Origin of the sequence: Streptomyces sp. NPDC097595 (genome assembly GCF_044761525.1) — a bacterium.
Classification (GTDB): domain Bacteria; phylum Actinomycetota; class Actinomycetes; order Streptomycetales; family Streptomycetaceae; genus Streptomyces; species Streptomyces drozdowiczii_A.
On record NZ_JBIWCN010000023.1, the window covers coordinates 58,102 to 115,772 of the forward strand.

General features: G+C 71.3%; 47 protein-coding genes and 1 pseudogene. 15 read left to right on the forward strand and 33 right to left on the reverse strand.

Features of this window, described 5'->3' with window-relative positions; genetic code table 11:
• Position 1: 1 nt before the first annotated feature.
• Positions 2-1,627: a translation initiation factor 2 gene (locus ACIQZN_RS29575; RefSeq protein WP_404000209.1), complete on the forward strand. Its 1,626-nt coding sequence runs from the start codon at positions 2-4 to the stop codon at positions 1,625-1,627.
• Here ACIQZN_RS29575 and ACIQZN_RS29580 read toward each other — a convergent pair.
• Positions 1,615-3,708 carry an NB-ARC domain-containing protein gene (locus ACIQZN_RS29580; RefSeq protein WP_404000212.1) on the reverse strand — a complete coding sequence of 698 codons (2,094 nt, stop codon included), beginning with the start codon at positions 3,706-3,708 and terminating at the stop codon, positions 1,615-1,617. The genes ACIQZN_RS29575 and ACIQZN_RS29580 overlap by 13 nt on opposite strands.
• 160 nt (positions 3,709-3,868) lie before the next feature.
• Here ACIQZN_RS29580 and ACIQZN_RS29585 point away from each other — a divergent pair, with 160 nt between their 5' ends.
• Positions 3,869-4,291 carry a hypothetical protein gene (locus ACIQZN_RS29585; RefSeq protein ID WP_404000215.1) on the forward strand — a complete coding sequence of 141 codons (423 nt, stop codon included), beginning with the start codon at positions 3,869-3,871 and terminating at the stop codon, positions 4,289-4,291.
• A gap of 218 nt (positions 4,292-4,509) precedes the next feature.
• On the opposite strand, the gene ACIQZN_RS29590 is transcribed toward ACIQZN_RS29585, so the two are convergent.
• Positions 4,510-5,202: a hypothetical protein gene (locus ACIQZN_RS29590; protein WP_404000217.1), complete on the reverse strand. Its 693-nt coding sequence runs from the start codon at positions 5,200-5,202 to the stop codon at positions 4,510-4,512.
• A 414-nt stretch (positions 5,203-5,616) separates the two neighbouring features.
• Positions 5,617-6,867, reverse strand: a complete 1,251-nt coding sequence (locus tag ACIQZN_RS29595; protein ID WP_404000220.1) for a nitrous oxide reductase family maturation protein NosD — start codon at positions 6,865-6,867, stop codon at positions 5,617-5,619.
• A 131-nt stretch (positions 6,868-6,998) separates the two neighbouring features.
• On the opposite strand from ACIQZN_RS29595, the gene ACIQZN_RS29600 reads away from it, so the two are divergent.
• The 5 genes from ACIQZN_RS29600 to ACIQZN_RS29620 all read left to right on the forward strand — a co-directional run bounded on the left by ACIQZN_RS29600 (position 6,999) and on the right by ACIQZN_RS29620 (position 15,086).
• Positions 6,999-8,105 carry a Dyp-type peroxidase gene (locus ACIQZN_RS29600; protein WP_404000223.1) on the forward strand — a complete coding sequence of 369 codons (1,107 nt, stop codon included), beginning with the start codon at positions 6,999-7,001 and terminating at the stop codon, positions 8,103-8,105.
• A gap of 52 nt (positions 8,106-8,157) precedes the next feature.
• Positions 8,158-9,009 (forward strand): hypothetical protein, encoded by an 852-nt coding sequence (locus ACIQZN_RS29605; RefSeq protein WP_404000226.1) that lies wholly within the window; start codon positions 8,158-8,160, stop codon positions 9,007-9,009.
• 122 nt (positions 9,010-9,131) lie between these two features.
• A complete protein-coding gene (locus ACIQZN_RS29610; protein ID WP_404000229.1) occupies positions 9,132-9,881 on the forward strand; it encodes a L,D-transpeptidase family protein in 750 nt (249 codons plus the stop codon).
• Between the two features lie 168 nt (positions 9,882-10,049).
• A complete protein-coding gene (locus ACIQZN_RS29615; protein WP_404000231.1) occupies positions 10,050-13,736 on the forward strand; it encodes a SpaA isopeptide-forming pilin-related protein in 3,687 nt (1,228 codons plus the stop codon).
• 543 nt (positions 13,737-14,279) lie between these two features.
• Entirely contained in the window at positions 14,280-15,086 is an 807-nt protein-coding gene (locus ACIQZN_RS29620; RefSeq protein WP_404000234.1) for an SGNH/GDSL hydrolase family protein, read from the forward strand.
• Between the two features lie 44 nt (positions 15,087-15,130).
• On the opposite strand, the pseudogene ACIQZN_RS29625 reads toward ACIQZN_RS29620, so the two are convergent.
• A pseudogene (locus tag ACIQZN_RS29625) lies at positions 15,131-15,953 on the reverse strand (class I SAM-dependent methyltransferase).
• Positions 15,954-16,023: 70 nt separating this feature from the next.
• Between ACIQZN_RS29625 and ACIQZN_RS29630 the strand changes: the two are divergent.
• Together ACIQZN_RS29630 and ACIQZN_RS29635 are read left to right on the forward strand one after the other, a co-directional pair.
• Entirely contained in the window at positions 16,024-17,910 is a 1,887-nt protein-coding gene (locus tag ACIQZN_RS29630; RefSeq protein WP_404000236.1) for a prolyl oligopeptidase family serine peptidase, read from the forward strand.
• Positions 17,911-18,005: 95 nt separating this feature from the next.
• Positions 18,006-18,851, forward strand: coding sequence for an SURF1 family protein (locus ACIQZN_RS29635; protein WP_404000239.1), 846 nt, complete (start codon positions 18,006-18,008; stop codon positions 18,849-18,851).
• A gap of 46 nt (positions 18,852-18,897) precedes the next feature.
• Here ACIQZN_RS29635 and ACIQZN_RS29640 read toward each other — a convergent pair whose 3' ends face one another.
• The 7 genes from ACIQZN_RS29640 to ACIQZN_RS29670 all read right to left on the reverse strand — a co-directional run bounded on the left by ACIQZN_RS29640 (position 18,898) and on the right by ACIQZN_RS29670 (position 25,449).
• Positions 18,898-20,055: a hypothetical protein gene (locus ACIQZN_RS29640; protein ID WP_404000242.1), complete on the reverse strand. Its 1,158-nt coding sequence runs from the start codon at positions 20,053-20,055 to the stop codon at positions 18,898-18,900.
• 119 nt (positions 20,056-20,174) lie between these two features.
• Entirely contained in the window at positions 20,175-20,750 is a 576-nt protein-coding gene (locus ACIQZN_RS29645; RefSeq protein ID WP_018102121.1) for a SigE family RNA polymerase sigma factor, read from the reverse strand.
• Positions 20,751-21,133: 383 nt separating this feature from the next.
• The gene (locus ACIQZN_RS29650; protein WP_404000245.1) at positions 21,134-22,198 is read right to left on the reverse strand and encodes an aspartate-semialdehyde dehydrogenase; all 1,065 of its coding nucleotides are present in this window, start codon (positions 22,196-22,198) and stop codon (positions 21,134-21,136) included.
• The gene (locus ACIQZN_RS29655; RefSeq protein ID WP_018102119.1) at positions 22,195-23,466 is read right to left on the reverse strand and encodes an aspartate kinase; all 1,272 of its coding nucleotides are present in this window, start codon (positions 23,464-23,466) and stop codon (positions 22,195-22,197) included. Before ACIQZN_RS29655 ends, ACIQZN_RS29650 begins: the two co-directional genes overlap by 4 nt.
• 213 nt (positions 23,467-23,679) lie before the next feature.
• Positions 23,680-24,339 carry a DUF5063 domain-containing protein gene (locus ACIQZN_RS29660; RefSeq protein WP_404000249.1) on the reverse strand — a complete coding sequence of 220 codons (660 nt, stop codon included), beginning with the start codon at positions 24,337-24,339 and terminating at the stop codon, positions 23,680-23,682.
• A 92-nt stretch (positions 24,340-24,431) separates the two neighbouring features.
• Positions 24,432-25,031 (reverse strand): recombination mediator RecR, encoded by a 600-nt coding sequence (gene recR, locus ACIQZN_RS29665; protein WP_404000252.1) that lies wholly within the window; start codon positions 25,029-25,031, stop codon positions 24,432-24,434.
• A 79-nt stretch (positions 25,032-25,110) separates the two neighbouring features.
• Positions 25,111-25,449 carry a YbaB/EbfC family nucleoid-associated protein gene (locus tag ACIQZN_RS29670; protein WP_265547225.1) on the reverse strand — a complete coding sequence of 113 codons (339 nt, stop codon included), beginning with the start codon at positions 25,447-25,449 and terminating at the stop codon, positions 25,111-25,113.
• Positions 25,450-25,832: 383 nt separating this feature from the next.
• Here ACIQZN_RS29670 and ACIQZN_RS29675 point away from each other — a divergent pair, with 383 nt between their 5' ends.
• Positions 25,833-26,612, forward strand: a complete 780-nt coding sequence (locus tag ACIQZN_RS29675; RefSeq protein WP_404000381.1) for an SLATT domain-containing protein — start codon at positions 25,833-25,835, stop codon at positions 26,610-26,612.
• A 48-nt stretch (positions 26,613-26,660) separates the two neighbouring features.
• Here ACIQZN_RS29675 and ACIQZN_RS29680 read toward each other — a convergent pair whose 3' ends face one another.
• Both ACIQZN_RS29680 and ACIQZN_RS29685 read right to left on the reverse strand, forming a co-directional pair.
• Positions 26,661-27,311 carry a hypothetical protein gene (locus ACIQZN_RS29680; RefSeq protein ID WP_404000255.1) on the reverse strand — a complete coding sequence of 217 codons (651 nt, stop codon included), beginning with the start codon at positions 27,309-27,311 and terminating at the stop codon, positions 26,661-26,663.
• A 125-nt stretch (positions 27,312-27,436) separates the two neighbouring features.
• Positions 27,437-28,153: a GntR family transcriptional regulator gene (locus tag ACIQZN_RS29685; protein WP_404000258.1), complete on the reverse strand. Its 717-nt coding sequence runs from the start codon at positions 28,151-28,153 to the stop codon at positions 27,437-27,439.
• 142 nt (positions 28,154-28,295) lie between these two features.
• Here ACIQZN_RS29685 and ACIQZN_RS29690 point away from each other — a divergent pair, with 142 nt between their 5' ends.
• A complete protein-coding gene (locus tag ACIQZN_RS29690) occupies positions 28,296-30,524 on the forward strand; it encodes a protein kinase (protein WP_404000261.1) in 2,229 nt (742 codons plus the stop codon).
• Positions 30,525-30,592: 68 nt separating this feature from the next.
• Here ACIQZN_RS29690 and dnaN read toward each other — a convergent pair whose 3' ends face one another.
• The 4 genes from dnaN to ACIQZN_RS29710 form a co-directional block, all read right to left on the reverse strand.
• Positions 30,593-31,735 (reverse strand): DNA polymerase III subunit beta, encoded by a 1,143-nt coding sequence (dnaN, locus tag ACIQZN_RS29695; RefSeq protein WP_404000264.1) that lies wholly within the window; start codon positions 31,733-31,735, stop codon positions 30,593-30,595.
• A 149-nt stretch (positions 31,736-31,884) separates the two neighbouring features.
• A complete protein-coding gene (locus ACIQZN_RS29700; RefSeq protein WP_404000267.1) occupies positions 31,885-32,781 on the reverse strand; it encodes a glycoside hydrolase family 19 protein in 897 nt (298 codons plus the stop codon).
• Between the two features lie 188 nt (positions 32,782-32,969).
• Positions 32,970-33,860: a glycoside hydrolase family 19 protein gene (locus ACIQZN_RS29705; protein ID WP_404000384.1), complete on the reverse strand. Its 891-nt coding sequence runs from the start codon at positions 33,858-33,860 to the stop codon at positions 32,970-32,972.
• 193 nt (positions 33,861-34,053) lie between these two features.
• Positions 34,054-35,337 carry an adenylosuccinate synthase gene (locus ACIQZN_RS29710; RefSeq protein WP_404000269.1) on the reverse strand — a complete coding sequence of 428 codons (1,284 nt, stop codon included), beginning with the start codon at positions 35,335-35,337 and terminating at the stop codon, positions 34,054-34,056.
• A gap of 186 nt (positions 35,338-35,523) precedes the next feature.
• Here ACIQZN_RS29710 and ACIQZN_RS29715 point away from each other — a divergent pair, with 186 nt between their 5' ends.
• Positions 35,524-36,375 (forward strand): diacylglycerol kinase, encoded by an 852-nt coding sequence (locus tag ACIQZN_RS29715; protein ID WP_404000272.1) that lies wholly within the window; start codon positions 35,524-35,526, stop codon positions 36,373-36,375.
• 13 nt (positions 36,376-36,388) lie between these two features.
• Here ACIQZN_RS29715 and ACIQZN_RS29720 read toward each other — a convergent pair whose 3' ends face one another.
• Positions 36,389-36,943: a GbsR/MarR family transcriptional regulator gene (locus ACIQZN_RS29720; RefSeq protein ID WP_404000275.1), complete on the reverse strand. Its 555-nt coding sequence runs from the start codon at positions 36,941-36,943 to the stop codon at positions 36,389-36,391.
• Between the two features lie 99 nt (positions 36,944-37,042).
• Here ACIQZN_RS29720 and ACIQZN_RS29725 point away from each other — a divergent pair, with 99 nt between their 5' ends.
• Together ACIQZN_RS29725 and ACIQZN_RS29730 are read left to right on the forward strand one after the other, a co-directional pair.
• Positions 37,043-37,957, forward strand: coding sequence for an ATP-binding cassette domain-containing protein (locus ACIQZN_RS29725; RefSeq protein ID WP_404000278.1), 915 nt, complete (start codon positions 37,043-37,045; stop codon positions 37,955-37,957).
• On the forward strand, positions 37,954-39,579 hold the full coding sequence (locus ACIQZN_RS29730; RefSeq protein WP_404000281.1) for an ABC transporter permease: 1,626 nt from the start codon (positions 37,954-37,956) through the stop codon (positions 39,577-39,579). The genes ACIQZN_RS29725 and ACIQZN_RS29730 overlap by 4 nt, the downstream gene beginning before the upstream one ends.
• A gap of 35 nt (positions 39,580-39,614) precedes the next feature.
• Here the strand turns inward: ACIQZN_RS29730 and ACIQZN_RS29735 are convergent, their stop codons facing one another.
• From ACIQZN_RS29735 to ACIQZN_RS29805, 15 genes are all read right to left on the reverse strand, one after another.
• The gene (locus ACIQZN_RS29735; protein ID WP_404000284.1) at positions 39,615-40,838 is read right to left on the reverse strand and encodes a cytochrome P450; all 1,224 of its coding nucleotides are present in this window, start codon (positions 40,836-40,838) and stop codon (positions 39,615-39,617) included.
• 23 nt (positions 40,839-40,861) lie between these two features.
• Positions 40,862-41,542, reverse strand: coding sequence for a response regulator (locus ACIQZN_RS29740; protein ID WP_404000287.1), 681 nt, complete (start codon positions 41,540-41,542; stop codon positions 40,862-40,864).
• Positions 41,539-42,798 (reverse strand): sensor histidine kinase, encoded by a 1,260-nt coding sequence (locus ACIQZN_RS29745; protein ID WP_404000387.1) that lies wholly within the window; start codon positions 42,796-42,798, stop codon positions 41,539-41,541. The genes ACIQZN_RS29740 and ACIQZN_RS29745 overlap by 4 nt, the downstream gene beginning before the upstream one ends.
• Before the next feature lie 146 nt (positions 42,799-42,944).
• Complete coding sequence (locus tag ACIQZN_RS29750; RefSeq protein ID WP_404000289.1) at positions 42,945-43,820, reverse strand: alpha/beta hydrolase family protein; 876 nt, start codon at positions 43,818-43,820, stop codon at positions 42,945-42,947.
• 187 nt (positions 43,821-44,007) lie between these two features.
• Positions 44,008-45,204, reverse strand: a complete 1,197-nt coding sequence (gene kynU, locus ACIQZN_RS29755) for a kynureninase (protein ID WP_404000292.1) — start codon at positions 45,202-45,204, stop codon at positions 44,008-44,010.
• Positions 45,197-46,045 carry a tryptophan 2,3-dioxygenase family protein gene (locus tag ACIQZN_RS29760; protein WP_404000294.1) on the reverse strand — a complete coding sequence of 283 codons (849 nt, stop codon included), beginning with the start codon at positions 46,043-46,045 and terminating at the stop codon, positions 45,197-45,199. Before ACIQZN_RS29760 ends, kynU begins: the two co-directional genes overlap by 8 nt.
• 157 nt (positions 46,046-46,202) lie before the next feature.
• On the reverse strand, positions 46,203-46,616 hold the full coding sequence (locus ACIQZN_RS29765; RefSeq protein WP_404000297.1) for a DUF3151 domain-containing protein: 414 nt from the start codon (positions 46,614-46,616) through the stop codon (positions 46,203-46,205).
• A 91-nt stretch (positions 46,617-46,707) separates the two neighbouring features.
• Positions 46,708-48,228 (reverse strand): MFS transporter, encoded by a 1,521-nt coding sequence (locus ACIQZN_RS29770; protein WP_404000300.1) that lies wholly within the window; start codon positions 48,226-48,228, stop codon positions 46,708-46,710.
• A gap of 71 nt (positions 48,229-48,299) precedes the next feature.
• Entirely contained in the window at positions 48,300-49,466 is a 1,167-nt protein-coding gene (locus tag ACIQZN_RS29775; RefSeq protein ID WP_404000303.1) for a MalY/PatB family protein, read from the reverse strand.
• A gap of 93 nt (positions 49,467-49,559) precedes the next feature.
• A complete protein-coding gene (gene fbaA / locus ACIQZN_RS29780; protein WP_018102093.1) occupies positions 49,560-50,582 on the reverse strand; it encodes a class II fructose-bisphosphate aldolase in 1,023 nt (340 codons plus the stop codon).
• Positions 50,583-50,782: 200 nt separating this feature from the next.
• Positions 50,783-51,322, reverse strand: coding sequence for an orotate phosphoribosyltransferase (gene pyrE / locus ACIQZN_RS29785; protein WP_404000306.1), 540 nt, complete (start codon positions 51,320-51,322; stop codon positions 50,783-50,785).
• An 82-nt stretch (positions 51,323-51,404) separates the two neighbouring features.
• The gene (locus tag ACIQZN_RS29790; RefSeq protein ID WP_404000309.1) at positions 51,405-52,202 is read right to left on the reverse strand and encodes an aldose 1-epimerase; all 798 of its coding nucleotides are present in this window, start codon (positions 52,200-52,202) and stop codon (positions 51,405-51,407) included.
• A 21-nt stretch (positions 52,203-52,223) separates the two neighbouring features.
• On the reverse strand, positions 52,224-53,390 hold the full coding sequence (locus tag ACIQZN_RS29795) for an SRPBCC domain-containing protein (RefSeq protein WP_404000390.1): 1,167 nt from the start codon (positions 53,388-53,390) through the stop codon (positions 52,224-52,226).
• 109 nt (positions 53,391-53,499) lie between these two features.
• Positions 53,500-55,098, reverse strand: coding sequence for a polyamine aminopropyltransferase (locus ACIQZN_RS29800; protein WP_404000312.1), 1,599 nt, complete (start codon positions 55,096-55,098; stop codon positions 53,500-53,502).
• Between the two features lie 84 nt (positions 55,099-55,182).
• Complete coding sequence (locus tag ACIQZN_RS29805; RefSeq protein WP_404000315.1) at positions 55,183-55,704, reverse strand: DUF2617 family protein; 522 nt, start codon at positions 55,702-55,704, stop codon at positions 55,183-55,185.
• Positions 55,705-56,470: 766 nt separating this feature from the next.
• On the opposite strand from ACIQZN_RS29805, the gene ACIQZN_RS29810 reads away from it, so the two are divergent.
• A complete protein-coding gene (locus tag ACIQZN_RS29810) occupies positions 56,471-57,649 on the forward strand; it encodes a pyridoxal phosphate-dependent aminotransferase (RefSeq protein ID WP_404000318.1) in 1,179 nt (392 codons plus the stop codon).
• Positions 57,650-57,671: the final 22 nt, after the last annotated feature.

A 57,671-nucleotide genomic window follows, 5' to 3' on the forward strand; every position in this document is an offset into this window, starting at 1 on the left:
AGTGCTCGTCGCTGTACGTTCTGCGGGCGCATTGCATCGGCTCCTCGACGTGTTGCCCGTTTTCGATGGCGACACTCGCGTCACCATCCGGTTCACGCTGCTCCCCGGATCACACTTCGACGTTGATGCTCTCGTGGCTCTGGACGGCTCGGGTGCCCGCATATTGCCCTGGGACGAAGCTCGCCGCGTCAGTCACGACCTGGTCCTGACTTCGAGCCCGAAGGGTGAACTCCACGAACTGTCAGGGCCCCGGGCACTGCTTCCACACGGGGCCGGCTTCAACAAATCCATCAGCAACGACGGTTCGCCCGAAGTACCCTCCGGCCTGGACCCCCACTATCTATTGGTCGACGGCGAACCCTGGGCCGATCTCCATGCCTTGGCCCACGAAGAGCAAGTCGCTCGCCTGGCGCTTCACTGTCCGCCGGCTGCCGACAGGGCCGCCGTAGTGGGAGATCCCACCCTGGACCGTCTCCTCGCATCGGTCCCCCACCGTCAGGACTACCGCGCTGCGCTGGGAACGGGACCGCGACAGCTCATCGTCCTCACCTCCACGTGGGGACCGGACTCGCTCCTCGCCCGCCGACCAGACCTGCCCGCCGAACTCACCAGGATCCTGCCCCGCGATGCCTTTCAGGTCGCCCTGATCGTGCACCCCAACGAGTACAGCAAGACCGGACTCTTCGATCTTTCCCGCTGGCTCGCCCCTGCTCTCAAGGCGGGGCTGGTCCTCACCCACCCTTACGAGGAATGGGCGGCAGTCCTGGTGGCTTCCGATGCGGTCGTCTCCGACCACGGCTCCACGGCTCTCTACGCGGCGGCCCTCGGCCGCCCGATCATCAGCGCCTACGACGGCAGCCGCGAGCTGATCCCCGGCAGCCCGATGGCACGGTTGCTGGATTCCGCGCCCAGGCTGTCGGCAGCCTCCGGCCTGGCGGACGCTCTCCGGGAATCCCGAACCATGGACACCCGCGACCAGGCCGCCGTCGCCTTCGCCCGGCAGGGTCAGGCACTCCGACTACTGCGGCAGCAGCTCTACCAGATGCTCGGGCTGCAACCCCCGTCGAGCCCACTGGATGCACCAGCGTTCTCCCAGCCACTTACGACACCGCGTCAGCCTCGGGCCTTCGCGGTACAGGCCCATGTATCGGGTCACCGGATCGCTCTCGAACGCTTCCCCGCGCACACGCAGGAGGCCGTACACCACCTGGCCGCCGAATATCCCACGGCCGGACCACGCCAGGTTCAGAGTGCCGCCCTTCTCTGGCGCCGTGCCCGGGCCGTCGGCCCCACCGTGCAACACACGGCCTGGACCGCTGAGGGCTGGACGGCCCATGTCCTGGAGGAGGCGCCGGGCTGCAGAACAGCAGCCGCAATCCTGTCACCCCAGCGCTGCCTGCTCAGGAACCGTACGGCCGGTCTGCTCAGCCTCCGCGTAGAACCTCACCGTGACCGGGGCCATGTGTCTCATACCGATCCAACGGCCGTGGTGTCGGCGGTACACGCATGGCTCAGCGCCAACACGAACTGGTCACTTCCTGTACCGCTCCTGTGCGACACCGGGCCGATGACCGTGCGCGTGCACCTGAATCCTGCCGACGCGGACGACCTCGACTACGAGCTCTGACCGTCGGAGGGGATGCCTCCGGCCTGCAGCGTGACGTGCCTAGCAGCCCGGCGGTGCAGCTCGGCGGTGTCGGCGTCACCACGGTCTTCAGCCAGAGTCGCGAGTTCCTCCAGAACCCGTGCCTCGTCCGTAACCGAGCCCCGAGCGCGAGCGTCGACGAGAGCCGCGCGCACCAACACGTGCGCCTCTTGTTCCCTATCCACCAGCCTCAGTGCGCGGCCCAGTTCGAACCCAGCTCGAGCTGTCATGCGCTCCCGCTGCTGCTGCCGCGCCATCGCGTGGGCCACTTCCAGTAGCTTGACCGCCTCCCGGCACTCCCCCCGCCGCAAGGCGGTCTTGCCCAGCAGGTAGGTCTGGAGCAGCACGCCGTACGCGTTCCCTGCCTCCGCGTGGACCGCCTTCGCCGCTTCGAAATCTGCGGCTGCACCGGACCAGTCTCCGAGCTCGGACTTGAGTAGGCCCCGGAATTCCACTGTCGAGGCACTCAGCCTGCGTTCCAGGGGCGATGCCCCCAGCGCTTCCGAGCCGTTGAGCGCATGCACCAGTTGCTCCGCGGCTTCGTCATACAGCCCCTGCTCCCATAGCGGCCGGGCCAGCTGGCACCTCATCCGGACCATGGCCGGGAGGAACTCCGTCCGGTCTGCGGCAGCCACGCCCATGCGAAAAGTGTCCGTGATGTCGGCGTAGTGCGGGTGGTCGAGGAAGTGGGTCCACAACGGCTCGCAGAGCGCCCAGGCGTCCTCATAGAGCCCCGCCTCGAAGGCGAGCCTGACGCATCCGTACAGGGCGAGCCGGTGTGACTCCAGCCACCGCAGCGCTTCCGTCCTGCCCGGGAAATCGATATCGCGCGAGTCGGGACCCACTGGTTCGGGCAACCTCGCAAAGGTCATCCGCGGGCCGGCGGCCAGGAGATCCGCCCGAGCGGCTTGACGCCTGTACCAGGAACTCAGATCGCGGCGAGCTCGTACGCGATCCCGCCCGTCCGGGTCTTCCTGCTGCACACGGCGCTCAGCGTGGCCCCGCAGGAGGGAGTGCATACGCCAGTCGTCGGTCCTGCCGTCCAGTAGCCCCGCCGACTCGAGTTCCTCTAGGGCGTCTGCCGCCCGACATGGATCACAATGGAGGAGCACGGCAGCGGTCGACTCCTCGACCACGGGCCCCGGAAGTTGTGGGAGCAGCCGGTACAGTCGCGCGGCTTCAGGCCCCAGTCCTGAGTACGCGGCGTCCCACACGGCTTCGACCATGGGAATGCCCTTCGCGTGCAGTTCCGCCGTCAGCTCGGCGACGAGCCGGGGCAGGCTCCGCCTGCGGTACTTGCGTACCCACTGACCGGCCACCTGAAGCGCGGCCGGCAGGCCACCACACCCACTCGCCAACTCGACCAGTGCACCTGGCTCCGCCGACAGCCGTGGATCGTCCACGAGATGCCTGAGCAGCCGGACCGCGTCCTCCACCGCCAGCGGACCCACAGGAACTTCGGCCACAGCAGTGCCGTCGAGGTCGTACAGGGCACCCTGGCTGGTGATGATCGTCAGACTGTGGTCCGACGCAGGGAGAAGCGGTGTCACCTCACTTCCGAACCGCGCATTGTCGATCACTACGATCAGCCGCTTGCCCCGGGTCCTGGTCCAGAGCTGCTTCGTACGGCCGGCGAGAGACCTCTCCAGCAACTCCGGCTGTACGCCCAAGCCGGTCAGGAGCTCCCCGACGGCGTCCGTGATCTCCACAGCACCGTCCCGGCGCAGGTCGTCCAGGTCGAGGTAGAGGACCCCGTCGGGGTATCGATCGGTGGAACGGCGGGCCACATGAAAGCCCAGGGCGGTCTTACCGATCCCGCCCATCCCCGTCAGCGCGATGACGAGCGGCCCTGCATGGGCCGCGTGCGTCTCGACCGCATGAGTGATGCGCTCCTGCTCGACACGCCGGTTCTCAAACCGCACGCGTGCCGGTGGGAGTTGGAACGGAACCGGCGGCGTCGAAGCACCCATGCCGTGCAGATGCTGATGCAACTCTCCGATGCGTCCGGCCTGAACGACGACCTCCGCACGGCCGTCCAGGCTGTTGCACGTCTCGTCGGCCATGCCTCAACAGTATTGCCTCATCCATGAGATGAGGGTGTGATGTCTCAACCAGGAGCGCTGGAGGTGGACCGCAAGGGCCTTGGATGCACAGCAAATTCTGCGCCACTCCGCGCCACCGACCTAGGGTGTGACGATCGGACACCGACCGAGGGAGGCTGGCATGGACCCGATCACCGCAGCAGCACTGACGGCACTGGCCGGAAACGTCGGCGGGGAAGCCGGCCGCCAGGCGTGGCAAGGCCTCACCGCATTGGTGAGGCGCCCCTTCCAGCGCGGCGCAGCACGGGACGTTGAGCCGGACGGATCATCTGGGGTCAGCTCGGGCGAACTGGAGATCGCGGACCTGGAGAACAACCCTGCAGACCCGCTGCGCGCCCAGGCACTGGCGACGGCACTGGGCGTACGGGCCGCTCTGGACGGGGAGTTCCGTGCTCTACTCGAAGAGTGGTGGCGGCATGCCCAGACCAGCTCGGGCAGTGAGGTACACAACACCATCAGCGGAGGAACTCAAAACGGCCCTGTACTCCAGGGAGGAGAATTCTCCAGCCTCACCTTCAACATGACTCGGGACAACAACCGCTGACGACGCGGTAAAAGGCCATCGCCGTACCTGAGCCATCCCGCCTCTTGGCAAGCCTTGCCCGAGGCCGCCACCGGCCGCGGCCTCGGGCTCACGCGCCGATTCCGGCAGCTGAGTGGGCGCCGTTCGTCGGCGAATGGTTCCGCGACCCCGGCAGTTGGCAGACATATACACGCTTGTGGGGCACCGATTTCTCCCGAAGCCATCATGGCCGCTCTCTTCTAGGGCCGACGCGGGCGCCGACTCGCGTCCCCCCTGGGTGCCTCCCGGCCGAAAAGCCACAGAAACGCATAGAGGGGCGCGAACGCCAGGGCAAGGATGACCCCGCCTACTGCGATTTCCACACGCTGCGACCGTTCTCCGGGCATTCTCTCCCGGCCGACCACCCAGATCCCAAATGCAACAATTGGTGCGATGGCCAGCAAACCCTGCCACATTGATCCGCACTGCATCAGCAGCGCAAGCCCCAGCACGGTGGACGACGGCCCGCGCCACTCCAGCGTTTCGCCCAAGTCACCACCGAGATGGTGCGCTTTCGGCACGGTCAGGAGTCCGACCAGGACCAACAAGGTGGCCATGCCCCCCACGAGGCCGGACCGTTCAGCGATCCAGCTCGCGGCGGGCGCCATCCAGTCCGAAGGTATGTCGAGGGCGTTGCATGCAGCAATAGCTCCCCGGAGCGGTGTGTCACCACGGCTGGTTCCATACACAGTCGAACACCCGGCAAGGGATGCCAGAACCCGATACAGCATCGGAACGAATCGCATCGTCCTTACTTCCCGGATCACTGTATTCGCCGTTTCGTACACAGGCGCCGACACCGACACGTCGCCACGCACGGTTCCCGCCTGAATCACGGGCCCAGTGAAGTGGCCACCGCTCACCTCATTGCCAGAACCTCGCTGCTCCCCCATGCCCCGAAGGTACGTGACGGCTTCCGCCAGTCGCACAACAATCCACTGGCGAGATCCGCGAAATGCACGACAGCCTCCACTATCTGCTGGACCAGCTCCCTCCTGGGGCCACCGCCTGTGCCGTCACACCCTTCACGGCACAGGCCGAAACCATGCGCAGGCGGCTGCGCCCGTACGACGAGGACGTGCTGCTCAAGCGGACGCCGTGGTGCGTGTCATCGACGGAGCCGCCCTGCCGCTGGTGGGTGGGCCCGTCAGCGCGGTGCGGGACGCAGGTCTTGCCCCCTGCCATGGCAGCGCTCGGGGTGGCGGTCCATGAGGAGGCGACGCTTGACCTGTTGGTAGACGAGAAGTACCTGGCCCCTGAGTGGTTTCCGGGGTCGGCTTTCGGTGAGCCTGCCGAAGGCCGCGCGTTTACGGCAGTCCGATAGCGGCCCTGGGCCGGTCCGCGGCGCGGCCGGGGCGCTGGGGCTGGGGCTGCGGGGGCGGTACGGAGCGGAAGGACATGCCCGGGGGCGGGGTCACCGGGGTCCCCTGGCCCTGGGTGACGGGTGCGTCCTGGTCTTCCTTGCCGCAGGTGGGCGGCCAGGTCCGGGGGCTTGTCGCGGGCTTGCCGTTGTCGGTGAAGCAGTTGCCTCGGAGGGCGGCGACCGCCAGCACCAGGTCGGTTCCGTTCGTGTGGACGCGATTGCCGCGTACCGCGTTGTCGCGGGCCGGGTACCCCTGTTCGTCGCGGAGCAGGAGCCCGGTGGAACGGTTCCCGGTGATGGTGTTGTCCTCGATCCGGTTGCCGACGCCGCCACCGATCCCGATGCCGAGGCCGAAGCCGCCGTCCGCCTGGGCCGGCGAGGAGGGCTCGTTGTTGTCGGCGATGACGTTCCGGCGGATCAGCGCATGGCGTTGCGGGCCCAGCGCTTCGAGGTCGTTGGAGTTGAGGGTGAGGCCCACGCGGTTCCGGCGCACCTCGTTGTCCTCGACCGTCAGCTTCTCCGAGGCGTTGGTCAGCTCGATGCCCACCGCGTTGTGAGCCACGGTGTTGCGGCGCACCGTCGTATTGCAGGGGCGGCACTGGCCGACATAGATCCCGGAGTCGGCCTGCCCGGAGGCGTAGGAGTGCTCGATGACGCCGTCGCGGGCGTCGAAGGCGTAGATGCCGTACAGGGCGTTGTTGTACGCGGTGATGTACGAGCCCCGGAATCCCTTCAGCGGCGGGAACTTCGCCGTGTCCAGGGGGTCGTAGAGTTCGCCGCCCGCCCCGCTGCCCTGGAGGGCCGCGTCGGTCACTCCGGTGAACAGCACGCCGTTGGCCAGATGGTTCCGTACGGTCAGGTTCTCCACGACCGAGCCCGCGCCGGTGACGGTGACGCCATTGCTCCGCTTGAACTCCCCGTCGATCACGACCTTGTTGCGGTCGGCTCCGCGCAGAACCACGTCCCGAGTCCGTACGGACACGTCCTCCTTGTAGACACCCGGCGCGACGAGCACCAGGTCTCCCGGCTCGGCGGCGTCCACGGCTCGCTGGATGGTCGGGGCATCGGAAGGCACCCGGATCACCGCGGGCCGGTCGCGCGGACCCGGCCGGTCGTCGCTCTCTTCGGCGCCGCAGCCGGCCGCCGCCACCGAGACGGCCAGCAGGGCGAGAACAACTCGGGCCGTCCGGCTCACACGTGAAGGCAAGGGCATGGCATCAGGTGTACCGTCCACTGCACTGCCCCGGCGACAAAACGCCGCATCTTGCAATTACTAAGCAAATAAGACATCCAGGGATGGGGATGCGCACATTCAGCCGACGCCGGATGATCGCCACCACCGCCTCCGCCGCCTTGTCCGTGAGCGCCTGCTCCGGCGACGTACGTTCCGACAACGAGGGGCGGCCGCGCTCCTCCTTCTACGGGGTCAGACAAGCCGGGGTCACCTCGCCGGCGCAGTCGTGCGTCCTGCTGCTGTCGTACGACGTCGCCCCCGGAACCACGCGATCCGCCGCCCGGCAGGCTGTGCGCGAGGTGTTCGCCCGGTGGACCCGCCTGTTGGACGGCAAGGAATCGGAACACGCCGCGCCCGGCGTCGGATTGGCGACCGCCGGCGCCTCACACCTGACCGCCACCGTCGCCGTCGGGCCTCGGCTCCCCGACCGTCTCGGCCTTCGGCCTCCGAGTCTCCTGCGACCTCTGCCCGCCTTCGCCGGTGAGCAGTTGCGTCCCGGCATCTCCGACGGCGATGTGCTCGTCCAACTGTGCGCGAACGACCAGTGGACGTGCGTCGGGGCCGCCTCCGCCCTGGACCGTGCCGCCGCTTCCGCCCTGACACCACGCTGGCGACAGCATGGATTCCTGCCGCCGACTTCCCCGGGCGAGGTGCCGCGAAACCTGTTCGGCTTTCTCGACGGCACTGGCAACCCCGTGGGTGACGAGGCGAATCAGCAGGTGTACGTCTCCAAAGGCGCTGATGCCCACGGTAGTTATCTCATTTATCGCCGGATCCGCATGGATGTGGATGCTTTCGGGAAGCTGACAGCCGCGCAACAGGACCGGGCCATCGGCCGGCGACGCCTCGACGGGGTGCCGCTCGGCGGGGCCCGGGCGAGCGACGCCATCAATCTGTTCGCCAAGACGCCGGACGGGCAGTACGTCGTCCCGGCCGACGCGCACGTGCGACTGGCCCACCCGCGTCTGGACGGCGGGGCGCAGATGCTGCGCCGCGGCTACAGCTACGCCGAGGACGCCGACGACCAGGGGCTGCTCTTCCTGGCCTTCATGAAGGACCCCGGCCTCTTCGTACGGGTGCAGGAACGTCTGGCCACGGCCGACGCCCTCTCCCGGTTCACACTCCACACGGCCTCCGCCGTGGCGTTCGTCCTGCCCGGGGCGCGTCCCGGGCTGCCCCTGGGCGCTTCGCTCTGGTGACCGGCGTTCCCCGTTCCGCTCCCTCCGAACCCCACGACCGACGAGGTGCTCCATGCGTTCCCTGATGCGCCGGATCCCGGCGGTGCCGGTGGTGCTGACCGCAGCCGGCTCGCTCCTCGCGGTGGCGGCCGTCACCACGGTGGTCCACCTGACCGACGACGCCTCGACACCGCCCCACCGCGTGACCACCGCCGAGGCGCAACGGTTCGCCCTCGCCCGGCTGAGCCGCTTCGAGGCCAGTCCGGCCGGCATCGAGATCACCGTGCCGCTGCGCGACCGCACCATCGGCGTCGAGGGAGTCATCGACTACCGCAGCCACCACGCCGTGGGCCGCTTCGACGGGGCCGGCGGCGGGCTGCTGGCATGGGACGGCTCCGGGGTCGGCGTGGCCCTCGACCAGCCGTCGGGGCAGCCGGGCCCGCAGAGGGAAGCGTCCCGTCCGGCACGGCTCGACCTGTCCGACGCCGCGCACATGCGCACATCCGACTGGGTCCCGCGCCGGTACACCTCCGACCCGCTCGACTCCATGCTCAAGCTGTCGATGCTCCTCGGCCGGGACCGTCCGGAGAACGCGCAGCTCCTCGCCCAGTCCGGAGCCCGCTGGACGGGGACGGCCGAGATCGACGGACGCGCGTACGACGTCTTCGCCGCCCCTCGTCCGACAGCGCACAGCGGCGACGGTCAACCGTCCGCCGCACCGCGCCGCACCGGCGATTCACCGCTCCGGTTCTTCGTCTCGGCCGACGGCGAACTGCGCCGGGTCACCACACAGCTGCCGGGGCAGGCGCGCCCGGGCGTGATCGACTTCACCGCTTCCAGGCTCCGGCACGCGGTTCCGTCCGCGCCGTGGAGCCAGGTGCCCGGCGTCCCGGCGCCCTCCAGCCGTAAGATGTCCGGGAACTGACTGCCCCTCGGCGGTCGCGCTGTTGCGCCACCTGGACCAGCCGCACATGCCGACGCTCTCTTCACGCGCCTGAATGACACCAGACGTTCGCTCCGGAACGTTCACCCCGAAGGGAATGTGGCATGCGTGTGCTCCGCCTCGGCTCGGCCGCTCTCGTCGCCCTCGGCCTCCTCACCACCAACGTCTCCGTGGCAGAGGGCGCGGGCGGGGCCCGGGAAGCGGAGTGCATCCCTCAGACAGGCGCCTATCAGTGGGAGCTGGAGGAGAAGCTCGGGCTTCCCCAGGACGGCCGCGCCTCGGTGCAGGACTGCGAGGCGGTACGCGCCCTGCAGAAGCGTCTGGGCCTCAAGGAGACGGGCAAGGCCGACGTCGAGACGTACCGCATGTTCCTGGTGGACGAGGTCCGCCGCGACCCCAACGCCCGCAAGGAGTGCCCGGTCCGCAGCTACCGCGTCACTTGCGTCGACCTGAACCGGCAGGTGCTGTGGGTGCAGGGCGCCGACACGGGTGAGCTGCGCTTCGCCCCGGCGCCGATCCGCAGCGGTCTGCGGACCACGGAGACCCGGACCGGGTGGCACAGCATCTACTGGCGTCACATCGACCATGTCTCCGACCTCTACGACAATGCGCCGATGCCGTACGCCCAGTTCTTCGACGGCGGTCAGGCCATCCACGGCACCGACCACGACCTGTTCACCTCCGGTTCCGGTGGTTGTGTGAACATGCGGATCAAGGACGCCAAGGCGCTCTGGGACCTGCTGCACGTCGATGACCAGGTGTACATCTGGGGCAAGAAGCCGGGCACCAATCAGCGCGGCCTGCCTTCCGACGATCTGCTCATCGCCCAGGGCTTCGCCGCCCTCGACGACTGAGCCTTCACCGCGAGCACCCGAACCCACGTACGAGCCGCCTGGCCCGGACGGGCGGAATCCTCGAAGAAACGCCCGTAATGTAATAAATCGCCAACAATTTACGTGGACGCTGTCCGGACCTGCCGCGTGTACGGCGCGCGGCTGTTCGTCCGGGTGAGGAGTCCGCGAGTGACAGCGAGACGCAGCAAACACAAGGGGCGGCACCCTTGGGGCAGGGCCGCCATGGGCGCCATGGCGGTGCTCACCGCCACCGGCACCGCGTGGGGGGGCGCCCTGCCGGGGTCCGTGGCCCAGGCGAAGCCGCGCGACGCGGGCGACGGGACCGTCACTGTTCGCGTCGTGCGAGAGGTGAATGCGAACGGGGCGTGGGATGCCGCCCTGGAGCCCGGCTGGAGCGGCGTGCAGGTCACGCTCACGGATGACGCCGGCGTCTCGGTCACGGGCACGACGGGCGCCGACGGCACGGTGGAGCTGGCGCCGGGAACCACCCTGACCGGCGGAAAGTACCGGGTGCAGGCCCTCAACCCGGATGCGACGATCTTCTCCCCCGCGTTCGCGTCCCCCGAAGGGCTCGCGGGCGCTCCGACGAAACTTTCCTCCGCCGAGGAGTTCGTGGACCTGTCCGGCGGGAAGAACGTCGAGCTGACGACCGGGTTCTGGAACCCGGACGACTACTGCCAGTCCAATCCCACGCTGGCGACCTGTTTGCTTCCTGACAACACCGGGAACACCGGGTCGGCGACGGATCAGGGCGGGCCGTACGACCCGGAGGACCGCACCCTCGTCACCGTTCCGTTCAACGGGCGTGGCGACAACGTGGGCGCCGAGACGAAGGCCCAGTCGCCGCAGACCGGAGCCATCAACGGCCTCGGGTACGACAAGATCCACAAGAAGCTCTACAGCGCCGCGTTCAGCAAGCGGCAGTCGGAGTTCGGACCCGGCGGCCCGAACGCGGTCTACGTGACCGACCCGGCCACCAACGAGACCTCCCAGTTCGCCACGGTGCCCGGTGACGACGGCAACACCACGCACGACAACGACACGTACCACGACCTGGCGTTCGCGCCCAAGGCCGGGAAGACCTCGCTGGGCGACCTGGACGTCAACCCGGACGGGTCCGAGCTCTACGTCGTCGGGCTCAGCGACAAGACGCTGTACACCTACGACACCGCGGACGGCTCCGCGCCCAAGCGCTCGGTGGTCATCCCCGACCCCGGCTGCGCGGGCGGCGCCGCCGACTGGCGTCCCGGCGCCCTCGACGTGCAGGACGGTGTCGTCTACGTCGGCGGGGTGTGCTCGGGCGAGAGCACGGGCAGTCGCGACGACATGCGTGCCGTGGTGATGAAGTACGACCCCGCGGCGGGCACGTTCGGTGACGTGATCATGAACGACGCACTGGACTTCCCGCGCGGGGCCGCATACGAGGGCAGCGCGGAGTGCCCGGGAGCGGGCTGGTTCACCTGGTCCGACGACACCACGCGTCAGCAGAACGGCAACACCTGCACGTACGAGTACGGGTTCCCGCAGCCGCTGATGATGGACATCGAGGTCGACACCGACGGCGCGCTGATCCTCGGGTTCCGCGACCGCTTCCCCGACCAGGGCGGCCAGAACGTCGAGATGGCACCGGGCGGCGACTTCCAGTCGCACATGCTCGGCGGTGACATCAACCGCGCCTGCCTCACCGGCGGAACGTTCGTCCTGGACGGCAACGGCGGCTGCCGGAACAACGGCACGCCGGACAACAACGGCGGCGAGCCCGACGACGTCCTCGAGTTCTACCCCGGCGACAACCGCCTCACCCATGACGAGATGACGGACGGCGGCCTTGCCCTGAGCAAGCCCGAGACGGACATCGCCGTCGCCGGCATGGACCCGATCTCCAACATCCGCACCGGCGGCGTGGCCTTCCTCGACCGCACCGACGGCACCAGCGGCGCGGACGACGGAAACCAGCTGGCGACCTCGTTCGGCAAGGGCGGCTCCATCGGCGACATGGAGGTCCTGTGCGACCTCGCGCCGCTGCAGATCGGCAACCGGGTCTGGTACGACGTCGACAAGGACGGCATCCAGGACCCGGGCGAGGCTCCGGTCCCCGGCGCCACCGTCAGCCTCTACGACGAGAGCGGTACGAAGATCGCCTCGACGACGACCAGCGACCGCGGTGAGTACTACTTCGACTCCACGCTCACCGGGAACGTCCCGGCCGACGCCTGGAACCCGGACACCGAGTACAAGGTCGCCGTCGACAACCCCGACGACTACGCGGAGGGCGGCCCGCTCTACAAGTGGGTCCCGACCACTCCCGACGCCGGCACCAACGACTTCATCGACAGCGACGGCGTCGTCCCGGCCGGTGGTACGTACCCCGAGCACACGTTCACGACCGGCGGGCCGGGCGAGAACAACCACTCGTACGACTTCGGCTTCAACGCCGACTTCGAGGCCAAGGTCGAGAAGACGGACGTCGACACCGGCGAACCGCTGCGCGGTGCGGTCTTCCAGCTGTGGCGCGAGACCAACGGCACCGACGGACTCCAGCGGAACGGGGCGGACCCCGACACGCAGGTGGACGGGAATTGCACGACCGGAGCCGACGGGGTGTGCGACTGGACCGGCCTGGAGCCGGGTGAGTACTACTTCTACGAGGTGTCCTCGCCCGCCGGATACATGCTCCCCGCCCAGCGCGTGACCGGACCGTTCACCCTGGACGCCGGAACCACGTCGAAGACCGTGCAGCTCACCAACGCCCCGCGCCACCGGATCGCGGTGCACAAGGTCGACGCGAAGACCGGCGATCCGCTGCCCGGTGCCACCTACCAGCTGTGGGAGGAGACGAACGGCACCGACGGCCTGCAGACCGACGGCGCCAACCCCGACACACAGGTCGGTGACGCCTGCACCACCAACGCCCGTGGTGTCTGCCGCTGGCGCAACCTCGACCCCGGTACCTACTACGCCGTCGAGACGGCCGCACCGGACGGATACCTCCTGCCGGACGAGCCCGTCGTCGGCCCCCTCACCATCGACGACGCCAACCCGTCGTTCTCGGTGAAGCAGAAGAACGAGCGCCGGGTCCCCTCGATCGACATCGAGAAGAAGGACGAGCGCACCGACTCCGACGCCGACACCCCGGCCGACGCCGTGATCGGCCCGAAGGTGCAGGACGAGCCGGTCTACATGACCATCGTCAACAACGGCACCGAGGACCTGGTGCACATCACGGTCACCGACGAGGTCACCGCAGGTGACGGCCAGGTCAAGGACCTGCACTGCGACTTCCCGGACGGCACCAGCGCCGACGACCCGGCGGGCCGGTCGGTCCGGTGGGAGGCCACCTTCGCCGAGGAGAACCCGACCGTGTTCGAGGTCGGCGCCTCCTTCAAGTGCACCGCCGTCGTGACCGGCGTGTCGGCGGGCCGACTCCACACGGACAACGCCACGGTGAACGGGAACGGCGCGACCAGCGGCGACCCCGTCGACGACAGCGACCCGTGGAACTGGAAGACCCCGGGCCACAGCATCACCGTCAACAAGAAGGACGCCGACAACGGTGACGCCCTCCAGGGCGCGGTGTTCCAGCTGTGGGAGGAGACCAACGGCACCGACGGCCTGCAGCGCACCGGTGACGACCCGGACACCCTCATCGACAGCGGCTGCGCCACGAACGGCCGCGGCCGGTGCACCTGGACCGGGCTGGAGTCCGGCTCCTACTACCTGGTCGAGACCGACGCACCCGAGGGATACGTCCTCCCGAGGAACCCGGTCACCGGCCCCATCGAGGTGGACTCGGACCACGACAAGGTCACGTACACCCTGAAGAACCGCCCGCAGCCCCCCAACAAGAAGAAGTAACCGGTCCCGACCGGCCCACCGGAGCGGCCCTCCCACCTCACCGAGGCGGGAGGGCCGCTTCACGTGTGCCTCCGTCAGTCGCGGCGGATGTGCTGGATCTCGACGTGGCGCCGGGTGAGCGGCAGGGAGGCCAGGGCTGCTGTGGAGGAGCGAGGACTTCCCCGATCCGCAGCTGCCCGTGATCGCACAGACCTCACCGGCTTCCAGCGTGAAGTCCACTCCGCGCACGGCGCGTTGCGACCCGTAGCACAGCTCCAGGCCCGTGGCGCGAAGGATGGCGTCCAGGCCGTCGCGGGCACCTCCCGGGGCGCGGGACTCCGAAGAGGGCGGCCCTGTGAAGCATCGGGCCAATCGCACTAGAACCTTTATTTCAGGGGGAGTTGGGGGTTTATCTACGCGCGGAGCTATGACTACCGACCGATCATTCGGGCAATTCCGGCGGGTTCTCGCAGAGCTATTACCGACTGGTACCGGGAGCTGCTACAACAGGGACCGCTCACTCAACCCCCCACCCACCCCCCACACTTCGGAGGGCTGACAGCTATGTCAGTACGGAGATTCTGGGCGTCCGCATCCACTCTGCTCCTCGCCGCCGCTGCCGCTCTGGGGATCGCCCAGCCGGCTTCGGCGTCCTCCTCGGCCGCCGCCGGCGGGTACGTCGCCCTGGGCGATTCGTACTCGTCCGGTGTCGGCGCGGGAAGCTATCTGTCCGACAGCGGTGACTGCAAGCGCAGCACCAAGGCCTACCCGTACCTCTGGGCGGCGGCGAATTCGCCGTCGTCGTTCACCTTCGTCGCCTGTTCGGGCGCCACCACGAGCACCGTTTCCAGCGGTCAGCTGGGGGCGCTCAGCTCGTCCACCTCGCTGGTGAGCGTCACCGCGGGCGGCAATGACGTCGGGTTCGCCGATGTGATGCAGGACTGCGTGCTGTCCGGCGAGTCCGCCTGCATCTCGGCCGTGGACGCGGCCGTCGGGAAGATCAACAACACCCTGCCGTCAGGGCTGAGTTCGCTGTACGCCTCCATCCACTCCAGGGCCCCGCAGGCCCATGTCGTGGTGCTGGGCTACCCCCGCTTCTACAAGATCGGCGGAAGCTGCGTCGTCGGCCTGTCCGACAAGTCGCGTACGGCCATCAACAACGCCTCCGACGTGCTGAACGGCGTCATCGCCAAGCAGGCGGCGAACGCCGGGTTCACCTTCTCCGGAGTCGCCGACGAGTTCACCGGGCACGAGCTGTGCTCCGGCGATCCGTGGCTGCACAGCGTCTCGATCCCCGTCGAGAACTCGTACCACCCCAAGCCCGAGGGCCAGTCCGGCGGTTACCTGCCGGCGTTCCGCTCGGCGGCGTGACACGGAAGCGGCGCCCGGTGGAGAACCGGGGCGTCGCTTCACCGTCAGGCCGCCGGGCGGCTCGCCTTGAGGGAGTACATCAGCGGGATGCGCGGACGGTCCGACGGAAAACGGAAGAAGTCGTCCCGCCCACGTTCCAGGACCGGGAAACGCGCGAAGAGCGAGACGTCGTGCTCGTGGAGGAATTCGATCCGCAGGCCGGCGGCGGCCAGCGCGGACACCACGCTGCCACTCGACGCTCCGGTTGTGGACGGTCGGGGCATCGAAGTCCGCGTACGTACCCGGCGTCTCGTCCACCCATGCCTCACGGCTGAAGTAGTCGTGCGTGATCCGCGAACCCGTCTCGTCGTCCAGGCAGTCCGTGAGCGGATGGAACTCCGCGAGGTAGAGGAAGCCACCGGGCGCCACCAGCGACGCGGCCGTCTCGGCCCAGCGGTCGATGTCGGGCAGCCAGTTCAGCGCGCCGACGCCCGTGTAGACGATGTCGTACGAGGAGTCCGGTACAGCCTGGGCCGCGTCGTACACGTCGGCGGCGACGAAGGCCGCGCGGTCGGGGCCGAGCCCCAGGTCCTGGGCGAGGGCGCGGGCGGTCTCGACGGCCGGTTCGGAGAAGTCGAGGCCGACGACCTGCGCGGCGCCGTGCCGCGCCCAGGAGAGCGTGTCGAGTCCGATGTGGCACTGCAGGTGCAGCAGTGACCGGCCGGTCACATCACCGACCTCGGCCAGCTCGAAGGGGCGCAGGGCGTCCTTCCCCGCTCGGAAGGAGCCCAGGTCGTAGAAGTCACTGCCTGCGTGGATGGGCACACGCTCATCCCACATCCTGCGGTTGGCCTCGCGCCAGTCGGTCGGTATCGGAGCGGTGGACATGTGCGCGAGGTTATCCACAGGCTGCGGACGAAGCGAACGGATTGTCGGGCGTCCGGCGCAGAATGGGGTCATGACTGAGGCCACTGGATCGCCGACGACCGCATCCGTCCCGCTGTGGGAGCAGCGCTTCCGCGCTCCCCGGGTGTCGCTGCCCGACTGGGCCGAGGACGCGCCGGACCGCGCGTTGTTCGTCTCCAACGCGACGGGGACCTATGAGCTGTACGCGTGGGACCGGGCGACCGGTGAGCAGCGCCGGGTGACCGACCGGCCGAACGGGACGACGGACGGCGTGCTCACGCCGGACGGCGAGTCCGTGTGGTGGTTCGACGACACCGACGGGGACGAGTTCGGAGTGTGGATGCGCCGGCCGTTCCACGGCGGGACGGACACCGAATCCGCGCCTGCCGCGCCCGGCCTCGCGCCGTCCTATCCGGCCGGGCTCGCGATCGGCCGGGACAACACGGCGGTGATCGGCCGTTCGACGGACGAGGACGGCACGACGGTCCATGTCGTACGGCCCGGCGCGGCCCCCGTGGAGATCTACCGGCACCGCGAGTCGGCCGGGGTCGGCGACCTGAGCCATGACGGGACGCTGATCGCGCTGGAGCACACCGAGCACGGGGACGCGATGCACTCCGCGCTGCGCGTGGTCCGGCCGGACGGGACGACGGTCGCGGAGCTGGACGACACCGAGGGCGGTACGAAGGAGCTGGGCCTCGCGGTCCTCGGTTTCGCGCCGGTCGACGGGGACACCCGGCTGCTGGTCGGGCACCAGAGGCGCGGACGCTGGGAGCCGATGATCTGGGACCCGGTGGCGGGCACGGAGACGGACCTGGCCATCGACCTGCCGGGCGATGTGGGCGCCGAGTGGTTTCCGGACGGCTCCGCGCTGCTCATCGAGCACGGCTTCGAGGCCCGCAGCGAGCTCTGGCGGTACGCGCCCGCCTCGGCCGACGGCAAGCCGGTCCGGGTGGAGACGCCGACCGGCACGGTCTCCGGCGCCACGGCACGCCCGGACGGGACGGTCGAATACCTGTGGTCGTCGGCGGCCGAGCCGCCCGTCGTCCGCTCCACGACCGGCGCGGTGGTGCTCGACCCGCCGGGCGCCAAGGCCCCCGCCTCGGTGCCCGTCGAAGATGTGTGGGTGGACGGGCCCGGCGGCCGGATCCACGCGCTCGTCCAGCGTCCGGCGGCGCCCGCCGAGGGGCCGTTCCCGACGGTCTTCGAGATCCACGGCGGTCCCACCTGGCACGACAGCGACGCCTTCGCGGCCGGCCCCGCGGCCTGGGTCGACCACGGCTACGCGGTCGTCCGGGTCAACTACCGCGGCTCGACCGGCTACGGACGGGCGTGGACGGACGCGCTCAAGCACCGGGTCGGGCTGATCGAGCTGGAGGACATCGCGGCGGTACGGGAGTGGGCGGTGAAGTCCGGCCTCGCGGACCCGGCGAAGCTCGTCCTGGCCGGCGGCTCCTGGGGCGGCTATCTCACGCTGCTCGGCCTCGGTACGCAGCCCGGCGACTGGGCCATCGGACTGGCCGCGGTGCCCGTGGCGGACTATGTCACGGCGTATCACGACGAGATGGAGGCCCTGAAGGCGATGGACCGCACGCTGCTGGGCGGGACGCCGGAGGAGGTGCCCGAACGGTTCGAGGCGTCGTCGCCCCTGACGTACGTGGACGCCGTGCGCGCGCCGGTCTACATCTCCGCCGGGGTCAACGACCCGCGCTGCCCGATCCGCCAGGTGGAGAACTACGTGGACCGGCTGAAGGACCGGGGTGCCATGCACGAGGTCTACCGGTACGACGCGGGGCACGGCTCGCTCGTCGTGGAGGAGCGGATCAAGCAGGTCCGGCTGGAGCTCGACTTCGCCCGCCGGCACCTGTCCGGGGTATCGCCGGCGGGGCCCGGGGACCCGGTCGGTCCGGGCGAGGAGGTGGCGGCCGGCGGCGCTTAGAGAAGGCGTCGCCCGGCGCGTAGGGGACGGATAAAGGGCCGCTTTCCGGGTGCCCCCGCTCCGGCCGGCCGGAGCGGGGACCGTACCGTGGAGGGGTGTACCGGTTCCTGCTGACCCCGCGATGGTGGGGGATCAACCTCTTCGTCGTGCTGGCGATCCCGTTCTGCGTGTTCATGGGCACCTGGCAGCTCGGCCGCTTCGAGGACCGCGTGCACACGCACGAGGCCGCCGAGAAGCAGCCGGCGCCCGGCACCCGGGCCGCCGAACCGCTCGACGAGCTGCTGCCCGTCGACACGGAGACCTCCGGCCGGCCCGCTACCGCGACCGGGCGGTACGCGGACCGCTTCCTGGTGCCCGGCCGTGAGCTGGACGACCGGAAGGGCTTCTACGTCCTGGACATGCTGCGGACCGACAGCGGCAAGGCCCTGCCGGTGGTACGCGGCTGGCTGCCCGGGAAGCCCGGACAGACGCGGGTGCCGCCCACGCCGTCCGGCCGGGTCACGGTGACCGGCGACCTCCAGGCGTCGGAGAACGCGGGCACCGCCGGGGTCGGCGCGACGGGCGGCCTGCCGGACGGCCAGGTCGGCATGATCAGCGCGGCGTCGCTCGTCAACCTGGTGCCGTACGACGTGTACGACGCATGGGTGACGCTCCCGGCGAGCGGTGCGAACGGCTCCGGGGCGACCGCGCTGCGCCCGGTGCCGGCCGCCGCGCCCGAGGGCGGCGGGCTCGACCTCAAGGCCTTCCAGAACCTCGGCTACACCGGTGAGTGGTTCGTCTTCGCCGGGTTCGTGGTCTTCATGTGGTTCCGGCTGCTCCGGCGCGAGGCCGAGGCCGCCCGGGACGTACGGCTCGGTCTGGTCCCGGACGCGGCGGCCGCCTCCCCTCCGGTCCCGGAGGCGGAGGCCGTCCCCGAAGCGGAGGTCCGCTCGGGGGCATGAGCCGGTGGCCCGGCGGTGCGGGCCGCCGGGTGCCCCGTAGCGGCTTCTACGACGACGGTTCCAGGACGCCCGTCCGGTAGATCGTTCCCGCGCAGGCGTTGTCGATCTTCGTAGCGGCGACCGGCGCCCCCGGCTCCGGGGTGTGCTGCACGGAGATGCTGCCCTGGGCGGGGGTGCCGCCGTCGGAGCCGAACTGCGTCTCCGTACCCGTCTCGCTCTCTCCGGTGCCGCCGCCCGCCGCGGACCCGGCCGAACCGCCGCTGCCGGCGCCCGCCGCGGCGTCCGTAGGCGTCGGGGACGGCGAGCCACCGGTGGACGGGCAGGTGTCCTTGGGGACCCAGGCGAACTGCACCTCGTAGACCGCGTCCGGCTTCAGCAGGACGGTGGCCTCCTCGGTGGCGGGGTCGGGCAGACCGGACGCGGGGTCGCCCTCGGTGTGCCGGACGACCTCGATCCGGGTCGGATCGGCCGCGCCCATCGCCTCGAAGCCCACGGTGCCGCTGCTGCTCACCTGGCAGTTCTCACCGGACACGTTGGCGATGCGGAAGGCCCCGTACACCGTGCCGTCGGCACCCACCGCGCCCGTACTGGCCGACTTCACGCCGAGCTGTGCCGGCTCGCACGGGCGCATGACGTCCACCGCGCTCTTGGCGGGATCGGCGGACGGGCCGGCCGGGTCGCCGTCCTGGCCCTGGGCGCTGCTGTCGGACGGGCTCGTGGTGCTCTGCGGAAGCCCCTGGCCGCCGTTCGGGTGGCCGCCGCCGCTCTCGCCGCCACCGCCGTTGCCGGTGTCCGCGCCGGAGTCGTCGCCGTTGCCGCCCTGCGCCTGCTCGCCGTGGCCGGCGATCGCGGGGCTGGCCGTGCTGGAGCCGTCCGAGTTGGCGACGTGCACGAACGCCGGGATCGCGGTGCCGATGAGCAGCGCCGCCGCGGCGGCGCCGACCAGGGCCTGCCGCCGACGGGCCCGCCGGGCGGGCACCGCGCGTTGCAGCCGGTCGAGGCTGCCCTCGCTCGGCTCCAGGCCCTGCACGACACCGTGCATCATGCGGCGCAGCGCGTCCTCGGCACCGTCGTCGCCGTCGTCGCCGAAGGGCACGCCCCCGCCGGTCGGGCCGCCTCCGCCGAACAGGCCGGCCGGGGCCACGAGGCCCTGGGTGTCGTCGTCGCGGTCCGCGTGCGGAGCGTTCTCCGGCCCGTGGTTCACAGTTCCGTTCCCAGTCCGGTCCAGCGGGAACCCGCGCGAGGGGCCGCGCCGGTATCCGTTGCGGCCCCCCGGCCGCGGGTCCTGTTCATGGTCGTGATCGTGGTGGTCACCGCGCCGGCTCATACCTGCGCCTCCATCACCACGCGCAGGGCCGCGATGCCGCGTGACCCGTACGCCTTCACCGAGCCCAGGGATATCCCCAGCGTCTCGGCGACCTGAGCCTCGGTCATGTCCGCGAAGTAGCGCAGGACAAGCACCTCGCGCTGGCGCCTCTGCAGGCCGCGCATCGCCTTGATCAGCGCGTCCCGCTCCAGCTGGTCGTACGCCCCCTCCTCGGCGCTCGCCATGTCCGGCATCGGCTTGGAGAGCAGCTTCAGCCCGAGGATGCGGCGGCGCAGCGCCGAGCGGGAGAGGTTGACGACGGTCTGACGCAGATACGCGAGGGTCTTCTCGGGCTCGCGGACCCGGTTGCGCGCGGAGTGCACGCGGATGAACGCCTCCTGCACGACGTCCTCGCAGGACGCCGTGTCGTCCAGCAGCAGGGCCGCGAGGCCCAGCAGTGAACGGTAGTGGGCGCGGTAGGTTTCGGTGAGATGGTCGACGGTGGTTCCGGCTGCCACGCTCTCTTCAGCACCCTCGCGCTGCGCCGGCAGCCCCGTCTGACGCGCGGCGGGCATGGGCGCGATCACCGGCATGCCACCGGCTGTACGGGCCCGTCGGAGCGGTCGCACCGAAGCGCCGCGCAAGGGGCCCACCACTGTGATATCGAGAACCTCTGCCACGCCAGTTGGACACGCTTCCCCCCGTCAGGGTTGTACGCATACGGCACCGCGTTTGAAGCCCTGCGATATGCCTTCATACGTACCCGCTCTTCCCCAGATGCCTCGCACATGCGCCCCGCCGCGCAAGAAGTGACCGCTTAGACGCCTGGCGCCCGACCCGCGGTTGCAACGAACCGAAAGGTCATCGTCTGTCACGGCGACTGCCCAGCTCAAGAGGTTCAGACCAGCGAGTTGCTCACAGACCGTTCACAGAAAGTACAAAACAGGTTCGATCCGGACCTCATGATCGCGGCCGGTCACGACCGGGGGAACTCGGCGGCCACGGATTCGGCGATCTGAGCCACGTTGAGCGCGGCCCCCTTGCGGAGGTTGTCGCCGCAGACGAAGAGCTCCAGCGCCTGCGGGTCGTCCAGCGAACGCCGGACCCGGCCGACCCAGGTGGGGTCGGTGCCGACCACGTCGGACGGGGTGGGGAAGTCGCCGGCGCCCGGGCTGTCGTACAGCACGACCCCGGGAGCGGTCGCCAGGATCTCGTGGGCCCGGTCGACCGCGACCTCGTTCTCGAAGCGGGCGTGCACGGACATCGAGTGGGTGGCGACGACGGGTACGTACACGCAGGTCGCCGACACCCGCAGGCCCGGCAGGCCGAGGATCTTGCGGCACTCCTCGCGGATGGCCAGCTCCTCGGACGACCAGCCGTCCCCGGCGTCCGTCCCGGCCCACGGGACGACGTTGAGCGCGACCGGCGCGGCGAACGGGCCGCCGTGCGTGTCGCCCACGACGCGGCGCACGTCGCCCGGTTTCGTACCGAGTTCGGTGCCGGCCACCATCGACAGCTGTTCGCGCAGGGCGGCGACCCCGTCGCGCCCGGCGCCGCTGACGGCCTGGTACGAGGAGACGACGAGCTCCCGCAGTCCGAACTCGGCGTGCAGCGCGCCGACGGCGACGATCAGCGCCAGCGTGGTGCAGTTCGGGTTCGCGACGATGCCGCGCGGTCTCATCCGTACGGCATGGGGGTTGATCTCGGGCACGACGAGCGGAACGTCGTCGTCCGTCCGGAAGGCGGCGGAGTCGTCGATGACGACGGCACCCTTGGACGCGGCGAGCGGGGCCCAGCGCGCGGAGACCTCGGCGGGCACCAGGAACAGTGCCACGTCGATGCCCTCGAAGACGTCCTCGGTGAGTTCGAGGACCTCGCTCTCCTCACCGCGTACGACCAGCTTGCGGCCGGCCGAGCGCGGTGAGGCGACGAGTCTGACCTCGCCCCAGACGTCCGCGTGCTGCGAGAGGATCTGGAGCATGACGCCACCGATCGCCCCGGTCGCACCGACGACCGCGAGCGAAGGGCGGCGTGCGGTCATCGGCCGGTGCCCCCGTACACGACGGCCTCGTCGGAGTCGCTGTCGAGACCGAAGGCGGTGTGCACGGCGCGCACGGCCTCGTTGACGTCGTCGGCACGGGTGACCACCGAGATGCGGATCTCGGATGTCGAGATCAGCTCGATGTTGACGCCGGCGTCGGACAGCGCCTCGAAGAAGCCCGCGGTGACCCCGGGGTTCGTCTTCATACCCGCGCCGACCAGGGAGATCTTGGCGATCTGGTCGTCGTAGCGCAGCGAGTCGAAGCCGATCACACCGCGGTTGCGCTCCAGGGCGTCGATGGCCTTGCGGCCCTCGGCCTTCGGGAGCGTGAACGAGATGTCCGTCAGACCGGTCGACGCGGCGGAGACGTTCTGCACCACCATGTCGATGTTGACCTCGGCGTTCGCGATCGTACGGAAGATCGCGGCGGCCTCGCCCGGCTTGTCGGGCACGCCGACGACGGTGATCTTGGCCTCGGAGACGTCATGGGCGACTCCGGAGATGATCGCGTGCTCCACCTTCTGGTCCCCTTGCGGCTCGTTGCTGACCCAGGTGCCGCGCAGTCCGGAGAAGGACGAGCGGACGTGGATCGGGATGTTGTATCGGCGTGCGTATTCGACGCAGCGGTGCAGCAGCACCTTGGAGCCGGACGCGGCCAGCTCCAGCATGTCCTCGAAGGAGATCCAGTCGATCTTACGGGCCTTCTTGACGACCCGCGGGTCGGCGGTGAACACGCCGTCCACATCGGTGTAGATCTCGCAGACCTCGGCGTCCAGCGCGGCCGCGAGCGCGACGGCAGTGGTGTCGGATCCGCCGCGGCCGAGGGTGGTGATGTCCTTCTTGTCCTGGGACACACCCTGGAACCCCGCGACGATCGCGATGTTCCCCTCGTCCAGCGCCGTACGGATACGGCCCGGCGTCACATCGATGATGCGCGCCTTGTTGTGGACCGAGTCGGTGATGACGCCCGCCTGGCTGCCGGTGAACGACTGGGCCTCGTGGCCCAGGTTTTTGATCGCCATGGCCAGCAGCGCCATGGAGATCCGCTCTCCCGCGGTCAGCAGCATGTCGAACTCACGCCCGGCCGGTATCGGGGATACCTGCTCGGCGAGATCGATCAACTCGTCCGTCGTGTCGCCCATCGCGGACACCACGACAACCACCTGGTTGCCGTTCTTCTTGGCATCGACGATTCGCTTGGCGACGCGCTTGATGCCCTCGGCATCGGCTACGGAGGAGCCTCCGTACTTCTGCACGACAAGGCCCACGTGCGCTCCTCGCTCAGTCCATTACTGCGGTCGGCTCAGTTTAACGAGCAGCCCGGAAACGCCCCGCTGATACCACATGGTGAGATGTCCCGCTCACCACGTGATCATCGGCGTGTCGCTCCGAACCGCTCGTACCGCGCTGCTGCCCACCGAACACGTACGCATTCCCCTTTGTGGCCCAGCCCACACGCGGCCGCGCCGACCGGGGCCCGCCTACTTCGCCGGGCGCAGGCCCAGGGGGCCCGCGATCTCCTCGAACATGACGCGGCCCGCCTCCTCGGCGAGGTCGTCGTCACCGGCGTCCTGGTCGGTGTCCAGGCCGTCCAGCTCCTGGAGGGGCTGGTTGAGGCGGATGTGGGCGATCAGGGACTGAAGGGCGCGCAGGGTGGCGGAAGCGGTGGAGCCCCAGTTGGAGAAGTAGGAGAACTGCCACCACCACAGGGCCTCGGTGGTGCGCTCCTCCTCGTAGTGGGCCAGGCCGTGGCGCAAGTCGGTGACGAGGTCGGCCAGGTCGTCGGAGATGCGGGACGCGACCGGGGCCTTTCGGGGCTCGTACGGGTCGAAGACCTCGGAGTAGACGTCGATCGGCTCCAGAAGGGCCGCGAAGCGCTCGCGCAGGCCGTCCGCGTCCGGTTCGGCGCCCAGGTCGGGCTCGTAGCGCTCGTCGGGGACGATGTCCTCGTACGCGCCGAGCCGGCCGCCGGCCAGCAGGAGCTGGGAGACCTGGAGAAGCAGGACCGGAACGGCCTCTTCCGGCTCCTCGACCTTGGACACCTCGGTGACCGCGACGATGAACGTCTTGATCTGGTCCGCGATCTGGACCGCGAAATCGCCGGGGTCCTGCGTGACGGTGTTCAACGTGGCGTCAGACATCGAGGAGACCTCCCGTGTGCACGGTCGGAGACGTTGGGTAGAAGATAACCGCGCTGCACGTAAAGCCGCCGTGAGATGCGGAAACGCGACCGTCAGACATCGAGCAGCCGCCTCCCCTCGAAGGCGCGGCCGAGCGTGACCTCGTCCGCGTACTCCAGGTCGCCGCCCACCGGCAGACCGCTGGCGAGCCGGGTGACGCGCAGGCCCATCGGCTTGACCATCCGCGCCAGATACGTCGCGGTGGCCTCGCCCTCCAGGTTGGGGTCGGTCGCCAGGATCAGCTCGGTGATGGAGCCGTCGGCGAGGCGGGCGAGGAGCTCGCGGATGCGCAGGTCGTCCGGGCCGACGCCCTCGATGGGGCTGATGGCCCCGCCCAGCACGTGGTAGCGCCCCCGGAACTCACGGGTCCGCTCGATCGCGACGACGTCCTTGGGCTCCTCGACCACGCAGATGACCGACCGGTCGCGCCGCTGGTCGCGGCAGATCCCGCACTGCTCCTCCTGGGCCACGTTGCCGCAGACCGCGCAGAAGCGGACCTTGTCCTTGACCTCCAGGAGGGCGTGGGCCAGGCGCCGCACGTCCGTGGGCTCCGCCTGCAGCACGTGGAAGGCGATCCGCTGCGCGCTCTTGGGACCGACGCCGGGCAGCCTGCCCAGTTCGTCGATGAGGTCCTGAACCACGCCTTCGTACAACGGAACGCCTTCCTGACTGAGTCGGCTGAGTCGTGGTACGTACCGTAGGGGGTACGTACGGTCTTGGGTATGCGGCCGGTCAGAACGGCAGGCCGGGCATGCCGCCGCCCAGGCCCTCGGTCAGCGGACCCAGCTTCTGCTGCTGGAGCTGCTGGGCGTTCTCATTGGCCGCCTGGACCGCCGCGACGACGAGGTCCGCGAGGGTCTCGGTGTCCTCCGGGTCCACCGCCTTCGGGTCGATCACCAGGGAGCGCAGCTCGCCCGAGCCGTTGACCGTCGCCTTGACCAGGCCGCCGCCCGCCTGACCGTCGACCTCGGTCCTGGCAAGCTCTTCCTGGGCCTGAGCGAGCTCCTGCTGCATCTTCTGGGCCTGCTGCAGCAGCTGCTGCATATTGGGCTGACCACCACCGGGAATCACGGTCACTCCAGGCATTTCGACGACAAATGTTTCGGTACGCCGAGCCTACGTTGTCGTCGGGCGGCGCGCCCCACCCGCCGAGGAGCAACTCTTTCGAGTGAGATCCAGGGAGCAGTGCCGGGACTCCTATACCTGACCAGAGGCCGTGCACACCCGGGAATACCGCGATTTCGACCCCACGGCCCACCATTCGGCGGTAGGAAGGGCATGCGTCCCGGCACGCACGCGCCTACCCCTCGTCACGCATGGTTACGCATGGGGGACTGCCCGTCGCGTCCAGGGACCGGGAGCAGAGCAGAGATCCGCCCCGTCGTCGAGTACGCGGTCGAGAGCACGCGTCGCTATGCAGCATGCAGAGGAGTACCCCGGTGAGTCAGCCGGAGATGCAGCCCGAAGTGCCGCCCCGCAAGTCCGGCACGCCCGGCCCGGCGGGTGCGGCCGCTCCCTCCGGTACGGACTCCGAGGACCGTGCGGGGCGGGCCCGTGACCTGACCGGGGAGCCGTTCCCGCTGGGCGACTGGGGAGAACCGTCCCAGCGGCTGGACGAGCTCTACCGGTGGCTGGAGGCGGACGCGCTGCGCACCGCCGACTGGTATCTGAACGACCGGCTGTGGAAGCGGCGCGGCGCCAGGGCGCTGCGGATGGGCACCGCCGCCGGGGCGGTCGCGGGCGCCGCCCTGCCGCTGCTCGATCTGACGGGCGCGCTGCACGGCGCGGCCGGCTGGGGCTATCTGTCGCTGCTGCTCAGTGCCGCGTGCATGGCGTGCGACCGCTACTTCGGCCTGACCTCGGGCTGGATAAGGAACCTCGCGACCGCGCAGGCCGTGCAGCGCCGGCTTCAGGTGCTCCGGTTCGACTGGGCGTCGGAGTGCGTACGGGAGGTGCTCGGCCCCGCCGAGGGCACGGCGAGCGAGGCGACCGAGCGGTGCCTGGGCGTGCTGCGGCGCTTCTCCGAGGACATCACGGAGCTCGTACGGTCGGAGACCGCCGACTGGATGGTGGAGTTCCGGGCCGGGCCCGCGCCGCTGGGGATGCAGGCCCTGGTCTCCGGCGGCTCCGGGAACGGGCGCCCGGAGCCGGGTGCGGCGCCCGGGCGCTTCCCGCTCCAGTCGATGGGCCGGCCGAACATGCCCCGGCAGCGCCCGCCGGAGTCCCCGCGCTGACCGTTCACCGGCCGGTGCGGGGCTCCGGCGCGGGACGCCGGGACCGTGTCAGCTGAAGACGATCATCGATCCCTGGGCGAGGCTGCGGGTGGCCGCGGCGTGCAGGCCGAGCCAGACGTGGCGCTCCCGGGCGAAGGGGTTGTCGTCGTACGGGACGGAGGTCGCCGGTTCCTCCAGCTCGGTGGGGGCGGCGGGCGGCAGGGGGGCGGCCGGCGGGTTCGCCGGGTCGATCCCGATGGCCGGGGCGACGAACTCCAGCTCGCGCAGCAGCCCGTGCGCGGAACCGAGCGGGCCGCCCGCCGCCAGCAGGTCGTCGGTGGAGACGGGCGCCTCGAAGTCGAGGGGGACGTAGGCCCCCGCGTGGTCGAAGTGCCACACCAGGTGCGACTGCCGGGCCGTGGACTCGAACATCTCCAGCAACTGCTCGTAGTCCCCGCCCAGCTCACCGACCGGCGTGACGGCGAGGCCGCTGAGCTGGAGCAGATAGGCGCGGCGGAGGAAGTGCAGGGCGTCGTAGTCGAAGCCCGCGACCGGGGCGACGTCCCCGGTCAGTCCCGGCATGTAGGCGTAGACGGGGACGGGCGGCAGTCCGGCCTCGCCCAGGGCTTTGTCGTAGAGGGCGATCTCTTCGGCGAAGGGGTTGTCGGGGCTGTGGCACAGCACATCGACGAGGGGGACAAGCCACAGGTCACAGGCCACGAAGTCTCGCTCTCCAACGGGGGCGTGCGGTGGTCGGGACAGCGTAATGCGACCGGCACCGCGCGCACAGTGGTCGCTCACGACCGGCCCGGGGCGCGGAGGGTCGATGACGGTGCCCGGGGAATTCAGGCGCGTCCCTCGGGCTCCTCCGCGGACGGCTCCAGACCGGCCAGGCGGTCGGCCCAGCTCAGCGCATGGCCGTTGTACCCGTCTATGGCCGCCCGCAGGGCCTCGCGGTCCCGGTGCGTGATGGCGGCGACCAGTTCGGCGTGGCCGTTCCACAGCCAGTCCCGCAGATCGGCGTCGCCCCGCAGGTACGGCACGGCGAACACCCATGCCTGGACGCGCAGCCGGTGCAGGAAGTCGCTGATGTATCCGTTGCCGATGAGCCCGCCGAGCTCGCGCCAGAAGCGCAGGTCGTAACCGATGAGGATGTCCAGGTCACCGCTGCGCGCTGCGCGGGCGGCCTCCTCGGCCCGGCGGCGTACGGAGACGAGCGCGTCCCGGTAGTCGGCACGCCGGTCCGGGACCGGCTCGTGGAAGACGTCCCGGATGACCCCGTCCATGACCAGGGCGCGGGCCTCCACCATCGCCCGGTAGTCCGCGACCGTGAACTGGTGCACCCGGAATCCCCGGTGCTGATCGGATTCGAGCAGGCCCTGCGCGGACAGGTCGAACAGCGCCTCGCGGACGGGCGTCGCTGATACCCCGTACTGCTCGGCGATCTGCTTGACGGTGAACTCCCGCCCCGGCAGCAAACGCCCGGCGAGCACCTCGTCACGCAGCGCGTCCGCGATCTGCTGTCGCAGGGTGCTGCGGGTGACGGCTCCGCTCGGGCACATGGCGCCCCTCCCCCATTCGGTTCCGGGTCACCTTAGACCGGGGTCGCACCGGCCCTGAGCCCCGGAGGGGCCCGGTCGGACGATCCACGCCGCTATTCTCGTCCCCGTCCGGCGTGTTGTCGTACGGGGGAGGCCGCACACCATGGAGAAGCTCGGGTCCACCGATCCACAGCGCATCGGCGCCTACCGGCTGCTGGGGCGCCTCGGCGTGGGCGGGATGGGCCAGGTCTATCTGGCCCGGTCCGATCGCGGCCGTACGGTCGCGCTCAAGCTGGTACGCGAGGAGCTGGCCGCACAGCAGGAATTCCGCGACCGGTTCCGCCAGGAGGTGCGGGCCGCCCGCCGGGTGGGCTCCACGTGGACCGCGCCGGTCCTGGACGCCGATACCGAGGCCGATGTCCCGTGGGTCGCCACCGGATATGTGGCCGGTCCCTCCCTCCACGCCACCGTCTCGGGCAGACCGGGCACCCTGTCCGGCCCGGCCCTCGGCGCCTACGGCCCCCTGCCGGAGCGGTCCGTCCGCATTCTCGGCTCCGGCCTGGCGCACGCCCTGAAGGCCATCCACACGGCCGGCCTGATCCACCGGGACCTGAAGCCCTCCAACATCCTGCTCACGATCGACGGACCGCGCGTCATCGACTTCGGGATAGCCAGGGCTCTGGACACCATCACCGACGGCGGTCTCACCCGCACCGGCGCCCTGGTCGGGACGCCCGGTTTCATGTCTCCGGAGCAGGTGCGGGGCGAGCGGGTGAGCGCGGCGAGCGATGTGTTCTGCCTGGGGTCGGTGCTGACGTACGCCCTGACCGGCCGGCTTCCCTTCGGCGCCGCGGCCAACGAGATGCACGCGCTGCTGTTCCGCATCGCCCAGGAGGACCCGGACCTGACCGGGGTCACTCCGGGGCTCGACGACCTGATCCGCGGCTGCCTCCACAAGGACCCGCAGGCCCGGCCGTCCAGCGACGACATCCTGGCGCTCCTGGCCGACGGCGACAACAGCGCGGAGCCCTGGCTCCCGGGCGCGCTCCTCGCCCAACTCGGGCGCCACGCCGTGGAACTGCTCGACTCCGAGGACCCCGAGGACGCGGTGCCGTCCGGCGCCGTGGTGCCGGATGGCGCGGCGCCCGCCGATGCGGGGCCCGGTGACGCCGCACCGGCGGACGCGGTGCCGGACCCGGATCCGGCCCGGACTCCGAGCACCGCCCCCGCCCCGGGCGCCGGGAAGTCGCAGGGCGCGGTCGCCCTCACCAAGCCGGGCGCCCCCGCCGACGCGGTGAGCGACGCCCCGTCCGACGCTGTCTCCGATGCCCCGTCCGATGCCCCGTCCGACGCTGCCCCCGACGCCCCGTCCGACCCGGGCGCCGGGGCTCCCGCCGAGCCGGCGACCGAGGTCATCGACGCCCCCACCGGTCCGACCGCCCCGCTCCCGTCCCCCGGGCAGCCCGGGCCCGGGTCCGTCCACGCGCTCCCCACCGCGGCCGTCGGCGCGACCGGGGCCGGCGCCACGCCGCCGAGCGGGCCGCCCCCGGGCTACGGCTACCCGCACCAGGCCGCCCAGCCGCAACAGGTCCAAGGCTTCGGCCACCCGCAGCAGCCCAACCCCGGCCAGACGTACGGCTATCCCCAGCAGCCCGGCCAGGGCCAGGCATACGGCTACCCCCAGCAGCCGAGCCCGGATCACGGCTACCCGTACGGCTACCCGCAGCAGCCCGGCCAGGGCGCCACTCCCCCGTACGGCCCCGGGTACCCCACCGGCACCCAGCATCCGGCCCCCGCGCCCGAACCGCCCCGCCGGAGCAGCGGCTCGACCATCGCGCTGATCCTCGTCGCCGTCCTGGTCGCCATAGGCGCGGGCGGGTCCGTCTACGCCCTCATGAACGACAAGGGCGGGACGCCCACGGCCAAGCCCACCCGCTCGGCCGGCCCCTCCCCGTCGCAGGCCATCGACGACTCCCCCTCGCCCGACGTCTCCCCGGATCCCTCGCCCGACGACGGGGACAACGGCGAGGAGGGCGGCGTCCCCGACGGGTACCTGGGCTCCTGGTCCGGCAGCATCGACAACGCCACCGGCCACTCCACCCGTGAACTCGTCATCCGCCAGGGCTCGGTGGGCGACACGGTCCTCACCCTGACCGCCGAAGGCCCCCTCGCCTCCGGCGGCACCTACCGCTGCGTCTTCGAGGCGACCCTGACCGCCGAGGCCGCCGACGGCGAGTCCGTCAGCATCGGCCCCTCCACCGTGACGGAGGGCGAACCGGCGGCTTCCTGCACTCCAGGGGCTCCGACCACGCTCACCCTGCTCCCGGACGGCGGGCTGAGCCGTGAGAACACGTCGAGCGGCGAGAAGCTCACGTACACGAAGACCGGCTGACCCGCCGGGCCGGGCGGTGCCGCCGGTGCGTACGTACGGCTGTCCCCTGCCCCGCCCCGCCGCCGGTTTCACTGGACCAGCGGCCGGAGCGACATGAGCAGGTGCTGGTGGACCGTGTCCCCCGCCCCGTCCGCCGCTGCCGCCGCCTCCTCGTGGTCCCGGTGCCCGGTGATCATGGCGCGCTGGCCCTGGCCCATGAGCTGGAACCGGACCACCGGGGTGTCGAATGTGGCCAGCGCGTCCATCAGGTAGGAGGGGTTGAACCCCACGGTGATCTCGTCGGCGCCCAGGAGTCCGGCGGGCAGGCGCTGGGAGGCCACGTCGTCCTCGTACCCGGCCTGGAGCAGGACGGAGTCCCCGGTGAACGCGAACTGGAGCGGGCTGTCGCCGTCCGCCACGACCGCGACCCGCTTCACCGCCTCGACCAGCGGTTCGCGTTCGGTGACCGCCTTGACCGGGCCGCTGAGCACGAACAGCTTGTCGTGGCGCGGGAGCCGGCCGTCGAGCAGCCGGACCGTGGTGCGCATGCCTTCCCGGTCGAAGCCCGCCGAACCGCTGTCCAGGGCGAGGCGGACCGTACCGGGGTGGGTGCCGACCGAGCGGGCGATCTCGCTGAGCCGACGGGCCGAGACGACGACGTCGGCCGCGACGCCGTGGCCCGTGGGCCGCCAGTCGAGCGTACGAACGGCGAAGCGGTAGCGGTCGGTGGCCGCGAGGGTCATCCGCTCGCCGTCGAGAGCCAGGCGGATTCCGGTGAGCGTGGGAAGGGTGTCGTCCCGGCCGGCGGCCACCGACACATCGGCGACGGCTGCCGCGAACTGCGGCCCGTCCACCTCACCGAGTATCTCCGGCAGCGGGGGCAGCGCGGGGTAGTCGTCCAACGGCAGGACGGACAGACCGAATCCGGCGCCGCCGCCCGTCACCGTGAACCGCGAACCCTCGACGGCGCATTCCACCGGTCCCTCGGGGAGCACCTTGCACACGTCCAGGAGGCGGCGGCCCATGACCAGGACCTTTCCGGGCCGTTCGGTCCGCGCCGCGACCTCGATGCGGGCGGACGCCTCGTAGTCCAGACCGGAGATGCTCAGCCGGTCGTCCGCCGCCTCCAGCAGCAGCCCGCCCAGGACGGGCACGGGCGACCTGGTGGGCAGGACGCGGGCGGCCCAGGAGACGGCGTCCGTCAGCTCGCCCCGTTCGATCCGGAACTCCATCGTGATGACCTCTCCTCGTGCGCCGACCGTTTGCGGTCCCGACGCTTGCGACGTTAGAGGCGACCACTGACAACGAGGCGGGGGACGCCCCCGCCCGCAAGGCCGGAGGCGTCCCCCACACGAGTGAAGTTGCCGGGTGAAAGCGCTGGTCAGCAGCTCAAGTTGGAACCGGGCGTGGTGCCGAGGATCTGGACGAACGCCTGGTACTTGTCGATGCGGCTCTGGACCTGGGCGGGGTTGCCGCCGTTGCACTCGATCGAGCCGTTGATGGAGCGGATCGTCTCACCGAAGCCGGCGCCGTTCACCATGGCGTTGTGGGGGGTCATGGTGCCGGGGCCGCTCTGGGTGTTCCAGTACCAGAGGCCGGTCTTCCAGGCCACGGCGGCGTCCTGCTCGACCAGGTAGGGGTTGCCCAGCAGGTCGATGCCGAGCGCGTCGCCCGCGGCCTTGTAGTTGAAGTTCCAGCTGAGCTGGATCGGACCGCGTCCGTAGTACGCGGCCTGGCCCGCCGGGCAGCCGTAGGGCTGGCTGCTGTCGCAGTAGTGCGGGTAGTTGGCGGTGTTCTGCTCGACGATGTACACCAGCCCGCCGGTCTCGTGGCTGACGTTGGCGAGGAAGGCCGCGGCCTCCTGCTTCTTGACGGTGTCGCTGCCCGTGTTCGCGAAGCCCGGGTAGGCGTCCAGCGCGGCGACCAGCCCGCTGTACGTGTAGAAGGAATTGCGGCCGGGGAACATCTGGTTGAACTGGGCCTCGCTGACCACGAATCCGGAGGAGGAGCCCGGGTCGCCCGGGTCCGTGCCGCCTCCGCTTCCGCAGGCGCCCTGGTCGGCCCAGACGTCCGAGCTGCCCGGCTTCTCGTTCTGGGTCCACCACTTGGCGGTCCAGTTGTGCCCGTTGTACGAGGCGGCGCCGCCGCCGGTGTACACGGACGAGGCGTTCCAGGCGGCCGCGCAGTCGGCGGCCGACGCGGTGGTGGCGGGGAGTACGACAAGCCCTGCGACGACCGCGCCCAGCGCGGCGAGCAGGCCCATGATGCGACGGAACATCTGCACACTCCTTCGTCGCGGCGCACCGATCGTCGCGGCGCACCGCTGTGGGGGGTTGCCGCCACTCAAGCGCGGTTGGTCTGGACCTGTCAAGGTCTAGACCAAAAAACGGAACCTCTTCCGCCGCGAGGCGCCCGGGGCCCTCGCGCGACGCGAAGATCGCACTGGCCCCGGGGTTCGACACGGCGTCAGCAAGTGAGATGGGAGCCCGGGTCGACGTCGATGAGATCCGTGATGTGCTCGTACTTGGCCGCCCGGGCCTCCACCGAGCCGGGGTTCCCGCCGTTGCACTCCAGCGAGCCGTTCAGCGAGCGGATGGTCTCCCCGAAGCCGGCCCCGCCGACCATGGCGTCGTGGGAGGTCATGGTGCCGGGACCGTTCTGGGTGTTCCAGTACCAGAGCGCGGTCTGCCAGGCGACGGACGGATCACGCTCCACCAGCCACGGGTCGTTGAGCAGATCGAGGCCGAGCGCGTCTCCGGCGGCCTTGTAGTTGAAGTTCCAGCTGAACATGATCGGGCCGCGCCCGTAGTAGGCGGACTGCCCGGCCGGACAGCCGAACGGCTGGCTGTAGTCGCACTTGATCCAGTAGTTGGCCTCGTTGATCTCCTTCACGTACTGCAGGCCGACCGACTCGAAGTCGGCGTGCGTCAGGAACGCCGCCGCCTCACGGCTCCTGGTCTCCTCGGTCCCGGTGTTGGCGAAGCGGGGATACGCGTGCAGCGCGTCGATCAGGCCCTGGTAGGTGTAGAAGGGATCGCGCCCGGGGAAGATCTCGTCGAACTCCGCCTCGCTGATGACGAAGTCGGAAACCCCGCCCGTACAGGCGCCCGCGTCCGCCCAGACGGTGGCGGCGCCCGGATTCTCGTTCTGCGTCCACCACTTCGCCGTCCAGTTGCGGCCGTGGTGCGAGACCGTGCCGCCGGCCGTGTAGGCGGTCGAGGAGTTCCACAGGGGTGCGCACGACGTGGAGCCTGTGGTGTCCGAGGCGGCCGGTGCGGCGGTGGCGACGCCGGGCAGGAAGGCCGCCGTGGCGACGACCGCGCTCAGTACGGTCAGGATGCTCTTGATGCGGTTCAGCGCTGCTCACTCCTTCGACAGGACGGGCATGGTGCGCCGCACACCTCGGCGGGCGGGCCGTGCGGGCATCCCTGCACCCAACCGTCGCTGGTCTGAACCTGTCAAGGTCTAGACCAGGCGGCCTCGCTGAGCGCCCACATGCCGGAGGGCCGAGGCTCAACCGCCGCCCCGGCCCTCCTGTGCTCCTGTACGACTACAGGAACGAGTTGATCTCGATGGTCTCGGTACGGCCGGGGCCGACGCCGATCGCGGAGATCGGGGCGCCGGACATCTCCTCCAGCGCCTTCACGTACGCCTGCGCGTTCTTCGGCAGGTCGGCGAACGTCTTCGCCTTGGTGATGTCCTCGGACCAGCCCGGGAGCATCTCGTACACCGGCTTCGCGTGGTGGAAGTCGGTCTGGCTGTACGGGAGCTCCTCGACGCGCTTGCCGTCGATCTCGTACGCGACGCACACCGGGATCTGCTCCCAGCCGGTCAGCACGTCCAGCTTGGTGAGGAAGAAGTCGGTGAGGCCGTTGACCCGGGTCGCGTACCGCGCGATGACCGCGTCGAACCAGCCGCACCGGCGGTCACGGCCGGTGGTGACACCGCGCTCACCGCCGATCCGGCGCAGCGCCTCGCCGTCCTCGTCGAGCAGCTCCGTCGGGAACGGCCCGGCGCCGACACGGGTCGTGTACGCCTTGAGGATGCCGATGACCCGGCTGATCTTGGTCGGACCCACGCCCGCACCGGTGCAGGCGCCACCCGCGGTCGGGTTCGAGGAGGTCACGAAGGGGTACGTGCCGTGGTCGACGTCGAGCAGCGTGCCCTGGCCGCCCTCGAACAGGACGACCTTGCCCGCGTCGATGGCGTTGTTCAGCAGGAGCGTCGTGTCGGCCACGTAGGGCTTGAGCTGCTCCGCGTACTGGAGCATGTCCTCGACGACCTTGCCGGCCTCGATGGCGCGCCGGTTGAAGACCTTGGCCAGAAGCTGGTTCTTCTGCTCCAGGGCCGCTTCGACCTTCTGCTCCAGGATCGACTCGTCGTAGAGGTCCTGGACGCGGATGCCGACCCGGTTGATCTTGTCGGCGTACGTCGGGCCGATGCCGCGACCGGTGGTACCGATCTTGCGCTTCCCGAGGAACCGTTCCGTCACCTTGTCGACGGTGACGTTGTACGGGGTGATCAAATGAGCGTTGCCGCTGATCAGCAGCTTCGACGTGTCCACGCCGCGGTCGTTCAGCCCACTCAGCTCGGAGAGCAGGACCGCCGGGTCGACGACGACACCATTACCGATGACCGGGGTACACCCCGGTGACAGGATGCCGGAGGGGAGGAGATGCAGTGCGTACTTCTGGTCACCGACGACCACCGTGTGGCCGGCGTTGTTGCCGCCCTGGTAGCGCACCACATAGTCCACGGATCCACCGAGGAGGTCGGTGGCCTTTCCCTTGCCCTCGTCACCCCACTGAGCACCGAGCAGCACAAGTGCGGGCACAGGCGTACACCCCTTCCGGGCGGGGCATGTCCAAGGTCAGGGGGCGTACGAAAACGCCGTACATGCCGTACGTCGTTGTACGGCACCGTCCGAACCGTCGAACCGGGTGCCCCGGAATAGACGAAACCCCTGGCGCAATAGCGCAAGGGGCTCTTGCACCAAGATGCTACCCGAGGAAGGACCGAGGTGTCGGCTGCCCAGCCCCCCGGTAACGGTGCGCCCCACCTGCTGGTGGTGATCGATCCGGTCGCCCGCCGGACGGACGGCGAGTCCGTCCGCATCGCGAAGGACGTGCTGAGCGCCGGCTCGCACGCCAAGATCTGCCTCCCGGACAGCCCCGGGGAATTCACCCGGGCCCTGTCCCGCCGGGGCGGCCGGCGGCCGGTGGTGATCGGCGACGACCGGGCGCTGCGGCGCGCCGTGTCGCTGCTGCACCGGGAGCGGGAGCCCGCCATGAGCGCGTTGTCGCTCGTCCCCGTCGGCGCGTCGGGGGCGCTGGAACTCGCCCACTCGCTCGGCGTGCCGAACGGTGCCGTGGCGGCGGCGCGCACGGCGCTGGACGGGGCGGTGCGCCGCCTCGACCTGCTCGTGGACGACAGCGACGGCGTGGTCCTGGGCGCGCTGCGCATCCCCGCGCTGAACGGCGCCCCCGGCACGGGGGCCGACCGCCCGGGCGTGTCCTCCGTCTGGGACGCCTGCCGCTCCCTGGTCCGCACCCTGGTGCGCCCCGCGCCTCCGGAGCCGCCCGCCGTGCCGCCGACGCACCGGCTGCGCGTGGAGGCCGACGGCGTCGTGCTGAACGACCTCGACCGCCCGGTCGCCTCCGTGACGGTGAGGTCGGGCTGCGGCGACGACGGCCTGGCCGCCGTGACGATCGACGCGCCGGACACCGCCCCGGTCACCACGGAGGCGAAGGCGGTCACGGTCTCGGGGGCGGACTTCCGCTACCGGGCGGACATACAGGTCGCGGGGCCGGTGCGGACCCGGACGTGGACGGTACGGGCGGGGGCCTGGGGGCTGATGCTCCCGGCGGGATAACGGGCGCGGGTGCTCAGGTGCCCGCGCCGGAGCCGCCCGCCGGCAGGTCGAGGGTCTTGCGGTGCTCCTCCCAGCGGCCCATCAGCCCCTCCAGCTCCGACTGCAGGAACTCGAAGAACGCCGCCGTCTCGGCGATCCGGGCGCCGGCCGGGGTGTGCTCGCCGAGCGTGCGCGCACCATCCTTGAGGGTGCGCTCCCAGCGGGTGAGGACCTGGTCGCGGCTGGCGAAGGTGGTGTACCAGATCTCGTTGTGCAAGCGGTACCGGTCGCGGCGGGAGCCCGGTTCGCGCTCGCGGCCGACCATGCTGACCTGCGTGAGGTAGTTGATCGCGCCGGATACGGCGGCGGGGCTGATCTGCAGGGCCAGGGCGAGCTCCGCCGAGGTCATCGAGGCGTCGTCGTCCGCGAGCAGGGCCGCGAAGACGCGCGAGGCCATGCGCTGCATCCCCGCCTCGGTCATCTCGGACGCGAACCGCTCGACAAACCGCGCGACGGCCTCGGCGTCCCGGTCCCCGGGGCCCCGGACCGCGCCCTCGGCCGCCTTCTCCTCCGCGGATTCGCCGCTCATCCCGCTCCTCTTCCTCGGTGCGCCACTGCATGTCACTCCTTCGAGTTTATACGGTTCCTTAACTTCACAATTTTGTGAAAGTAGCGTACGTTCAAAATCATGACGAAGGCAATCACCGTGGCCGGACTGTGCAAATCGTTCGGCCGGACGCAGGCGCTGGACGGGCTCGACCTGGCCGTCGAGACCGGTGAGGTCCATGGCTTCCTCGGTCCGAACGGGTCGGGGAAGTCCACCACCATCCGGGTCCTGCTGGGGCTGCTCAGAGCCGACTCCGGTGCGGCCCAGCTGCTCGGCGGCGACCCCTGGCGCGAAGCGGTCGAGCTGCACCGGCGCGTGGCGTATGTGCCCGGGGACGTCACGCTGTGGCGCAACCTCTCCGGCGGCGAGGTGATCGACCTGTACGGGCGGCTGCGCGGTGGTCTCGACGGGGCCCGGCGGGCGGACCTCGTGGACCGCTTCGAGCTCGACCCGACGAAGAAGGGGCGGACGTACTCCAAGGGGAACCGGCAGAAGGTGGCCCTGGTCGCCGCCTTCGCGTCGGACGTCGACCTGCTGATCCTGGACGAGCCGACGAGCGGGCTCGATCCGCTGATGGAGGAGGTCTTCCAGGGCTGCGTGGCCGAGGAGCGCGAGCGCGGCCGGACGGTCCTGCTCTCCAGCCACATCCTGAGCGAGGTGGAATCGCTCTGCGACCGGGTCAGCATCATCCGCCAGGGCCGGACGGTGGAGACCGGATCGCTGGCGGACATGCGCCATCTGACGCGGACGCACATCAGCGCCGAGCTGATACGCGATCCGGACGGCCTGACACGGCTCCCCGGAATCCATGACCTCGACGTCGAAGGGCGGCGGGTCTCGCTCCAGGTGGACACGGACCAGCTGGACGCCGTGCTCAAGTCCCTCTCCGCGTCCGGCGTCCGCTCGCTGACGTGCACCCCGCCCACGCTGGAGGAGCTCTTCCTCCGCCACTACACGGCGGACGCCGGGCAGTCGTCAGGGGTGGTGGCGCGATGACCGCCGTACCCCTCGCGACGAAGGCGGGCGTGCGGCGCCGCGCCTCCACCGGTCAGCTCACCGGGACCTGGGCCCTGCTGAGACTCGCCCTGCGGCGCGACCGCATCGTCATCCCCGTCTGGGTGCTCGTTCTCGGCGGCTCCTTCTCCTCCGTCGGTACGTCCATCTCCTCGCTCTACGAAACGCCCGCCCAACGAGCCGAGCTCGCCGCGTCGATGAACGGCAACAGCTCCGTGCGGGCGATGTACGGGCCCGTGTTCGGCGACTCCGTCGGAGGGCTTGTCAGCTGGCGCATGCTCGCCTTCGGCGCCGCGCTGGCGGCGGTGATGAGCCTGGTCGTCGTCGTGCGCCACACCCGGGAGGAAGAGGAGACGGGTCGTCAGGAGATGCTCTCCTCGGCGATGGTGGGGCGCCGTGCTCCGCTCACCGCCGCACTGCTCGCGGCGCTCATCGCCCATGCCGGCCTGGCGCTGGTGATCACAGCCGGGATGGCCGGCTCGGGTGCGGGGGGCGCGGGGGCGGTGGCGCTCGCGTCGGCCGTCGCCGGGGTCGGGATGCTGTTCGCCTGCACCGCTGCGATCGCCGCCCAGTTCACCGAGAGCGGGCGCCTCGCAAAGGGGGTCACGGCGGCGGTGGTGGGTGCCGCGTTCGTCCTGAAGGCGGCGGGCGACTCGGCCACGGACGACGGCTCCTCCCTCCTCACCTGGCTCTCCCCGCTCGGCTGGGCGGAGAACGTCCGGCCGTACGCGGACGAGCGCTGGTGGGTGCTCCTCCTGATCGCCGGCGCGGTGGCGGTGCAGTGCCTCGTGGCGTACGCGCTGACGGGGCGCCGGGACGTCGGTATGAGCTTCCTGGCGGCGCGTCCGGGGCCGGCACGGGGCCGGATGTCCACCGCCTGGCATCTGGCGATACGGCTGCAACGCGGTGCGCTCCTGGGGTGGACGGTGTCCTTCGCCGTGGTCGGGTTCGTCTTCGGTGGACTGGCCGGCGGGGCGGCGGACCTGGTCGGGGACAACGAGAAGGCCCGGGAGATCTTCGAGCGGATGGGCGGGCAGTCCGGCCTCACCGACGCGTTTCTCGCCTCGATGGTCTCCGTGCTCGGCACGGTCGCCGCTCTGTACATCGCCGCGTCGGTGCTCCGGCTGCACGGTGAGGAGACCGCCGGCCGCGCGGAGCCGGTGCTCGCGGGCGGGGTCGGCCGGCTCCACTGGGCGGGGGGCCATCTGCTCATCGCCTTCGGTGGGGCGGCCCTGATCATGGCGGTCGGCGGTCTCGGCCTGGCTGCGGGATACGGCCACGCGCTTCCGGCCGTGCTCGGCGCCTGTCTGGTGCAACTGCCCGCCGTCTGGCTGCTCGGCGCGATCACGGCCCTGCTCCACGGGGCGATACCGAGGGCGGCCCCGGCGAGCTGGGGCGTGGTGGGGCTCTGCCTGGCGCTCGGCTGGATCGGGCCCGCCCTGGACCTGCCGCAGCCGGTGATGGACGCCTCGCCGTTCACGCACCTGCCGAAGCTGCCGGGAGCGGGGATGGAGTGGGGACCGGTGCTGCTCCTCACCGTGCTGTCGGCGGCGCTGGTGGCCGCGGCCTTGGCGGCGTTGCGCCGCCGGGACCTGGTCACCTGAGGTGGGGCGCGCGGGAGTCCCGCCCGCCCGCGGCCTCAGACCTCGACCCGCAGCTCCTTCAGGCCCCTGATGACATAGCCCGGGTTCCACTCGGGCTCGGCGGCCAGTCGCAGGCCGGGGGCCTTGCGCAGCAGCTCACCGAAGGAGGCGGCCAGTTCGACCCGGGCGAGCGGGGCGCCCAGGCAGAAGTGGATGCCGGCGCCGAAGGTGATGTGCGGGTTCTCCCGCCGGGCGAGGTCCAGGGTGTCCGGGGCCGCGAAGCGGGCGGGATCGCGGTTGGCCGATCCGAAGAGCAGGGCCACCTCGGAGCCCCGTGGAATGACCGTGCCGTCGATCTCGATGTCGTCCAGGACCCAGCGCTCGAACATCTGGAGGGGGGTGTCGTACCGCATCAGTTCTTCCAGCGCCGTGGGCAGAAGCCCGTGGTCGGCGTGGAGGGCGGCCAGCTGCTCGGGGTGGCGCAGCAGCGTCCACCAGCCGTTGACCGTGGTGTTGACGGTCGCCTCGTGCCCGGCATTCAGGAGGAGGACGCAGGTGGAGACCATCTCCTGCTCGGTCAGCCGCTCGCCCTCGTCGTGGGCGGCGACGAGGGCGGAGATGAGGTCGGTGCCCGGGTGCGCGCGCCGCTCGGCGATCAGCTCGCGCAGATACGCGGAGAATTCGAGGGAGGCACGGACGGCGGCGCGGGCGGTGTCCTCGGACGGGTTGAGTTCGAACATCCCGCAGATCGCCGCGGACCAGGGCCGCAGCGGGGCCCGGTCGGACTCCGGGATACCGAGCATCTCGGCGATCACGGCCACGGGCAGCGGCTCGGCGACGGCCGACAGCAGGTCGCCCCCGCCCTGCTCGACGAAGTCGTCCACGAGTCCGGCTGCCAGCCGCTGGACGGTGGGGACGAGCTGTTCGACGGTGCGCGGGGTGAACGCCTTGGACACCAGGCGCCGGATGCGGGTGTGGTCCGGCGGTTCGAGGTCCAGCAGCCCTTGCCCGTTGAGCGTCTCGAACGGCTCGTGCTCCGGGGGCGGTGGTGTCCGGCCGAACTCCTCGTGCGTGAACCGGTGGAGGTAGGTGCGGCCCAGCCGCCGGTCTCGCAGCAGGGCCGACACGTCGGCGTAGTGCGGGACGAGCCACTGGTCGGTGGGCTCGAAGTAGTGCGCCCGGCCGGTGGCCCGCAGCTCGGCGTAGGCGGGGTACGGGTCGGCGACGAACGCCGCCGACCAGGGGTCGAACGGGGCGGGGGAGGTGCTGGGCTGGTCCATGGGCCGACGCTAGACCACGGTGCTCAGGAAGGGGTGACCAAGCGGGCCTCATAGGCGAAGACGGCGGCCTGGGTGCGGTCGCGGAGACCGAGCTTGACCAGGATGCGGCTCACGTGGGTCTTGATGGTCGACTCGGCGACGACGAGGTGTCCGGCGATCTCCGCGTTCGACAGGCCCTGGGCGATGAGGACGAGCACCTCCGTCTCGCGCTCGGTGAGGTCGCCGACGCGGGCCAGGGCCGGAGGGCGGGGAGCGGAGGCGAGCCTGGAGAACTCGGTGATCAGGCGCCGGGTCACGGTGGGGGCCAGCAGCGCCTCGCCGGCGGCGACCACACGTACGCCGTCGGCGAGCTGGCGGGCCGAGGCGTCCTTGAGCAGGAAGCCGGAGGCCCCCGCGCGCAGGGCCTGGTAGACGTATTCGTCCAAGTCGAAGGTGGTGAGGACCAGGACCTTCGCGTCCTCGTCCGCGGCGACGATCTCCCGCGTCGCCTCGATGCCGTTGAGCTCCGGCATGCGGATGTCCATCAGCACCACGTCGGGGCGGAGCGCGGCGACCTGGGAGACGGCCTCGCGGCCGTTCACCGCCTCGCCGACGACCTCGATGCCTGGCATGGCGTTGAGCAGGACCGAGAAGCCCTCGCGGACCATCATCTGGTCGTCCACGATCAGGACCCGGATCGGCGGGGCGGCGGGCTGCGTGGTCATACCTGCTCCTTGAAGGCGCCGGGCGCACCGGGCGCCGTCTGCTGGGCCGGGATGAAGGCCGTGACCTCGTAACCGCCCTCCTCGGTGGCCTCGGCGGTCATCTCGCCGTTCAGCATCGCGACCCGCTCCCGCATGCCGGTGATTCCGTGCCCGGCCCCCGGCGACGGCTTCACCGGGGCGGTCGGCGGTCCGTTGACCACGCGCAGGCCGAGCCCGCTGAGGACGTAGCCGATCTCGACCCGGGCCGTGGCGCCCGGGGCGTGCCGCAGGCTGTTGCTGAGCGCCTCCTGGATGATCCGGTACGCCGACAGCTCGACGCCCTGGGGCAGTTCGCGGACCGCGCCGGTCACCGCCTTCTCCGTCACCAGGCCCGCCTCCCCGACGTTGGCGAGCAGCCGGTCGAGATCGGCGAGGGTGGGCTGCGGCGCGTCCGGTGCCTCGTAGTCGTCGGCCCGGACGACGCCGAGCACCCGGCGCAGTTCGGTGAGCGCGGCCACGGCGTTCTCCCGGATCGTGGCGAACGCCTGCTCCAGCTCCGGTGGCGGGTTCTCCACCCGGTACGGGGCGGCCTCGGCCTGGATGGCGACGACGGACATGTGGTGGGCGACCACGTCGTGGAGTTCGCGGGCGATCGTGGTGCGCTCCTCCAGCAGCGTGCGCCGGTCGCGCTCGACGGCGGTGACGGTGCGCTGCACGGTGACCTCGCGCTGCGCCTCCCGCCGGACCTGGACCAGGCTCACCACGAGCAGCGCGAACGCCGACGCCACCGCCATGCCCGCGGTGTTCGGCCCGCCGGCCCCGCCGGTGACGACGCCCTCCACGACCAGGCCCAGCAGCAGCGTGAGCACCCACATCCAGGCGGCAGTGCGCGGCCGGGTCCTGGCCGCGACGACGAACAGCACCACCAGGTGGGAGATGAGGAGGCTCGGCGACCATGGTTCGTAGCCGCCCACCACCACGCTCACCGGCATCAGAACCATCGACATCCAGAACGCCCCGACCGGCCTGATCAGCGTCATCGCCACACAGGCGGCGGGCAGCAGGCCGGACAGCAGGACGCCGGCGTTGCTGGTGACGACGAACCCCGCCATGAAGGTGATCAGCGCGGTGCCCAGCACCACCGCGTGCGGGGCCCACGCGGCCCGTGCCGCGAGCCGCCGCGGCAGCCGCCCGGTCAGCGGCCCGTCCGTGCGCATCGGTGACATCGGCCGGTAGGCGAAGGCGTCCTCGAAGAGGTCTTCCCAGAGGTCGTCCATCGCACGCGCGGCGAGCCGTAGCTCCGGGCTTCTGGTCTTGGTCTCGGTCACGCCTCAACGGTAGGCGGGGCGGCGGGCCGGGTCGTCAGCAGTGATGCGGATTCCCGTCCCTCCGTCGCAAGTACTACACGCCCGCCGCCACGCGGCTACCAGGCGAGCTGGGCGATCTCCTCCGCGACCACCGCGCACGCGTCGGCGGCCGGATCGATCAGCGGGAAGTGGCCGACGTCCGGCAGCAGGGTCAGCCCCACCGTCTCGCCCTCCTTCGCCGCCGCGTCCACGAACGCCTCGGAGACGGGCACCGGGACCGTGAGGTCCGTGGTGCCCTGGACGACCACGGTCGCGATGCCCGTGGGCAGCAGCCGGGACGGGTCGGCGTGCGCGCTCCGCCCGGCGAAGTCCTCCTCCGCCCCCAAGAGCTGCCCGATCGCCCCCGAGCACACGTCGAGCGCGACGGCCGAGCCGAAGTCCGCGATCGGCGCCAGCGCCACCACGCCCCGCAGTGCGGGCGCCCTCGGGAGCCGCCACGGCGACCCCTCCGGCAGTACGTGCCGTGCGGCGGCCCACAGGGCCAGCTGCCCGCCCGCCGAGTGCCCGGTGACGACGATCCGGCGGACGTCCGCCGCCGGCAGCTCCCGCGCCAGCAGCTGCGGCAGCGCGTCCATCGCGGCGGCGACATCGTCGAAGGTCTCCGGCCAGCGTCCCGCGACCGGGCCGGTCCCGCGCTGCTGCGGCAGCTCGCTGCCGCGCCGGTACTCCACATTGGCCACGGCGAACCCGCGCCGGGCCAGGAAGTCCGCGAACGGCGACACATGCGCCCGGTCGTACGGAGCCCGCCACGCGCCGCCGTGCAGCACGACCACGACCGGCGCGCCGGTGCGGCCCCCGCGCGGGGCGTAGAAGTCGATGACCTGGTCGGGGTGGCCGCCGTAGGCGGCGGACGCGTCGGGGGCGACGGCCGGATGCGAGAAGGCCGACTCGGTCTCGGCGGCGTCCCGCTCGCGCGCGGCGGAATCCGACATCCTGCCCCCACCCTCCCTGTCGTCCGGCCCAACTGGCCTGACCTGCGGGGACGGTACCAGTACGGCGGACGGCCCCGCCCACCGGGAATCGGCACCTCGCACACCGCGCCGGCCCCGCCCCGCGCGAGCCCGCGCACGGCGCCGTCCGGTGACCGGGGCGAGCCGGTCACCGGACGGATGCGGCAGCCTACGCCGCCGGAGCGCCCAGAACCTCCGCGAGCACCCGCGCCGCGCGTTCCGCGTCCGCGAACCCCACGTACAGCGGTGTGAAACCGAACCGCAGCACATCGGGCCGGCGCAGGTCCCCGACGACACTGCGCGCGATCAGCTCGGCCATCACGGGCTCGGCGTCGTCGCACCGCAGCGCGACCTGGCTGCCCCGTTCCGCGTGGGCGGCCGGGGTGACCGAGGTGACCCGCCCCTCGGGGGCGTACGCCTCGACGCACTCCAGGAAGAAGTCCGTCAGGGCCAGGGACTTGGCCCGGACCGCCTCGATCCCGACACCGTCCCAGACGTCGAGGGACGCCTCCAGGGCCAGCATGGACAGGATGTCGGGCGTGCCGACCCGGCCCCGGACCGCACCGTCCGCCGGGGCGTACCCGGGCGTCATGGCGAACGGGTCCGCATGGGACGTCCACCCCGGGAGGGGCGAGTCGAAGGACGCCTGGTGGCGCTCGGCGACGTACAGGTACGCGGGCGAACCGGGGCCGCCGTTGAGGTACTTGTACGTGCAGCCGACCGCCAGGTCCACGCCGTGCTCGTCCAGGCCGACGGGGAGGGCACCCGCGCTGTGGCACAGGTCCCAGACGGCGATCGCGCCCGCGGCCCGCACCGCGGCGGTCAGCCCCGGCAGGTCGTGCAGCCGGCCCGAGCGGTAGTCGACGTGGTTGAGCAGGACGGCGGCGGTCCGCGGACCGAGCGCGTCCGGCACGTCGGCGGGGGCGACCGGCACGATCCGGTGGCCGGTCATCCGGGCCGCCGAAGCGGCGATGTAGCCGTCGGTGGGGAACGTCCGCGCGTCGACCAGGATCTCGTCGCGGCCCTCCGGCGCCAGCCGGGTCGCGGCGACGAGGGCCTTGAAGACGTTCACGCTGGTCGAATCCCCGACGACGATCTGGCCGGCCGCCGCCCCGACGATCGGGGCGATGCGGTCACCGATCCGTTCCGGCGCCGTCCACCAGCCGCTCTCGCCCCAGGACCGGATGCGCAGCTCGCCCCACTCGCGGGTGAGGACCTCCTGCACCCGGGCGGGCACATGGCGCGGCAGCGCGCCGAGCGAGTTGCCGTCCAGGTAGACGGTGTCGTCCAGGGTGAACAGCTCGCGCAGCGGTGCGAGGGTGTCCTCGGTGTCGAGCGCCTGTGCGCGCTCCTGCAGGTCAGACATGGCTGCGAGCCGTCCAGAGCTCGGGGAACACGTTCTTCGTGGCGCGCTTCTCCAGCCAGGCCACGCCGGCCGAGCCGCCGGTGCCGGTCTTGGAGCCCATGGCCCGCCGGGTCGCGAGGAGATGGTCGTTGCGCCATCGCCACACCAGCTCGCCCACATCGGTGAGCACCTCGCCGAGGCGGACCAGCTCGTCGTTCTGGTCCGCGTTGGCGTAGATCTCCGCCCAGACGGCCTCGACCTCGGGCGACGGCTCGTACTTCCGGGTCAGGTCCCGGCCGAGCACGGACTCCGGGATCGCGTGCCCGCGCCGGGCGAGCAGGGCGAGCGCCTCGTCGTACAGGCCGGGCTCCGCGAGCGCCTTCTCCAGCTCCGCGTGGACGCGGGGCGCGCCCCGGTGCGGCACCAGCATGGACGCGGACTTGTCGCCGAGCAGGAACTCCATCCGCCGGTACATCGCCGACTGGAAACCGGAACCCTCGCCGAGCGAGGACCGGTAGGAGTTGAACTGGGCGGGGGTGAGCTGGGCGAGCGGTGTCCAGGAGGCGTTCAGGGCCTCCAGTTCGCGCAGCGACCGCTTCAGCGCGTCCTGCGCGACGTCCAGGCGGTCCTCGCGCATCGCGTGCGCGGCGGTCTCCCACTCATGGACGATGACGGTGAACCACAGCTCCATGACCTGGGTGGTGACCAGAAAGACCATCTCGCCGGGATCGTCCGAGCGGAGGTGCTGGAGATGGGTCAGGACATCCGCCTGGACATAGTCCTCGTACGGAGTCGTCCCCGCGAAGTCGAGGTGCGGGGTGGCCGCACCGGTGGCTTCGGGGTCGGGGTGAATCGTCGACATCGCTGTCTCCTCGACACGAGCTTCCGGGTAGCGGTCCGCCCCTTCCCTTCGGAAGTGGAGCCCCGGTCCCCTGTTCGCATACTAAACGCCTGCTCCGGACACGCGCAGGCCCCGCAGTCGCGGATGCGGAACTGCGGGGCCTGCGGTAGGGGGTCTGCTAGCCGAGGGTCTCGGCGGCGGTCGGCGAGGAGTCGCGCAGGAACGTCGAGCAGCGCTCGTACTCCTCCTGCTCGCCGATCGACTGCGCGGCCCGGGCGAGGGCGTGCAGGGCGCGGAGGAAGCCGCGGTTCGGCTCGTGCTCGAACGGCACGGGGCCGTGGCCCTTCCAGCCGGCCCGGCGCAGCGCGTCGAGGCCGCGGTGGTAGCCGGTGCGGGCGTAGGCGTACGACTCGACGACCCGGCCGCCCTCGAACGCCTCGTCGGCGAGCTGCGCCCAGGCCAGCGAGGAGGTCGGGTACTTCGCCGCGACATCGGCGGGCGCGGTGCCGGCGGCGAGCAGTTCGCGCGGCTCCGGGTCGTCGGGCAGGTGGGTCGGGGGCGGGCCCCCGAGCAGGTTCTCGTGGATCGACATGGTCCCAGTGTGCCTGGCACGCGGCCCGCCGAGGACCCGGTGGGCCCGAATCCGGCCCCGGCCCGTGCGGCCGGCGGACCCGCCGCGTCCCTCAGCCGGTGGTGTCCGGCCGGGCGGTCTCCGGTGCGGGTTCCAGCGGCGGGCTCGTGACGCCGCAGTGCACCGCGCACTCGGGCCGCGCGGTGTCGTCCGCGGGGGCGGGTGTGCGTACGGTCGCCCAGGCGATCAGCGCGCCGAGCACCAGCACCCCGGCGCACATCGGCATCGCCCGCCGGAACGTCGCGGCGAACTCCCCGGCGTCCCGATAGGCCTCCGGCCCCATGCCGGCGAGCAGCGGCAGCGCGGCCACCGCGATCAGGCCCGCGGCGCGGGCGGCGGCGTTGTTGATGCCGCTGGCGAGCCCGGCCCTGCCGGTGTCCACGGAGGCCAGGACGGTCGCGGTGAGGGGCGCCACGACGGTGACGAGCCCGACGCCCAGGACGGCCACGGCGGGCAGTACGTCGGTCAGGTAGCCGGTGACGGAGTTCGAGCCCTCCCCCACGCGCAGCATCAGCAGCATGCCGGCGGCGGCGATCAGCGGCCCGGCGGTGAGCGGGATGCGCGGGCCGATGCGCTGGCCCAGCTCGCCCGAAGCGGCCGAGAACAGCAGCATCAGGAGGGTGGTCGGCAGCAGTGCGGTGCCGGCGCCCAGCGCCGAGTACCCGGCGACGACCTGGAGCTGGATCGCGGAGAGGAAGAAGTAGCCGCCGAGCGCCGCGTACACGCACAGGGTGACGACGTTGACGACGGTGAACTGCCGGGACGCGAACACCGAAGGCGGCAGCATCGGATGTGCCCGCCGCCTTTCGAGCTGTACGAAGGCGGCACCGAGGAGCACTCCGCCCACCGCCGACCCGATCACGGCCGGGGAGGCGCCCTGCCCCGGCGCTCCGATCAGCGCGTACGTCACCAGTGCGAGCGCGAGGGCGCCGAGGGCCGCCCCGGCGACGTCGAAGCGCCCCTGGGCGTTCGGATCCCGGGACTCCGGTACGTGGCGCAGCGCGACGGGCACGCAGACGGCGGCGAGCGGCAGGTTGAGCAGGAACACCCAGCGCCAGCCCGGCCCGTCGACGAGCCAGCCGCCCAGGAACGGCCCCACGGCGGCGCCGACCCCGCCGAATCCGGACCACAGCCCGACCGCGCGGGCCCGGTCGTCGGGGTGGAAGCTCGCCTGGATCAGGGCCAGCGAGCCGGGTGTCAGCAATGCCCCGCCGACCCCTTGGAGGGCACGGGCGGCGATGAGCACGGGGGCATTCGGCGCGAGGCCGCAGACCAGCGAGGCGGCGGCGAACCAGATCACGCCGACCACGAAGACCCGCCTGCGCCCGTAGCGGTCGCCGAGCGCCCCGCCGAGCAGGATCAGCCCGGCAAGGGTCAGCATGTAGGCGTTGACGGTCCACTGGAGCGCGGCCAGGTCGGTGCCCAGGTCGTCGCCGATGCGGGGCAGGGCCACGTTGATGACGGTGGAGTCGAGCATGGCCATGCTCGACCCGAGCACCGTCGTCAGGACGACCCAGCGCCCGGCGGCGGAGGCCACCCGGATCGCGGGCCCGTCCGCCTCGCTCTTCTCCATGGCCTCAGCATCGTCGGCACCCGGCCGAAGGGCCACCCGTCGGCACCCGGTCGAAGGGCAACCGGGAGCTCTCAGATGGCGACCCGTACCGCCTCGATGCCCCGGATCAGCGCGTCGAGCCCCGCCTCGACCTTGCTTCGCGCGCACCCCACGTTGAGCCTCACGTAGCCCTCGGCCCCGTACGTGCTGCCCGGCATCACCGCGACGCGCTCCCGCTCGATCAGGACGCGCTGCAACGCCTCGTCGTCCCGGACGCCCGCGCGCCGCAGATCGATCCAGGCCAGGTACCCGGCCTGCGGCGGCTCCCACTCCAGTGACGGGAACGCGGTGTTCAGCCGCTCGGCGACCAGGGCCAGGTTCTCCGCAACGTACGCACGCACCGCGTCCAGCCACGGCCCGCCCTCCCGGTACGCGGCGATGTGCGCGGTCAGCGAGAGCACCGCCGGTGAGGCGAGGCCCTCCGCCGTCTCCATCCGGCGCAGATATTCGGTCCGGTCCTCCGGCCGCCCGATGAGGCCGTACGAACCGGTCAGCGCGGGGAAGTTGAACGACTTCGAGGCCGAGCTGATGACCGCCCAGCGCGCGTCCCCGCCCACCCGGGTCCACGGCACGTGCGGGCGCCCGTCGTGCACGAAGTCCGCGTGGATCTCGTCGCTGATCACGGCCACGCCGTGGCGCGCGGCGAGCTCGGCCATCCCGGCGAGCTCCGCCTCCGTCCACACCCGGCCGGACGGGTTGTGCGGGGAGCAGACCACGAGGACCTTGCTGTCCGGCCGCGCGAGCTCCCGCTCCAGCGCGTCCGTGTCCCCCAGCGGCACGCCCCGCAGCTCCCGCCCGAGCCCGTGGATCGCCTTGCGGAAACCGTCGTACGTGGGCGTGTGCAGGACCACGCCGTCACCCTCGGCCGTCCACATCTGGAGCAGCTGCGAGAGCTGGCTGAGCACGGACGGCCCGTACACCAGGCTCCCGGTATCGATCTCGGTGCCGTACCGCGTCGCGTACCAGTGGGCGATGGCCGACCGGAAGTCGCCCAGCCGCCAGTCCGTGTAGCCGAGCACGCCGTGTTCGAGCCGGGTCCGCAGGGCGGCCAGCACCTCGGGGGCGGTCTCGAAGTCCATGTCGGAGATGGTGAACGGCAGCAGCCCGTCCACCCCGAAGCGGTCCGCGACCCCGTCCCACTGGACGCACCAGGTTCCGCGGCGGTCGATCACGGTGTCGAAGTCGTAGGACGTGCTCACAGCTGTTCCCTCGGGTCGTGCGTGGCGGATTCGGACATGCCGTGGGCCCGGCACCCCGAGGGGTGACGGGCCCACGCCGCATCCGTAACCGGATTACTTCAGCTTGGTGCCGGTGGAGCGCAGGTTGGCGCACGCCTCCGTGACGCGCTTGGCCATGCCGCCCTCGGCGGACTTGCCCCAGCTGCGCGGGTCGTAGACCTTCTTGTTGCCGACCTCGCCGTCGACCTTCAGCACGCCGTCGTAGTTGCGGAACATGTGGTCCACGATCGGGCGGGTGAAGGCGTACTGGGTGTCGGTGTCGAGGTTCATCTTCACGACGCCGTTCTCCAGCGCGGTGGCGATCTCCTCGGCGGTGGAGCCGGAGCCGCCGTGGAAGACGAAGTCGAACGGCGACGTCTTGCCGTACTTGGCGCCGACGCCCTCCTGGAGGTCCTTGAGGAGCTCCGGACGCAGGACGACGTTGCCCGGCTTGTAGACGCCGTGCACGTTGCCGAACGAGGCGGCCAGCAGGTAGCGGCCCTTCTCGCCCAGACCCAGCGCCTCGGCGGTGCGCAGCGCGTCGTCCACGGTCGTGTAGAGCTCGTCGTTGATCTCGTGGGTGACGCCGTCCTCCTCGCCACCGGTCGGGGTGATCTCGACCTCAAGGATGATCTTGGCGGCGGCCGCCTTGGCCAGCAGCTCCTGGCCGATGGCCAGGTTGTCGGCCAGCGTCTCGGCCGAGCCGTCCCACATGTGCGACTGGAACAGCGGGTTCAGACCCTTGGCGACGCGCTCCGCGGAGACGTCGATCAGCGGACGGACGTACGTGTCCAGCTTGTCCTTGGGGCAGTGGTCGGTGTGCAGCGCGACGGTGATGTCGTACTTGGCGGCGACGATGTGCGCGAACTCGGCGAGGGCGACGGCACCCGTGACCATGTCCTTGTTGTACTGGCCGCCCAGGAACTCCGCGCCGCCGGTCGAGATCTGCACGATGCCGTCGCTCTCGGCCTCCGCGAAGCCGCGCAGGGCGGCGTGCAGGGTCTGGGTCGACGTCACGTTGATGGCCGGGTAGGCGAACTTGCCTGCCTTCGCCCGGTCGAGCATCTCGGCGTATGCCTCGGGGGTTGCGATGGGCATCTGTCCGCTCCTTGGGATGTGCGGGTGTGCGTGCTGGGTCCCTGACCTGGGGGCGACGTCATCGTCGCCCCCATCTTCCCAGACTCTGGTTCCGGCTCCACCCGGCGGTGTCCCCCAGGAACGGCGGTTCCCGTTCGCAGGGATACGACAAAGACGGTCGGTTTCACGTGAAACCGACCGCCTCCGGAGAAACCCGCAGGTCACGCCAGGTCGAGGTCCGGAACCGTGTAGACGTGGACGTACGGAAGGCCCGCCTCGGCGATGGCCGGAGCCGCACCGCGCTCCACGATCACGGCCACGGCGACGACCTCGCCGCCGGCCTCGCGCACGGCCTCGACGGCGGTCAGCGGCGAGCCGCCGGTGGTCGAGGTGTCCTCGACGACGAGGCAGCGACGGCCCTTCACCTCCGTGCCCTCGATCCGGCGCTGCATCCCGTGGGCCTTCTGCGCCTTGCGGACGACGAAGGCGTCCAGCTCCTGGCCACGGGCCGCGGAGGCGTGCAGCATCGACGTGGCGACCGGGTCGGCGCCGAGCGTCAGCCCGCCCACGCAGTCGTAGTCCAGGTCGGCCGTCGCGTCGAGCATGACCTGACCGACCATCGGGGCGGCCTTGCCGTCCAGCGTGATGCGGCGCAGATCGATGTACCAGTCGGCCTCCAGGCCGGAGGAGAGCGTCACCTTGCCGTGAACCACGGCCTTGTCCTTGATCTGCTGGAGCAGCTCAGCACGTACGTCAGTCATGGCTACGAGGATAAGGCGCGCGTTTTCCGCGGCGGCCCGCCCAGGGCAGGAGCCCGTCCCCTGGCCGGCGGGCGCCCCGCGCTCAGAGCCGGCGCCAGCTCCAGGTGGTGGCGATCTCCAGCGGCTCGATCGGGGTGACATAGCGGGGGTCGGTGTTCAGCCCGTTCGGCGGGCCCGACTGCGGCTCGACGCAGACCGCCTCGGCCTGCTCGTCGTAGATCACGACCCACTCGGACCGGCTCTTCACCGTCAGCTCCAGCCGCTCCGGCCAGGTGAGGGTGACATCGACACCGTCCGGCATCCCGAAGCAGTCGTCCCACGGGCCGGGCAGGGGCGCGATCCGGCGCCCGGTCGGCAGGTGGTTCTCGCCGCGCTCCTCCTGCCAGGCGGCGTCGAAGTCGATACGGACCTCCTCGCCGGTGTCGAGGCGGCGGCGGAACCACGGGTGCCAGCCCGCCTGGGCCGGGAACGAGTCCCCGTACGTCTCGATGCCGAAGGCCAACGTGAGCGAGTCCTCGGCCAGTTCGAAGGTCTGCGTCACGCGGCCCGGATACGGCCAGGGGTCGGCCAGGTCGTAATAGAACGACGCCTGGGTCCCGCTCTCCAGGGCGGTGTGCCACGCCGTGTCGCGGCCCGTGCCGTGGATGGCGTGCGGCGGAGCGGTCAGCGGCAGCTGGTGGAGCACGCCGCCGTCGCGGAACTGCCCGTTCTCGGTCCGCCCGCACCACGGCACCATCGGGAAGCAGCCGTACCGCTCCCCCTGCCGCAGCAGTTCGGTACCGCCGATCCGCAGGCTGCTGATCCGGCAGCCGTTGGCGGGGTTCACGGTCAACTCTGTGTCGCCGACGGAGAGCCGGACGTCCTTCTCGCTACTGCTCACGGGACGACCCTACTGGCGCCGCTACCTCCGGCGCCGCAACGCCCGGCTCACGACCACCGCCGAGGCGAGGGCCAGCGCGGCGGCCGGGGCGACCCAGCGCAGCGTCGCACCCGCACCGCTCGAATCCGGCGAGGGCACGGGGGCGTACCGGCCGCGCGGCGGGGCGTGGTCGACCTCCTCCGCGCTGCGCCCGATCATGGTGCGCCGGGCGTGCGCGGCCTCGGCCGGAGGCCCGTCCGGCACGGTGAACTCGATCCCGGCGACCGGGTCCAGCGACGACGGCGGGATGGGCGCGTCGAACAGGGACTCCTCGTCCTGCGGCGGCTCCCCGTCCTGCGCCTCGTTCTGTGCGCCGTCCCGCTCCCCGTCCTGAGGCTCGTCCCGCTCCGCGCCCCGCTCCCCCGCCGGCTCCACGCCCGGCGCCTCGTCGGGGGCCGCCTCGTGCGTCGGCAGCGACTCCTCGGCACCGCTCACGGGGCCGGAGCCGCTGAGCGGGGAGCCGGCCGAGGGCTCGGGGCCGGTCTGGTCCGCCTCCTCGGCGGCCTCTTCGAGCGCCTTCTCCACGGCCTCCCCGACGGCCAGCTCATCGGCGGTGACCTCGGCGGCGCCGGGCGTCCCCAGCTCATCGGCGGTGGCCTCGGCGGCGCCCGGCGTCCCCGGCACACCGGCGGAAGCCCCGGCACTCCCCGCCCCGGCACCCTCCGCCCCGCCGCCCCACGCCTCGTCGGCCGCGCCCTCGCCCTGGGCGGCCAGCGACTCCGTCACGAGCTGCTGGGCGAACCGGTCCAGCAGGCGGTGGACCGTCGACAGCGCCGCCGCCGGCTCCAGGTCCCGCAGACGGCCGTCACCGCTCGCGCCGCCCTCGAAGGCGATCGACGTGCCCTCGTCGCCCTCCGTCAGCCGAAGGGTCAGGGTGAGCTTCGCGGAGCCGCCGCCCCGGGCCTCCGTGCCCTCGCCCTCCACCAGGACGGCGTGCACGGAGTCCACGTCCGGGTCGCCCGGCAACGGCGTGAGGCGCAGCGCGCCCCGGTACGTGATGGTGTGGCCGCCGGCCCGGATTCTGAGCCGGCCCGCCAGGGGGCCCGCCGACGCGTCGGCGTCCTGCTGGAACCCCGGTACACAGCGGGCGACCCGGACGGGGTCGCCCAGCGTCCGCCGCAGGGCCGGGACCGGAACCGGAACGAACACCTCATGCTCCATGGTGAACGAGCCTACTCAGCCCCGGCCGTCCCGTCAGCGCTTCCGCACCCGCGACCGCTCCCGCACCCCGTCACCGCGACCGCCCGCACGCCGCACCTCACCGGTCGTCCCAGTAGCGCGGGTGCACCAGCGTCGACGGCGCGAGACCGGACAGCCGCCCGGCCTCCGCACCGCGCCCCGCGTCCAGCAGCCCCGGCACGCTCAGGGAGCGCAGCGCGGGCGCGTCCGGGGACAGGCCGAGCGTGGGCGTCGCCGCCCTCCCGGCCAGCAGGAACCCCCAGCCGCGGTCCCCGTCCGTGCCGCTCCCGGCCCGGTCGGGGCCGGCCGCGAAGCCCGACTGGCGGCCGCCGATCCGATAGGGGCGCGGACGCAGCCCGGCGGCCCGCATGGACGCCTCGACCGTCCAGTAGGTGCGGGGTCGTACGGCGGGCGGTCCCGCGTGCACCGCGAGTCTTCCGTCGGGGGCGAGGGCCTCGGCGACCAGGCCGTAGAACTCCGCCGAGTAGAGCTTCGTACTGGCGGAGATCCCGGGGTCGGGGAGGTCGGAGATCACCACGTCGTAGCGGCCGCGGGCGGTCCGCAGCCAGGTGAACGCGTCCCCGGTCACCGTCGTCACGCGGGGGTCGTCCAGCGCGTGCGCGTTCAGCGCGGAGAGCGCGTGGTCCGTACGGGCCAGTCGGGTGACGGCCGGGTCCAGCTCAACCAGGGTCACGCTCCGCACGTCCGGGTAGCGCAGCACCTCCCGCGCCGCCAGCCCGTCCCCGCCGCCCAGGATCAGCACCCGGGCGTGCGTCCCGTTCATCGCCGGGTGCACCAGCGCCTCGTGGTACCGGTACTCGTCGCGGGAGCTGACCCGCAGCCGCCCGTCCAGATAGAGGTCCAGGGAGCTGCGGCCGGCCCCGGTCAGCACGACCTCCTGTACCTCGGTCCGCACGGCGACCCGCACCTGGTCCCCGTACACCGCGCGGCGCGCCGCGCGCTCGAAGTCGTCGGCCAGCAGCGCGGCCGTGGCCAGCACCGCGATCACCGTGACATTGGCGGCGATCAGCAGCCACCGCGTCCTGGGGGTCAGGTCGCGCCGGAACACCCACAGCACCAGCGCCCCGCCCGCGGCCGCGTTCACCGCGCCGGTCAGCAGCGCGCCGGTGAGCTGGCCCAGCATCGGCAGCAGCAGGAACGGGAAGGCGAGGCCGCCGACGAGCGCCCCCACGTAGTCCGCCGCGAACAGATCGGCGACGGCCCCGCCCGCGTCCTGCCGGTCCACCCGCTGGATCAGCGTCATCAGCAGGGGGATCTCCGCGCCGATCAGGATGCCGATGGTCAGCGAGAACCCGACCAGCGCGTACCGCGACTCTCCGAACCAGGCGAACGAGGCGTAGAGCACCAGCGCCGAGAAGCCGCCCACCAGGGCGAGCGCCGCCTCGATCAGCCCGAAGCCCACCGCCGCCCGGTTGCGTAAACGTTTCGCGAGCAGGGAGCCGATGCCCATCGCGAACACCATCACGGAGAGCACGACGGACGCCTGGGTGACCGAGTCACCGATCAGATAGGAGGCGAGCGCCACCAGTTCGAGTTCGTACACCAGTCCGCAGGCGGCGCAGACGAAGACGGCGGCCAGCACGAGGTACCGACCGGTCCTCGGCCTGACGGGAAGCCGCGCCGCGCCCCCTCGCAGCGACACCTGCTGGTCGATCATGCCGCGAACGCTACGTCACTGACCGCTTGCCGCTTGTCACCCACAAGGGTGTAACTGGCGCACCCGAGGTGTAGCCGGTGCGCGTCACAGCGCCACCGCGGGCGTCCGCACGCCCACCCGGGTCCGCGTCACGACGAGCTGCCCCTCCTGCGGGTACGCGTGCCAGGTGCGCCACCGCACCTGGCCCTCCGTGCGCTGGGCGAGCATGGCCGTGAAGGCGTGCGGGCTGCCCGGAAACGTTCCGGCCAGGCCGTGGGGGTGGTCGGCGACGAGCGCCAGCAGCTCCTGTGCGCGTCCGGCGAAGGAGCCCGCGCTCAGCGTCTCGACCCGGGCCGCGAACTCGTACTCCCAGTCGCCGATCCGCTTGGCGACGCCCAGCGGCAGCGGGGTGCTGCTGCCGGGCATACAGGCGACGGTCTCGGAACAGCTGCCCTGCTCCTCCTCGAGAAGCACCTGGTGGGAGGCGCCGAGCAGCCGCAGCTGCAGGGTGGCGCCGGCGAGTTCGAGGTCGAGGACGGCCAGCGCGGGGAGCGGTTCGCGCCCCAGCGCCCAGGCCAGATCGGCGGCACGGGTATCGGAATAGGCCGTATGAAGGGTCGTGAGCATGGGTCGGCTCCGCAAACACGCATGGACACATGGACAGGGGACGCCCCCGCGTCATGCGCGTGGGAGGTGGGAAGCGCCCGATCAGGTCCAACTGGGGTCCGAGGGCTGAATGTTCTCTCCAACGAGGGAATCACGAACTACGCCGCACTCACAGCGTTTTTGCCCAACTTGCCGGGGTTTCCATCCCCCTCGGGGGGCCTTCCGCTCACCTGTTCACCGCAGACCCATAACAGGCTCCAACAAAAAGGAGCCCGGCGGGACTTGGCGCGTGCGCCGCGTGTCCCGCCGGGCCCCGGGGCGTGTTCACGGACACGCCCTCGCGGACCAACTGCCCCGTGTCAGCTGCCTCCGCCGCATCCGCCTCCGCCGCCGCAGGAGGAACCCCCGCCGCACGAGGACCCCCCGCCGCAGGAGTGGCCGCCCGAGTGGCCCCCCGAGTGCCCACCGCTGCCGCAGGACGACCCGCCGCCGCTGTCCCCGGCCCACCAGCTGCCCCCGGCGGCCGAGCCGCCCGCCGTACCGCGCCGCCTGCTGCGCGCCGGCGCACGCCCCCGTCCGCCGGCCCCCGCCAGCCCCACGACGAGGACCACGACCAGCACCACCAGAATCACACCTACCAGCACACCGCCCATGACCTCACGTCCTTCCGTCCCCCGAAGCGAGGCCCCCGCTCCGCGCCCTTGCGGCGTGCAGGGGAGATGCCCCTGCCGCGGTACGGCCAAAGCAGACTTGAGCAAGTCCAGAGCTTGCGCGCAGGATGGCGGCCATGACACACGGACGACCGCTGCTCAACCGCCGCCTCGCCGAGTTCGGCACGACGATCTTCGCGGAGATGTCCGCGCTGGCCGTCCGCACCGGGGCCATCAATCTCGGCCAGGGCTTCCCGGACACCGACGGCCCCGAGGAGGTCCGCGAGGCCGCGGTGCGTTCCCTGCGCGCCGGGCTCGGAAACCAGTACCCGCCCGGCCCCGGCGTGCCCGAGCTGCGCACCGCGATCACCGGCCACCAGCAGCGGCGCTACGGCCTCGCCTACGACCCCGACACCGAGGTGCTGGTCACCGCGGGCGCTACCGAGGCCATCGCCGCCTCACTCCTGGCGCTCCTGGAGCCCGGCGACGAGGTCATCGCGCTGGAGCCGTACTACGACTCGTACGCCGCCTGCATCGCGATGGCGGGCGCGACGCGCGTTCCCGTCACCCTGCGCCCCGACACCTCCGCGGGCACCTATCGGCTGGATCTCGACGAACTGCGCGCGGCGGTCACCCGGCGTACCCGGCTGCTGCTGATCAACACCCCGCACAACCCCACCGGCACCGTCCTCAGCCGCGAGGAACTGCACGCGATCGCGGAGCTGGCCTGCGAGCACGACCTCCTCGTCGTCACCGACGAGGTGTACGAGCACCTGGTCTTCGAGGGCGAACACCTGCCGCTGGCCGGCTTCCCCGGCATGCGCGACCGCACGGTCACCATTTCTTCCGCCGGCAAGACGTTCTCGTACACCGGCTGGAAAATCGGCTGGGTCACCGGCAGCGCCGAGCTGGTGACGGCGGTGCGCTCGGCGAAGCAGTACCTGACGTACGTCTCCGGCGGCCCCCTCCAGTACGCCGTCGCCGAGGCGCTGCGGCTGCCCGACAGCTTCTACGAGGAGCTGCGCGCGGACCTGCGCGCCAAGCGGGACCTGCTCTGCGCGGGCCTCTCCGAGGCCGGGTTCGCGGTCTACCGCCCGGCCGGTACGTACTTCGTCACCACCGACATCCGCCCGCTCGACGCGACCGGCGACGGCATCGCGTTCTGCCGGGCCCTGCCGGAACGCTGCGGCGTGGTGGCCGTCCCCAACGCCGTCTTCTACGACCACCGCGACCAGGGCGCCCCCTTCGTCCGCTTCACGTTCTGCAAGAGGACGGACGTGCTCGAAGAGGCCGTCACCCGGCTCAAGCAGCTGTGACACACGACGAGGCCCGGTGCGG

What these genes read in the sequence shown, in the direction of transcription:
- ACIQZN_RS29580 (WP_404000212.1), bottom strand. Translation starts at nt 3,708, where the DNA reads ATGGCCGACGAGACGTGCAACAGCCTGGACGGCCGTGCGGAGGTCGTC.
- ACIQZN_RS29585 (WP_404000215.1), top strand. Translation starts at nt 3,869, where the DNA reads ATGGACCCGATCACCGCAGCAGCACTGACGGCACTGGCCGGAAACGTC.
- ACIQZN_RS29590 (WP_404000217.1), bottom strand. Translation starts at nt 5,202, where the DNA reads ATGGGGGAGCAGCGAGGTTCTGGCAATGAGGTGAGCGGTGGCCACTTC.
- ACIQZN_RS29600 (WP_404000223.1), top strand. Translation starts at nt 6,999, where the DNA reads ATGATCGCCACCACCGCCTCCGCCGCCTTGTCCGTGAGCGCCTGCTCC.
- ACIQZN_RS29605 (WP_404000226.1), top strand. Translation starts at nt 8,158, where the DNA reads ATGCGTTCCCTGATGCGCCGGATCCCGGCGGTGCCGGTGGTGCTGACC.
- ACIQZN_RS29610 (WP_404000229.1), top strand. Translation starts at nt 9,132, where the DNA reads ATGCGTGTGCTCCGCCTCGGCTCGGCCGCTCTCGTCGCCCTCGGCCTC.
- ACIQZN_RS29620 (WP_404000234.1), top strand. Translation starts at nt 14,280, where the DNA reads ATGTCAGTACGGAGATTCTGGGCGTCCGCATCCACTCTGCTCCTCGCC.
- ACIQZN_RS29630 (WP_404000236.1), top strand. Translation starts at nt 16,024, where the DNA reads ATGACTGAGGCCACTGGATCGCCGACGACCGCATCCGTCCCGCTGTGG.
- ACIQZN_RS29645 (WP_018102121.1), bottom strand. Translation starts at nt 20,750, where the DNA reads ATGCCGGTGATCGCGCCCATGCCCGCCGCGCGTCAGACGGGGCTGCCG.
- ACIQZN_RS29650 (WP_404000245.1), bottom strand. Translation starts at nt 22,198, where the DNA reads ATGACCGCACGCCGCCCTTCGCTCGCGGTCGTCGGTGCGACCGGGGCG.
- ACIQZN_RS29660 (WP_404000249.1), bottom strand. Translation starts at nt 24,339, where the DNA reads ATGTCTGACGCCACGTTGAACACCGTCACGCAGGACCCCGGCGATTTC.
- ACIQZN_RS29675 (WP_404000381.1), top strand. Translation starts at nt 25,833, where the DNA reads ATGCAGCCCGAAGTGCCGCCCCGCAAGTCCGGCACGCCCGGCCCGGCG.
- ACIQZN_RS29685 (WP_404000258.1), bottom strand. Translation starts at nt 28,153, where the DNA reads ATGTGCCCGAGCGGAGCCGTCACCCGCAGCACCCTGCGACAGCAGATC.
- ACIQZN_RS29690 (WP_404000261.1), top strand. Translation starts at nt 28,296, where the DNA reads ATGGAGAAGCTCGGGTCCACCGATCCACAGCGCATCGGCGCCTACCGG.
- dnaN (WP_404000264.1), bottom strand. Translation starts at nt 31,735, where the DNA reads ATGGAGTTCCGGATCGAACGGGGCGAGCTGACGGACGCCGTCTCCTGG.
- ACIQZN_RS29700 (WP_404000267.1), bottom strand. Translation starts at nt 32,781, where the DNA reads ATGTTCCGTCGCATCATGGGCCTGCTCGCCGCGCTGGGCGCGGTCGTC.
- ACIQZN_RS29720 (WP_404000275.1), bottom strand. Translation starts at nt 36,943, where the DNA reads ATGAGCGGCGAATCCGCGGAGGAGAAGGCGGCCGAGGGCGCGGTCCGG.
- ACIQZN_RS29725 (WP_404000278.1), top strand. Translation starts at nt 37,043, where the DNA reads ATGACGAAGGCAATCACCGTGGCCGGACTGTGCAAATCGTTCGGCCGG.
- ACIQZN_RS29730 (WP_404000281.1), top strand. Translation starts at nt 37,954, where the DNA reads ATGACCGCCGTACCCCTCGCGACGAAGGCGGGCGTGCGGCGCCGCGCC.
- ACIQZN_RS29735 (WP_404000284.1), bottom strand. Translation starts at nt 40,838, where the DNA reads ATGGACCAGCCCAGCACCTCCCCCGCCCCGTTCGACCCCTGGTCGGCG.
- ACIQZN_RS29740 (WP_404000287.1), bottom strand. Translation starts at nt 41,542, where the DNA reads ATGACCACGCAGCCCGCCGCCCCGCCGATCCGGGTCCTGATCGTGGAC.
- ACIQZN_RS29745 (WP_404000387.1), bottom strand. Translation starts at nt 42,798, where the DNA reads ATGGACGACCTCTGGGAAGACCTCTTCGAGGACGCCTTCGCCTACCGG.
- ACIQZN_RS29750 (WP_404000289.1), bottom strand. Translation starts at nt 43,820, where the DNA reads ATGTCGGATTCCGCCGCGCGCGAGCGGGACGCCGCCGAGACCGAGTCG.
- kynU (WP_404000292.1), bottom strand. Translation starts at nt 45,204, where the DNA reads ATGTCTGACCTGCAGGAGCGCGCACAGGCGCTCGACACCGAGGACACC.
- ACIQZN_RS29760 (WP_404000294.1), bottom strand. Translation starts at nt 46,045, where the DNA reads ATGTCGACGATTCACCCCGACCCCGAAGCCACCGGTGCGGCCACCCCG.
- ACIQZN_RS29765 (WP_404000297.1), bottom strand. Translation starts at nt 46,616, where the DNA reads ATGTCGATCCACGAGAACCTGCTCGGGGGCCCGCCCCCGACCCACCTG.
- ACIQZN_RS29770 (WP_404000300.1), bottom strand. Translation starts at nt 48,228, where the DNA reads ATGGAGAAGAGCGAGGCGGACGGGCCCGCGATCCGGGTGGCCTCCGCC.
- fbaA (WP_018102093.1), bottom strand. Translation starts at nt 50,582, where the DNA reads ATGCCCATCGCAACCCCCGAGGCATACGCCGAGATGCTCGACCGGGCG.
- pyrE (WP_404000306.1), bottom strand. Translation starts at nt 51,322, where the DNA reads ATGACTGACGTACGTGCTGAGCTGCTCCAGCAGATCAAGGACAAGGCC.
- ACIQZN_RS29800 (WP_404000312.1), bottom strand. Translation starts at nt 55,098, where the DNA reads ATGATCGACCAGCAGGTGTCGCTGCGAGGGGGCGCGGCGCGGCTTCCC.
- ACIQZN_RS29805 (WP_404000315.1), bottom strand. Translation starts at nt 55,704, where the DNA reads ATGCTCACGACCCTTCATACGGCCTATTCCGATACCCGTGCCGCCGAT.
- ACIQZN_RS29810 (WP_404000318.1), top strand. Translation starts at nt 56,471, where the DNA reads ATGACACACGGACGACCGCTGCTCAACCGCCGCCTCGCCGAGTTCGGC.